The organism is Pelomonas margarita, from assembly GCF_043555875.1.
GTDB lineage: Bacteria > Pseudomonadota > Gammaproteobacteria > Burkholderiales > Burkholderiaceae_C > Pelomonas > Pelomonas margarita.
Genome location: NZ_JBIGHW010000016.1, coordinates 1 through 54,799 on the forward strand (window position 1 = coordinate 1; position 54,799 = coordinate 54,799).

General features: G+C 68.7%; 55 protein-coding genes, 1 tRNA gene and 1 pseudogene (1 of these 57 cut by a window edge). 37 read left to right on the forward strand and 20 right to left on the reverse strand.

What is annotated here, in order from left to right; genetic code table 11:
* From ACG0Z3_RS20600 to ACG0Z3_RS20615, 4 genes and pseudogenes are all read left to right on the forward strand, one after another.
* A partial coding sequence (locus ACG0Z3_RS20600) for a polymorphic toxin type 15 domain-containing protein (RefSeq protein WP_394401201.1) occupies nt 1–3,763 on the forward strand: 3,763 nt, incomplete at its 5' end.
* Nucleotides 3,764–3,769: 6 nt separating this feature from the next.
* Nucleotides 3,770–4,477 carry a GAD-like domain-containing protein gene (locus tag ACG0Z3_RS20605; RefSeq protein ID WP_394401204.1) on the forward strand — a complete coding sequence of 236 codons (708 nt, stop codon included), beginning with the start codon at nt 3,770–3,772 and terminating at the stop codon, nt 4,475–4,477.
* 314 nt (nt 4,478–4,791) lie between these two features.
* A pseudogene (gene istA / locus ACG0Z3_RS20610) lies at nt 4,792–5,790 on the forward strand (IS21 family transposase); the annotation flags it as partial.
* Nucleotides 5,791–5,866: 76 nt separating this feature from the next.
* A complete protein-coding gene (locus tag ACG0Z3_RS20615) occupies nt 5,867–6,364 on the forward strand; it encodes a hypothetical protein (RefSeq protein WP_394401207.1) in 498 nt (165 codons plus the stop codon).
* Nucleotides 6,365–6,387: 23 nt separating this feature from the next.
* Here ACG0Z3_RS20615 and dtd read toward each other — a convergent pair whose 3' ends face one another.
* Nucleotides 6,388–6,828, reverse strand: a complete 441-nt coding sequence (gene dtd, locus ACG0Z3_RS20620; protein ID WP_394401210.1) for a D-aminoacyl-tRNA deacylase — start codon at nt 6,826–6,828, stop codon at nt 6,388–6,390.
* Entirely contained in the window at nt 6,825–7,718 is an 894-nt protein-coding gene (locus ACG0Z3_RS20625; RefSeq protein ID WP_394401213.1) for a cation diffusion facilitator family transporter, read from the reverse strand. The genes dtd and ACG0Z3_RS20625 overlap by 4 nt, the downstream gene beginning before the upstream one ends.
* A 96-nt stretch (nt 7,719–7,814) precedes the next feature.
* Between ACG0Z3_RS20625 and ACG0Z3_RS20630 the strand changes: the two genes are divergently transcribed.
* The 13 genes from ACG0Z3_RS20630 (at nt 7,815) to tatC (ending at nt 15,635) form a co-directional block, all read left to right on the forward strand.
* A complete protein-coding gene (locus ACG0Z3_RS20630; protein ID WP_394401216.1) occupies nt 7,815–8,561 on the forward strand; it encodes a hypothetical protein in 747 nt (248 codons plus the stop codon).
* A gap of 67 nt (nt 8,562–8,628) precedes the next feature.
* Nucleotides 8,629–9,534 carry an acetylglutamate kinase gene (gene argB, locus ACG0Z3_RS20635; protein WP_394401219.1) on the forward strand — a complete coding sequence of 302 codons (906 nt, stop codon included), beginning with the start codon at nt 8,629–8,631 and terminating at the stop codon, nt 9,532–9,534.
* A 3-nt stretch (nt 9,535–9,537) separates the two neighbouring features.
* Nucleotides 9,538–10,221 (forward strand): pyrimidine 5'-nucleotidase, encoded by a 684-nt coding sequence (locus ACG0Z3_RS20640; protein WP_394401221.1) that lies wholly within the window; start codon nt 9,538–9,540, stop codon nt 10,219–10,221.
* A gap of 77 nt (nt 10,222–10,298) precedes the next feature.
* The gene (locus tag ACG0Z3_RS20645; protein ID WP_268168909.1) at nt 10,299–10,985 is read left to right on the forward strand and encodes a response regulator; all 687 of its coding nucleotides are present in this window, start codon (nt 10,299–10,301) and stop codon (nt 10,983–10,985) included.
* Nucleotides 10,986–10,995: 10 nt separating this feature from the next.
* Entirely contained in the window at nt 10,996–11,613 is a 618-nt protein-coding gene (slmA, locus tag ACG0Z3_RS20650; RefSeq protein ID WP_394401223.1) for a nucleoid occlusion factor SlmA, read from the forward strand.
* A gap of 24 nt (nt 11,614–11,637) precedes the next feature.
* On the forward strand, nt 11,638–12,567 hold the full coding sequence (locus ACG0Z3_RS20655; RefSeq protein ID WP_394401225.1) for an ATP-binding protein: 930 nt from the start codon (nt 11,638–11,640) through the stop codon (nt 12,565–12,567).
* Nucleotides 12,560–13,006 carry an NUDIX domain-containing protein gene (locus ACG0Z3_RS20660; protein ID WP_394401227.1) on the forward strand — a complete coding sequence of 149 codons (447 nt, stop codon included), beginning with the start codon at nt 12,560–12,562 and terminating at the stop codon, nt 13,004–13,006. Before ACG0Z3_RS20655 ends, ACG0Z3_RS20660 begins: the two co-directional genes overlap by 8 nt.
* A 4-nt stretch (nt 13,007–13,010) precedes the next feature.
* On the forward strand, nt 13,011–13,403 hold the full coding sequence (hisI, locus tag ACG0Z3_RS20665; RefSeq protein ID WP_394401229.1) for a phosphoribosyl-AMP cyclohydrolase: 393 nt from the start codon (nt 13,011–13,013) through the stop codon (nt 13,401–13,403).
* Nucleotides 13,396–13,722: a phosphoribosyl-ATP diphosphatase gene (locus ACG0Z3_RS20670; protein WP_394401232.1), complete on the forward strand. Its 327-nt coding sequence runs from the start codon at nt 13,396–13,398 to the stop codon at nt 13,720–13,722. The genes hisI and ACG0Z3_RS20670 overlap by 8 nt, the downstream gene beginning before the upstream one ends.
* Nucleotides 13,719–14,069, forward strand: a complete 351-nt coding sequence (locus ACG0Z3_RS20675; protein ID WP_268168915.1) for a histidine triad nucleotide-binding protein — start codon at nt 13,719–13,721, stop codon at nt 14,067–14,069. Before ACG0Z3_RS20670 ends, ACG0Z3_RS20675 begins: the two co-directional genes overlap by 4 nt.
* A 46-nt stretch (nt 14,070–14,115) precedes the next feature.
* Nucleotides 14,116–14,352 carry a Sec-independent protein translocase subunit TatA gene (gene tatA, locus ACG0Z3_RS20680; protein WP_268168916.1) on the forward strand — a complete coding sequence of 79 codons (237 nt, stop codon included), beginning with the start codon at nt 14,116–14,118 and terminating at the stop codon, nt 14,350–14,352.
* Between the two features lie 6 nt (nt 14,353–14,358).
* The gene (gene tatB / locus ACG0Z3_RS20685) at nt 14,359–14,835 is read left to right on the forward strand and encodes a Sec-independent protein translocase protein TatB (protein ID WP_394401237.1); all 477 of its coding nucleotides are present in this window, start codon (nt 14,359–14,361) and stop codon (nt 14,833–14,835) included.
* Complete coding sequence (gene tatC, locus ACG0Z3_RS20690; protein WP_394401240.1) at nt 14,835–15,635, forward strand: twin-arginine translocase subunit TatC; 801 nt, start codon at nt 14,835–14,837, stop codon at nt 15,633–15,635. Before tatB ends, tatC begins: the two co-directional genes overlap by 1 nt.
* On the opposite strand, the gene ACG0Z3_RS20695 is transcribed toward tatC, so the two are convergent.
* Nucleotides 15,611–16,792 (reverse strand): S1C family serine protease, encoded by a 1,182-nt coding sequence (locus ACG0Z3_RS20695; protein WP_394401242.1) that lies wholly within the window; start codon nt 16,790–16,792, stop codon nt 15,611–15,613. The two genes, tatC and ACG0Z3_RS20695, sit on opposite strands and share 25 nt — an antisense overlap.
* A gap of 14 nt (nt 16,793–16,806) precedes the next feature.
* On the opposite strand from ACG0Z3_RS20695, the gene ACG0Z3_RS20700 reads away from it, so the two are divergent.
* Together ACG0Z3_RS20700 and ACG0Z3_RS20705 are read left to right on the forward strand one after the other, a co-directional pair.
* Nucleotides 16,807–17,553, forward strand: a complete 747-nt coding sequence (locus ACG0Z3_RS20700; RefSeq protein WP_394401247.1) for a Nif3-like dinuclear metal center hexameric protein — start codon at nt 16,807–16,809, stop codon at nt 17,551–17,553.
* 196 nt (nt 17,554–17,749) lie between these two features.
* A complete protein-coding gene (locus tag ACG0Z3_RS20705; RefSeq protein ID WP_394401250.1) occupies nt 17,750–18,319 on the forward strand; it encodes a hypothetical protein in 570 nt (189 codons plus the stop codon).
* Between the two features lie 3 nt (nt 18,320–18,322).
* Here the strand turns inward: ACG0Z3_RS20705 and ACG0Z3_RS20710 are convergent, their stop codons facing one another.
* On the reverse strand, nt 18,323–19,243 hold the full coding sequence (locus ACG0Z3_RS20710; protein WP_394401252.1) for a M14 family metallopeptidase: 921 nt from the start codon (nt 19,241–19,243) through the stop codon (nt 18,323–18,325).
* A gap of 72 nt (nt 19,244–19,315) precedes the next feature.
* Between ACG0Z3_RS20710 and pdxA the strand changes: the two genes are divergently transcribed.
* Entirely contained in the window at nt 19,316–20,317 is a 1,002-nt protein-coding gene (gene pdxA / locus ACG0Z3_RS20715; protein ID WP_394401256.1) for a 4-hydroxythreonine-4-phosphate dehydrogenase PdxA, read from the forward strand.
* 101 nt (nt 20,318–20,418) lie between these two features.
* Here pdxA and ACG0Z3_RS20720 read toward each other — a convergent pair whose 3' ends face one another.
* Together ACG0Z3_RS20720 and mscL are read right to left on the reverse strand one after the other, a co-directional pair.
* A complete protein-coding gene (locus ACG0Z3_RS20720) occupies nt 20,419–22,788 on the reverse strand; it encodes a DUF1631 family protein (protein ID WP_394401259.1) in 2,370 nt (789 codons plus the stop codon).
* 130 nt (nt 22,789–22,918) lie between these two features.
* A complete protein-coding gene (gene mscL, locus ACG0Z3_RS20725) occupies nt 22,919–23,338 on the reverse strand; it encodes a large conductance mechanosensitive channel protein MscL (protein ID WP_268168925.1) in 420 nt (139 codons plus the stop codon).
* 178 nt (nt 23,339–23,516) lie between these two features.
* On the opposite strand from mscL, the gene petA reads away from it, so the two are divergent.
* The 6 genes from petA (at nt 23,517) to ACG0Z3_RS20755 (ending at nt 27,728) form a co-directional block, all read left to right on the forward strand.
* The gene (gene petA, locus ACG0Z3_RS20730; RefSeq protein WP_394401262.1) at nt 23,517–24,113 is read left to right on the forward strand and encodes a ubiquinol-cytochrome c reductase iron-sulfur subunit; all 597 of its coding nucleotides are present in this window, start codon (nt 23,517–23,519) and stop codon (nt 24,111–24,113) included.
* A gap of 21 nt (nt 24,114–24,134) precedes the next feature.
* Nucleotides 24,135–25,541, forward strand: a complete 1,407-nt coding sequence (locus ACG0Z3_RS20735; protein WP_394401265.1) for a cytochrome b — start codon at nt 24,135–24,137, stop codon at nt 25,539–25,541.
* Nucleotides 25,542–25,561: 20 nt separating this feature from the next.
* The gene (locus ACG0Z3_RS20740) at nt 25,562–26,332 is read left to right on the forward strand and encodes a cytochrome c1 (RefSeq protein WP_394401268.1); all 771 of its coding nucleotides are present in this window, start codon (nt 25,562–25,564) and stop codon (nt 26,330–26,332) included.
* Nucleotides 26,333–26,470: 138 nt separating this feature from the next.
* The gene (locus ACG0Z3_RS20745; RefSeq protein ID WP_268168929.1) at nt 26,471–27,088 is read left to right on the forward strand and encodes a glutathione S-transferase N-terminal domain-containing protein; all 618 of its coding nucleotides are present in this window, start codon (nt 26,471–26,473) and stop codon (nt 27,086–27,088) included.
* Nucleotides 27,088–27,594 (forward strand): ClpXP protease specificity-enhancing factor, encoded by a 507-nt coding sequence (locus ACG0Z3_RS20750; protein WP_394401273.1) that lies wholly within the window; start codon nt 27,088–27,090, stop codon nt 27,592–27,594. Before ACG0Z3_RS20745 ends, ACG0Z3_RS20750 begins: the two co-directional genes overlap by 1 nt.
* A 58-nt stretch (nt 27,595–27,652) precedes the next feature.
* Nucleotides 27,653–27,728 (forward strand) — tRNA-Thr (locus ACG0Z3_RS20755).
* A 34-nt stretch (nt 27,729–27,762) separates the two neighbouring features.
* Here ACG0Z3_RS20755 and ACG0Z3_RS20760 read toward each other — a convergent pair.
* The gene (locus tag ACG0Z3_RS20760; RefSeq protein WP_394401276.1) at nt 27,763–28,098 is read right to left on the reverse strand and encodes a hypothetical protein; all 336 of its coding nucleotides are present in this window, start codon (nt 28,096–28,098) and stop codon (nt 27,763–27,765) included.
* Nucleotides 28,099–28,264: 166 nt separating this feature from the next.
* On the opposite strand from ACG0Z3_RS20760, the gene secA reads away from it, so the two are divergent.
* From secA to ACG0Z3_RS20790, 6 genes are all read left to right on the forward strand, one after another.
* Nucleotides 28,265–31,009 carry a preprotein translocase subunit SecA gene (gene secA / locus ACG0Z3_RS20765; protein ID WP_394401279.1) on the forward strand — a complete coding sequence of 915 codons (2,745 nt, stop codon included), beginning with the start codon at nt 28,265–28,267 and terminating at the stop codon, nt 31,007–31,009.
* 227 nt (nt 31,010–31,236) lie between these two features.
* On the forward strand, nt 31,237–31,737 hold the full coding sequence (locus ACG0Z3_RS20770; RefSeq protein ID WP_394401282.1) for a hypothetical protein: 501 nt from the start codon (nt 31,237–31,239) through the stop codon (nt 31,735–31,737).
* A gap of 29 nt (nt 31,738–31,766) precedes the next feature.
* Nucleotides 31,767–32,483: a PEP-CTERM sorting domain-containing protein gene (locus tag ACG0Z3_RS20775; RefSeq protein ID WP_394401284.1), complete on the forward strand. Its 717-nt coding sequence runs from the start codon at nt 31,767–31,769 to the stop codon at nt 32,481–32,483.
* 92 nt (nt 32,484–32,575) lie between these two features.
* Nucleotides 32,576–33,805: a bifunctional glutamate N-acetyltransferase/amino-acid acetyltransferase ArgJ gene (gene argJ, locus ACG0Z3_RS20780; protein WP_394401286.1), complete on the forward strand. Its 1,230-nt coding sequence runs from the start codon at nt 32,576–32,578 to the stop codon at nt 33,803–33,805.
* A 93-nt stretch (nt 33,806–33,898) separates the two neighbouring features.
* Nucleotides 33,899–36,037, forward strand: a complete 2,139-nt coding sequence (locus ACG0Z3_RS20785) for a prolyl oligopeptidase family serine peptidase (RefSeq protein ID WP_394401288.1) — start codon at nt 33,899–33,901, stop codon at nt 36,035–36,037.
* Between the two features lie 5 nt (nt 36,038–36,042).
* The gene (locus ACG0Z3_RS20790; RefSeq protein WP_394401290.1) at nt 36,043–36,507 is read left to right on the forward strand and encodes a GNAT family N-acetyltransferase; all 465 of its coding nucleotides are present in this window, start codon (nt 36,043–36,045) and stop codon (nt 36,505–36,507) included.
* On the opposite strand, the gene ACG0Z3_RS20795 is transcribed toward ACG0Z3_RS20790, so the two are convergent.
* The gene (locus ACG0Z3_RS20795; RefSeq protein ID WP_394401293.1) at nt 36,482–37,387 is read right to left on the reverse strand and encodes an MBL fold metallo-hydrolase; all 906 of its coding nucleotides are present in this window, start codon (nt 37,385–37,387) and stop codon (nt 36,482–36,484) included. The two genes, ACG0Z3_RS20790 and ACG0Z3_RS20795, sit on opposite strands and share 26 nt — an antisense overlap.
* A 105-nt stretch (nt 37,388–37,492) precedes the next feature.
* Here ACG0Z3_RS20795 and ACG0Z3_RS20800 point away from each other — a divergent pair, with 105 nt between their 5' ends.
* Nucleotides 37,493–38,371 carry a LysR family transcriptional regulator gene (locus ACG0Z3_RS20800; RefSeq protein WP_394401296.1) on the forward strand — a complete coding sequence of 293 codons (879 nt, stop codon included), beginning with the start codon at nt 37,493–37,495 and terminating at the stop codon, nt 38,369–38,371.
* Here ACG0Z3_RS20800 and ACG0Z3_RS20805 read toward each other — a convergent pair.
* The 3 genes from ACG0Z3_RS20805 to ACG0Z3_RS20815 are packed head-to-tail and all read right to left on the reverse strand — an operon-like array spanning nt 38,368 to nt 40,921.
* On the reverse strand, nt 38,368–39,774 hold the full coding sequence (locus ACG0Z3_RS20805; protein WP_394401299.1) for a hypothetical protein: 1,407 nt from the start codon (nt 39,772–39,774) through the stop codon (nt 38,368–38,370). The genes ACG0Z3_RS20800 and ACG0Z3_RS20805 overlap by 4 nt on opposite strands.
* A 36-nt stretch (nt 39,775–39,810) precedes the next feature.
* On the reverse strand, nt 39,811–40,470 hold the full coding sequence (locus ACG0Z3_RS20810) for an alpha/beta hydrolase (RefSeq protein WP_394401301.1): 660 nt from the start codon (nt 40,468–40,470) through the stop codon (nt 39,811–39,813).
* Nucleotides 40,463–40,921 (reverse strand): GNAT family N-acetyltransferase, encoded by a 459-nt coding sequence (locus ACG0Z3_RS20815; protein WP_394401303.1) that lies wholly within the window; start codon nt 40,919–40,921, stop codon nt 40,463–40,465. Before ACG0Z3_RS20815 ends, ACG0Z3_RS20810 begins: the two co-directional genes overlap by 8 nt.
* Nucleotides 40,922–40,973: 52 nt before the next feature.
* On the opposite strand from ACG0Z3_RS20815, the gene ACG0Z3_RS20820 reads away from it, so the two are divergent.
* The 4 genes from ACG0Z3_RS20820 (at nt 40,974) to ACG0Z3_RS20835 (ending at nt 45,201) form a co-directional block, all read left to right on the forward strand.
* The gene (locus ACG0Z3_RS20820) at nt 40,974–41,645 is read left to right on the forward strand and encodes a histidine phosphatase family protein (protein ID WP_394401391.1); all 672 of its coding nucleotides are present in this window, start codon (nt 40,974–40,976) and stop codon (nt 41,643–41,645) included.
* Nucleotides 41,646–41,659: 14 nt separating this feature from the next.
* On the forward strand, nt 41,660–42,898 hold the full coding sequence (locus ACG0Z3_RS20825; protein ID WP_394401305.1) for a class I SAM-dependent methyltransferase: 1,239 nt from the start codon (nt 41,660–41,662) through the stop codon (nt 42,896–42,898).
* Nucleotides 42,899–43,025: 127 nt separating this feature from the next.
* On the forward strand, nt 43,026–44,627 hold the full coding sequence (locus ACG0Z3_RS20830; RefSeq protein WP_394401307.1) for a response regulator: 1,602 nt from the start codon (nt 43,026–43,028) through the stop codon (nt 44,625–44,627).
* A gap of 52 nt (nt 44,628–44,679) precedes the next feature.
* Nucleotides 44,680–45,201 (forward strand): hypothetical protein, encoded by a 522-nt coding sequence (locus ACG0Z3_RS20835; protein ID WP_394401310.1) that lies wholly within the window; start codon nt 44,680–44,682, stop codon nt 45,199–45,201.
* On the opposite strand, the gene ACG0Z3_RS20840 is transcribed toward ACG0Z3_RS20835, so the two are convergent.
* The 9 genes from ACG0Z3_RS20840 to ACG0Z3_RS20880 all read right to left on the reverse strand — a co-directional run.
* Entirely contained in the window at nt 45,170–45,754 is a 585-nt protein-coding gene (locus ACG0Z3_RS20840; RefSeq protein ID WP_394401313.1) for a DVUA0089 family protein, read from the reverse strand. The two genes, ACG0Z3_RS20835 and ACG0Z3_RS20840, sit on opposite strands and share 32 nt — an antisense overlap.
* Nucleotides 45,755–45,770: 16 nt before the next feature.
* The gene (locus ACG0Z3_RS20845) at nt 45,771–47,453 is read right to left on the reverse strand and encodes an alkaline phosphatase D family protein (protein ID WP_394401315.1); all 1,683 of its coding nucleotides are present in this window, start codon (nt 47,451–47,453) and stop codon (nt 45,771–45,773) included.
* 398 nt (nt 47,454–47,851) lie between these two features.
* The gene (locus ACG0Z3_RS20850) at nt 47,852–49,165 is read right to left on the reverse strand and encodes a PepSY-associated TM helix domain-containing protein (protein WP_394401317.1); all 1,314 of its coding nucleotides are present in this window, start codon (nt 49,163–49,165) and stop codon (nt 47,852–47,854) included.
* Between the two features lie 11 nt (nt 49,166–49,176).
* The gene (locus ACG0Z3_RS20855; protein WP_394401320.1) at nt 49,177–51,510 is read right to left on the reverse strand and encodes a TonB-dependent receptor; all 2,334 of its coding nucleotides are present in this window, start codon (nt 51,508–51,510) and stop codon (nt 49,177–49,179) included.
* A gap of 84 nt (nt 51,511–51,594) precedes the next feature.
* Nucleotides 51,595–51,981, reverse strand: a complete 387-nt coding sequence (locus ACG0Z3_RS20860; protein WP_394401323.1) for a DUF2946 family protein — start codon at nt 51,979–51,981, stop codon at nt 51,595–51,597.
* Between the two features lie 72 nt (nt 51,982–52,053).
* Entirely contained in the window at nt 52,054–53,034 is a 981-nt protein-coding gene (locus ACG0Z3_RS20865; RefSeq protein WP_394401326.1) for a porin, read from the reverse strand.
* 23 nt (nt 53,035–53,057) lie between these two features.
* Nucleotides 53,058–53,807, reverse strand: coding sequence for an ABC transporter permease (locus ACG0Z3_RS20870; protein WP_394401327.1), 750 nt, complete (start codon nt 53,805–53,807; stop codon nt 53,058–53,060).
* Nucleotides 53,804–54,616: an ABC transporter ATP-binding protein gene (locus tag ACG0Z3_RS20875; protein WP_394401329.1), complete on the reverse strand. Its 813-nt coding sequence runs from the start codon at nt 54,614–54,616 to the stop codon at nt 53,804–53,806. Before ACG0Z3_RS20875 ends, ACG0Z3_RS20870 begins: the two co-directional genes overlap by 4 nt.
* Before the next feature lie 3 nt (nt 54,617–54,619).
* A protein-coding gene (locus ACG0Z3_RS20880; RefSeq protein WP_394401332.1) for an ABC transporter substrate-binding protein crosses the window boundary here: on the reverse strand, nt 54,620–54,799 show its end. Its footprint extends 858 nt past the window's final position; only the last 180 of its 1,038 coding nucleotides appear in the window; the start codon falls outside the window, past its right edge; the stop codon is at nt 54,620–54,622.

Consider the following 54,799-nt stretch of genomic DNA (forward strand, 5'->3'; position numbering starts at 1 on the left):
GCTGACAACCGCCGTGATCGGCGGGCAGCTGCGGCTGATCGAGTTCACCGGGGCGGGCTGCAGCACCTGCGGGCCGGCCAACCGGCGCTACGCCTACGGCACCGCGGGCCAGCTTCTGCGCAGCATCACGCTCGACGCCCAGGGCCAGCCGCTGAGCGCTGAGCTGATCAGCCATGACCGCTGGGGGCGTCTGTCCCAACGCAGCCGCCAGGCCTACAGCCAGGGCAAGCCGGTGGGCGCGCCGCGATGGCTGCAGCGTTACGAGTACACCGACCTGCGATTCCAGGACGGCAGCGTGGCGGTGGGCCAACAGCCCACGCGCATCACTCAGCCCAGCGTGATTGCAGGCAAAACCCGCAGCACCGAGTTTGAGTACAACGACAAGAGTCAGGTCTTGCGGGTGACGGAGCGGGGGTGGAGCTCGGTGGATGACAAGGGAGGTCAATCGCCGCAGGGCGCGGCCCTCACACGCAGTACCGAGTACAGCTACATCACGATCAACGGCCGCAGCGTGCTGAGCGCACTGGATGGCCCTTTGCCTAATGGGCCCAAGGGCGACCCTAGCGACTCCGACGTGACCCGCGTGCAATGGGACCCCCGCGGCGAGCGCCCGCTGAAGCTTTTGCATCCGGCCGGTCTTGTCACGCAGGCCGAATACACCCCCGACGGCCGCACCCGCCGACTCATCGGCATGGACGGCGTGGTCAGCGAATTTGAGTACGCGCCCAGCGGCGCGCTTGCCAGCATCATCCGCGCCGGCGTGACGCGGCGCTTTGAGCATGACGCCCTGGGGCAGGCCGTGGGCATGCTGGAGGCCACTGGCGCCCGCACGCGCGTGACCTACGACTTGAGCGGCCAGATCGCGGCCATGTTCGATACGCAAAGCAATCGCATAGAGCTAGCGCGCGACCGGGAAGGCCGGCTGCTGCAGGCCCGCCTGCTCAACCCCGACGGCAGCGTGTCACAGCAGCGTGACTATTCCGCACCAACCGATTCGTCCATGGCGAGCGCCCCGCACCGCGACGCCGTGCTGAGTGCCATGCAACAGCTGGTCAGCCATACGGAAGACAGCGGCGGCCTGGTGCGCCCCGACCTGCTTCAGGCCATGCAGGTGGCTCAGGTGAGCCAACCGGCCCTGGCCGGTGCCGCGTCAGCGCTGCCGCCGCTAGCCGTCACGCAAGAAACCGATATCAATGGCGCCTACACACGCTACTACCGCGACGACTTCGGTCTGTTGCGCCTGGTGCAAAGCCCCACAACCGGCAGCACGGTTTTTGAGTACGACGCCGCCGGCCGGCTGATTGCTCGTGTGACCGAGCAGATCAGCCGCGCCGCGTACCGACGCGACCCGGCGGGCCGGGTGGTGGCCGTGCGCTCTCGTTACCTCAGCGAGCCTGACGCACCAAGCTCGCTCGACGAAGACGCGCAAATCTCCTGGGGCCCAGCCAACAAACCCCGGCTCATCAAGTACAAGGCCGGTGAGGAACAGTTCAGCTACGACGCTGCGGGCCGCCTCACCACGCACGAGCAGCGCGTGGACGGCAAGCGCTGGACCCTGCAGTACAGCTACAACGCCAATGGTCAGCTGATCAGCCGCACCTTGCCGGATGGCCAGGCATTGGCTTACCACTACCGGGGCAGCCAGCATCCGCGCGCCGGTTTGTTGGAGTCGGTATGGCTGGATGGCCGAATCGACCGGCCGTTGGTCTATAGCCTCAACGACGAGGCCGACACCTACACACAGCGGCGCTTCCTGTTCGGCAACGGCCTGAGCAATGAGCGCAGGCTGGACGCACAAGGCCGGGTCACCCTGGCTGGCACGCCCGGCGTGGGCCAGATGCAGCTGGGCTACGCGGGTAGCAGCAATGACGGCAACGCTAGCGATGGCGAACCCACCTCTGTCAAACCCCTGCGCAGCCACGGCCTGGGTCAGCTACCCCAAGCGGCCACACCGCCGCTGTGGCAGGCCCGGCTGCATGCCCTGCTGGACCGTTGGCGCGTTGGCGGCGATGGCGCGCTGCTGCCTGCCTACCCGGCATCCTCCGCCATCGGCACGGCCTTGTTCGACACCGAGGGGCGGCCCCGCGAGCTGTTTGATGACCTGGGCCGCCAGATCACGCGCGGTGATTTGCGCCTGAGCTACGACAGCCTGAATCGCTTGGTGGAAGTGCAGCGCGACACCGGCGCCACGCTGCAGGTGGTGGCCCGCTACCGCTATAACCTCTTCGGCCAGCGCATTGCCAAGGTCGTGACCCAGGCCGGCAGCCAGACCGCGCGCACCACCTACTTGCTCCACGATGGCAACCAGCTGGTGGCCGAGGCCGATGCCACGGGAGTGGTGCAGCGGCAGTACGCGTGGATCAACGACAAGCCCGTGGCCATGCTGGAGGCAGGGCGGGTGCTGCACGTCCACACCGACCACCGCAACGCGCCGGTTGCTCTGACCGACGCCTCGCGCAGCGTGGTCTGGCAGGCGCAACTGGCCGACTACTTGGCGGCCACCCCGGCCCAGGGGCAGTCGCTGGGCAGCATTGCGTTCCACCTGCGCGGCTCCAACCAGTACTTCGACGCCGAGACCGGGCTGCACTACAACACCCACCGCTACTTTGACGCGCAGGCTGGCCGTTACCTCACGCCTGACCCACTGGGGCTGGCGGTGGGGCCGGACCTGTATGCCTTCGCGCTGAATCGGCCGCATTCGCTGCAGGACCCGCTGGGCTTGCAGCCGACACCGGGCAAGGACTGGAGCGAGGCCAGCTTCTCGGACAAACTGGCCGAGACCTTCAAGCTGGCGGTGACCCGATTCACCGACCAACTCGGCGCTGACCTCAAGGCAACGCTCGAAGAAGCCCTGGCCGACCTGCCCACCACGGTGGCGATCTTTGCGGCTTGGCAGGTCATCAGCGCCACGCCCATTGGCTGGATCGTCAACGGGCTGATGGCGGTCTACGCCGCCTACAGCCTTGGCTCAGAGGCCATCGTGCTCGCCAAGCGGCTGGGCAGTTGGGTATCGCAGGTCAGCAATGCCACCTCACAGGCGCAGCTGTGCGCGGCAGCGCTGGGCTTGGCCACATTGATGAGCGAGTTGGCGCGCAACACTGCCTTCGCGCGCATCAACCCGGCCAAGGCTTTGCGGCAGATGCGCGCTGCTGCGGGCGGCAAGAAAATCAGCGAAACGGCCACGCCGACGCAGAACGCCAAGAAGGTGCGCGAACGGCTGGACCGCTTCTCCCCCAACAGGTGCTTCGATCCTTTTGGTGAGGCCTACGACAAGGCACCCGACAAGCCCAAGTTCGAGCGCGAGTTCAATGACCAGCTGCGCCGCCAGCAGGAGGCCCTGAATCGCATGTCGGCCGACGAGTTCCTGGCGGCACGCAAGGCCTATGAGGCCAATAAGCGCAATCCGGATGCGGCGAAGTCGCAGGCAAAGTATCGGGCGGGGTATCGCAAACAGCTGGAGGACCAAGTTGAGAAAGATTTGCGAGAGCAAGGTTTCTCCGGCAGAGAACTTGATGAAATGAAGTTGGCAAAGGTGAACAGCACGATGGTCAATTTGGCGGCTCTTCACGAACCGGATATGGTGGCTGGTGGCTTCTTCCAACCAGCACCGACTTGCATGGGCAGCAAGTCAGTCAACTGTTCGATCGGTGCACAGTGGGCTGACAAGCTGGCTGAAATGGAGAACTATGCAAGAGGCGCTGTTCGTGACGGGCACGGAGGCGCGCGGTTGACTTTCGATCTCAAAACTTGTCCAAAAAAGTAGGTATTTATGCGTGACGACGACTACTTATTTCTCGTAGAGCGGCTTGGAGAGCCCACGCTGACTCGGGTCGTGCCGACAGCTCTGATCAGGAATTCCTGCGGTGTATTGCCAGAACTACTGCTCACCTACTGGAAAACCGAGGGTTTCAATCAGTTCAAGCATGGCCTGTACAGTTCCGTAAATCCTGAGGAATGGCAGGGAGTCGTCGATGAGTGGCTCGCTGGGACAGTGTTTGAGCAGTTCGGCCGCTTCTACGCCCTGACTCGTACAGCCTTCGGGGAGTTGAGGCTGTTCAATCAGCAGATTGGAAGCGCCGTCACCTTGAATCCGCTATGCGGCGAGATCAGTTCACGCTCGATGAGGCTGGTGCAGCCTGACAGGCTACACATCGAAATAGGTCTATTGTTCTCTCCCAAGCCAGACCACTGGGACATGCTCGACCACGAAGACAAATACCTCTTTGATCGCGCGCTCAAGAAGCTGGGCCCCTTGGCCATGGACGAGATGTACGGCTTTGAGCCCTCGCTGCTGTTGGGCGGGCCGGCCAAGCTGGAGAACCTGGTGAAGGTGGACGCCTACACGCACTGCGCGCTGCTGCGCCGCCTCATCGACAAGCCCTGGGTGCCTTTCACCGACATTGGCGAGGCGCTGGGTGTTGATACCGCTGAGTTGGCCCGCCAGGCCATTGAGGAGCACCGGGCCAAAGGCGGCTGATTTGGCCCGGGACGGTGAGGTCCGACGCAGGCTGTTTCAGGCTGCGGAATGGTCCACGCTGGATGGCACGGCTTGACAGCAAGGGCAGCTGTCACCGACCGCCATATAGGAGCCAGTCCGTGATCGGCATGTAGGAGCCAGTTGGCGACCGGCATATTGGAGCCACTGCGTGACCGGCGTAATGGAGCCAGAGCCGGATCGGCATATAGGAGCCAGCCGGCGCCGGGTTGACGGGCGTCTCGAACACCGCGATGCCGTTCCTACCCTTCGGGCCTTTGCCCGGAGGGCCAGGGATGGCACGCAGGAGATTCGAGATGCATCACTACCGACAGGCCCTGCTGCGCATGCGGCAAGGCGACTCCGACCGCGACATCGCAGCCGCTCGCGTCATGGGCCGGCCCAAGGCCGCGCAGTGGCGCAGCATCGCCACCGAGCGCGGCTGGCTGGAGCCCTCGCAGCCCCTGCCCGACGACGAGGCCATCGCTGCCGCACTGGGAAGCCCGCGCAAGGCCAGCACCACCATCTCCACGCTGGAGCCGCATCGCGAACCCATCGCTGCCTGGGTCGAGCAAGGCGTCTCAGGCACCGCCATCCACGCCGCCCTGAAGCGCCAGCACGCCTGGAGCGGCAGCTACTCGGCCGTGCGCCGCCTGGTGGCCGACATCCGCAGCCAGTTGCCGCCCGAGACCACCTGCCGCCTCGACTTCGAGCCCGGCGACGCGGCGCAAGTCGACTTCGGCGCCGGCCCCACGCTCGTCCACCCCGACGGCCGACCGCGTCGCACCTGGGCCTTCGTGATGACGCTGGCCAGCAGCCGCCACCAGTACGTCGAGTTCGTCTGGGACCAGACCGTGGCCACCTGGCTGGGCTGCCACCGCCGCGCCTTCGAGTGGTTCGCCGGCGTGCCGGCGCGCGTCATCATCGACAACGCCAAGTGCGCCATCACCCGCGCCTGCGCTCAGGACCCCACCGTGCAGCGCGCCTATGCCGAGTGTGCCGCAGGCTACGGCTTCAAGATCGACCCCTGCCCGCCGCACGATCCGCAGAAGAAGGGGATCGTCGAGTCCGGCGTGAAGTACCTCAAGGGCAACTTCCTGTCGCTGCGCGAGTTCCGCGACCTGGCCGACCTGAACGCGCAGGCCAAGGCCTGGGTCTTGAAGGAGGCCGGCGTGCGCTGCCACGGCACCACGCGGCGCAGTCCGCTGGAGCTCTTCGCCCTCGAAGCGCCGATGCTGCAACCCTTGCCCCGTCAGGCGCCCGACCTCGGCACCTGGCACCGCGTGAGCGTGCACCGCGACTGCCATGTGCAGTTCGAGCGGGTGAGCTACTTGTGAGCTCGCCGGCTGCAGATGCAGCGATCCCCGTCACCACCGCCGCCCACTCAATACCGTGTCCGGTCACTACACCCTTCATCTCTCCATCGAGCTGGCCCAGCCTGTCGACCCGCAGGCGGACGCGACGCTGCGCTACCTGGTCGTGGGTGATGGGCCGGCGCCCGACGCCTGGCCGGCACATGCCTTCTTCGCGATGGAGCGCGTCGGCATGGAATTGCGCCCGCTGCCGCAGGTTTATGCGGCGTCCCCCTCCGGTGACTGGGTGGCCGCGTACTGGCAGGACGCGATCGGCCCACGGGCGGGTGTCACGCTGAAGCTGCCGGGCCTCAAGGACCTGCAGGGCTGGTACGAGGCGCTGGTGTTTGCCGACTGGCTCTGCGCCCTGGCCAGCGGCGACGGCTTCATGGGTTACATCCAGGACGAGCAAAGCCGGTCTGCCAAGTCGCTGCTCTGTGTGCGCGGCCAGGCCTTGTACCTGCGGGATGAGAGCAACGCGTCGGATCGCTGGTTCTGCCTCAGGACCGGCGAGCCCCTGGCGCCGTTGCCGCTTTGAACGAGGCCGGGCGGCGGCTGCCGTCAGCCCATGCGCATGGGGATCGTCACCGGCCCGTCGTTGACGAGGTGCACCTGCATGTCGGCGCCGAACTCGCCGCAGGCCACGTGGGGGTGATGCTGGCGCGCACAGGCCAGCGTGTGTTCGTACAGGCGCCGGCCCTGTTCGGCCGGCGCGGCGCCGGTGAAGCTGGGCTGGTTGCCGCCGCTGGTGTCGGCCGCCAGCGTGAACTGGCTGACGATGAGCAGGCCGCCGCCCGTGTCCTGCAGGCTGCGGTTCATCTTGCCGGCCTCGTCGCTGAAGACGCGCAGCTTCAGCACCTTGGCGATCAGCTTCTCGGCCGTGGCCTCGGTGTCGCCAGGCTCGGCGCAGACGAGCATCAGGAAGCCAGGGCCGATCTGGCCTGTCACGCGGCCGGCAACTTCCACGCGCGCCTCTCGCACGCGTTGCAACACGGTGATCACATCAAGTCCTTGGGGTCGTCGACATGCGCTTCCACGTCGGTGGGCAGCAGCTGGATGGTGGCGCGCAGGCCGGGCACGGCCTGCATCAGCGCTTGTTCCAGGGCGTTGCGCTGCTCGGCGGCACGGCCCAGCGACCAGGTGGCCGGCATGTGCATGTGCAGGTCGATGAAGCGGCGCTGCCCGGCCTCGCGGCTGACGATGTGGTCGAAGCGCACGGTGCCCGGCTCGCGAAAGCGCGCCAGCACGGCCTCGATGCGCGCCATTGCCTCGGCGTCCAGCGCGGCGTCCATCAGCCCCTGACTGGACTGGCGGATCAGGTGCACGCCTTCGCGCAGGATGTTGAGCGCGACGGCGATGGCCAGCAGCGGGTCCAGCCAGTGCCAGCCGGTGGCCATCACGCCGATCAGGCCGGCCACGACGCCGGCCGAGGTCCAGACGTCGGTGAACAGGTGCCGCGCGTCGCCCTCCAGCGCCACCGAGCGCACCTCGCGCGCCTTGCGCAGCATGGCCCAGGCCATCAGGCCGTTCAGCGTGGAGCTGACGATGGCCAGCCCCACGCCCAGGCCGATGGCCTCCAGCGGCTCGGGGTGGCGCCAGCGGTCCACGGCGCCCCACAGGATGCCCAGCGCCGCCGCGATGATGAGGATGCCCTCGAAGCCGCTGGAGAAGTACTCGGCCTTGTGATGGCCGTAGGGGTGCTCCTCGTCGGGCGGCCGGGCGGCCAGCGTCACCATGGCCAGCGCGAACATGGCGCCGGCCAGGTTGACGAGTGATTCCAGCGCGTCTGCCGCCAGGCTGACTGAGCCGGTCCACCACCAGGCCGCCGTCTTCAGCGCAATGGTCGCGACCGCAGTGGCGACCGAGAGCTTGAGGTAGCTGTGGGCTTGCATGCCGCCATTGTCGGGCCCGGCCGGGGTAAGAAATACCGCCGATCCAGCTTGGTGGCTGAGTTAGGCTGCCGCCGTTTCTCACACATGCAGATGCTCATGATGATCGTCCGTTTCCGCCGTCTTGCCATGATCCTGCTGACGGCTTGCGCTACCGCTACGAGTGCGGCGCCCATCACCAAGGTTGGCGTGATGTCGGCTGCGGGCCGGGATGTGCAGGTGGTGGTGCGGGCGCCGACCACCGGCACCCGGCTGGATCAGAACGCCCGTGACCGGCTGCAGGTCGGCGATGCGATAGAGCGCATCGTGCTGAAGGCGGTCGCGGACAGCGTGCGTCGTCACGGATATGGCGAGGCTTTGCCGCTGGCGCTTCCGGCCAAGGGCAGCGTTCCCTGGCAGCGTGATGGCGATGCCGTGCTGGTGACGCAAACCCTTTTCGATGCCGCCAAGAAGGCGGGTCTGTCCCACCTGCTGCTCATCCAACCCGCACGTGGTGAAGCCAATCTGAAGCTGTATCGCAGCAGCAGCGGTGCCGGCCAGCTGGAGGGCTTGGGTTTCTATGTGGACACGATGCTGGAAGTGGTTCGGGAGGACAACAACCAACCCGCCGCCGGTTTTCTGGCGCCGTACGTCTATGTGGACATGTTGCTGGTCGACGTGGCGACCCTGGACCTGCAGACGGTCTACCGGGCGCGCGCCAGCGTGGCGGTGGCCGACCCTGGCCGCCAGGGCAATGACCCCTGGCAGGCCTTGTCCACCGAGCGCAAGGTGGATGCGCTTCGTTACCTGATTGAGGAGGAGACGGAGCGCGCGGTGCAGCAATGGAAGGCGGCACCTGCCCGTTGATGCCGTGCCGCGCAGCGTTGCGCCGCAGCATTCCTAGAATGCGCCGCAGTTCATCGGAGCCCCGAGCATGACCACGCCCCACACCACCGACGTCTCCCACATCGCGCCGCGCGAGAAGGCCGAGATCCTTTCGCAGGCCTTGCCCTACATCCGCAAGTTCCACGGCAAGACCATCGTCATCAAGTACGGCGGCAACGCGATGACCGACCCGGTGCTGCAGCAGGACTTCGCCGAGGACGTGGTGCTGCTCAAGCTGGTGGGCCTGAACCCGGTCGTCGTGCACGGCGGCGGCCCGCAGATCGAGGGCCTGCTGAGCAAGCTCGGCAAGAAGGGCGAATTCATCCAGGGCATGCGCGTCACGGATGAGGAGACGATGGAAGTCGTCGAATGGGTGCTGGCCGGCCAGGTGCAGCAGGACATCGTGGGCCTGATCAACGCCGCCGGCGGCAAGGCCGTGGGCCTGACCGGCCGCGACGGCGGCATGATTCGCGCCAAGCAGCTCAAGGTGCAGGACAAGGACGACCCCAGCAAGGAGCACGACATCGGCCAGGTCGGCGACATCGTCTCCATCGACCCGTCGGTCGTGAAGGCGCTGCAGGACGACCAGTTCATTCCCGTCGTCAGCCCCATCGGCTTCGGCGAGAAGAACGAGAGCTACAACATCAACGCCGACGTCGTGGCCGCCAAGCTGGCCACCGTGCTGCAGGCCGAGAAGCTGCTGATGCTGACCAACATCCGTGGCGTTCTGGACAAGTCGGGTGAGCTGCTGACCGAGCTGACGCCGCGCCGCATCGACGAGCTGGTGGCCGACGGCACGATCAGCGGCGGCATGATCCCCAAGATCGCCGGTGCCATCGACGCCGCCAAGAGCGGCGTTAACGCGGTGCACATCATCGACGGCCGTGTGCCGCACGCCATGCTGCTGGAGATCCTGACCGATCAGGCCTACGGCACCATGATCTCGTCGCGCTGACCGATGGCGTTGCGCGACAAGGTTTGGCTGTTCGACCTCGACGACACGCTGCACAACGCCTCGCACCGGGCGTTCCGCGAGCTGAATGCGTCGATGGCGGCCTACATCGTCACTCACCTGGGTCTGGCGGAGGCCCAGGCCGCCGAGTTGCGCAACCGCTACTGGTTGCGCTATGGCGCCACGCTGACGGGCCTGCAGCGCCACCACGGCGTGAAGCCGGCGCATTTCCTGGCCGAGACGCACAGGCTTCCCGGCCTGGAGGCGCACCTGCACGGCCATGCGCATGACCTGGCGGCTCTGCGGCGCCTGCCCGGCCGCAAGTTCCTGATGACCAACGCGCCGCGTGGCTATGCCGAGCGCGTGCTGGCCACCATCGGGCTGAGCGGGGCCTTCGAGGGCCTGATCTGCGTGGAGGACATGCAGCTGTTCGGCCACTCGCGGCCCAAGCCCGACGCGCGCATGTTCCGCGTCGTGCTGGCGCGGCTCAAGTTGCGCGCCACGCAATGCGTGCTGGTGGAGGACACCCTCATCCACCAGAAGACCGCCCGCGGGCTGGGCATGAAGACGGTCTGGATGCAGCGCTGGCTGCGCCAGGCCGGGGTGACGCAGGGCGTGCAGCGCCGGCCGGCCTACGTCAGCCGCCGCGTGCGCTCGCTGGCGGCGCTGGCGCGCTCCCCCCACTTCTGAATGAAGACCCCGGCAGGCCTGACGCCTGGTTGGGTTGACAATCCGCCGTCTTGCGCTTCCTCACGTCTGTCGTATCCATGTCCCCGTTTTCGGTCCTGATCGTCGAAGACCAAGCCCGCTTCCGGGATGCCTTCACCCACGCCCTCGGCAGCGTGCCCGACATCGAGCTGCTGGGTATTGCGCCCGACCTGCCGCAGGGCCGGCGCATGTTCGACCAGCTCCAGCCCGACGTGTTGCTGGTGGACCTGGACCTGCCCGGCGGTAGCGGCATCGAGCTGATCCGCCACGCCGCGCAGACGCGGCCTCAGTGCGAGGTCATGGTGATCTCGGTGTTCGGCGACGAGCAGCATGTGGTGGCCAGCATCGAGGCCGGCGCCACCGGCTATCTGCTGAAGGACAGCCTGGCGCTGGACCTGCCGGGCCAGCTGCGCTCGCTGCGCGCGGGCGGCAGCCCCATCAGCCCCGTCATCGCTCGCCGGCTGCTGGTGCGGCTGGCGCCCGGTGCACAGGCGTCCACCGGCCCGTCGCCCGAGGCCATGGCCGCGGCGATGGCCGACGAGGAGGTCGTCGCGCTGTCCGAGCAGGAGTCGCGTGTGCTGCACTTGGCGGCCAAGGGCTTCACCTTCGACGAGATCGCGCAGTTCATGCAGGTGTCGCCGCACACGGTCATGACCTACGTGAAGCGCGTCTATCGCAAGCTGCACGTGCGTTCCAAGGTCGAGGCCATCTACGAGGCACGCCGCCTCGGCTGGCTCAGGGACTAGCATCCCGGCCATGGACGCCGACCTGCCCGCCGCGACTGCCCCTGCCCCCAGGAAACGCCCCAAGCCCGGCGAGCGGCGCACGCAGATCCTGCAGGTGCTGGCCGGCATGCTGGAGCAGCCCGGCGCCGACCGCATCACCACCGCCGCGCTGGCGGCAAAGCTGGAGGTCAGCGAGGCCGCGCTGTACCGCCACTTCGCCAGCAAGGCGCAGATGTTCGAGGCACTGATCGACTTCATCGAGCGCAGTGTCTTTGGGCTCATCCATCAGGTCGTGGACGTGCCCCAGCCCATGCCCGGGCAGGCCGCGCGCATTGCAACGCTGATCTTGCAGTTCGGCGAGAAGAACCCGGGCATGACCCGTGTCATGGTGGGCGACGCCCTGGTCTACGAGCACGAGCGGCTCACGTTGCGCATCAACCAGTTCTTCGACCGCATCGAGTCGTCGCTGCGCCAGGTGCTGCGCGCTACGGCCGAGGCCCAGGGCTCGCTGACACCCACGGTGCAGGCCAACGCCCAGGCCGCCGTGTGGGTGAGTTTCATCATCGGGCGGTTGCACCGCTATGCACGCTCGGGCTTCCGGCGCCTGCCGACCGAGCAGCTGGAAGCAGCCCTCAAGGCCATCGTCTGACGGCCTGCCTCCTACACTGACGGCATGTCTGCCGCTCTGGAATCCCTGCTGCACCGCGCCGAAGGCCTGCTGGCCCGGCTCGAGGCCGTCCTGCCCCATGCGCCCGTGCCACCGGATTGGGGCGTATCCACCGCCTTCCGGGCCCGGCGCCGCCAGGGCATGCTGTGCCTGGAGCCGGTGCGCGCCGTTAGCCGTATCGCCTTGTCTGACCTGCAGGAAGTGGCGCCGCAGAAGGAAAAGCTGCTGCGCAACACCGCGCAGTTCGTCGCCGGCCGCCCAGCCAATAACGTGCTGCTGACCGGCGCCAAGGGCACGGGCAAGAGCTCGCTGATCAAGGCGGTGCTGAACGAGTTCTCGGCCCAGGGCCTGCGCCTCATCGAGATCGACAAGGCCGACCTCGTGGACCTGCCGGATGTCGTCGAACAGATCGCAGACCGCCCGGAGCGCTTCGTTGTTTTTTGTGACGACTTGAGCTTCGACGAAGGCGAGGCCAGCTACAAGGCGCTGAAGAGCGTGCTCGACGGCTCGGTGGCTGCCGCCAGCGACAACGTGCTGATCTATGCCACCAGCAACCGCCGCCACCTGCTGCCCGAGAAGATGGCCGACAACCTTGGCGGCTCGCGCGGCGAGCATGGCGAGATTCATCCCGGCGAGGCGGTGGAGGAAAAGATCTCGCTGTCCGAGCGCTTCGGGCTGTGGATCAGCTTCTATCCGTTCAGCCAGGCGGAGTACCTGACCATCGTCGCCCAGTGGCTGCGCCACTTCGGGCTGGACGACGTGGCCATCGCCGCCGCGCGCCAGCCCTCGCTGGTGTGGGCGCTGGAGCGCGGCTCCCGCTCGGGCCGCGTGGCCTACCAGTTCGCCCGGGACCTGGCTGGCCGCGGCGCGGTGGGCGAGGCGCTGCCGGGCCTGGCCATCGGCGACAACGCGCCCGAAGGACTGGACCATGTCTGACGCCGAACGCGTGCCGGTCGAGGTGGCCGTGGGCGTGCTGGTAGAGCGCGACGCGGCCGGTCAGGAAGGGCGTTTCCTGCTGACCTCGCGCCCGCCGGGCAAGGTTTACGCCGGCTACTGGGAGTTCCCGGGCGGCAAGGTGGAGGCGGGCGAGACCGTCGAGCAGGCGCTGGCGCGCGAACTGCGCGAGGAGATCGGCATCGAGATTGGGGCCGCCCACCCGTGGCAGGTGCTCGTCATGGACTACCCCCACGCCCGCGTGCGGCTGAACTTCTGCAAGGTCTACGACTGGATGGGCGAGTTCCAGATGCTGGAGGGCCAGCAGATGGCCTGGGCCGACCTGCCGGTGCAGGTGCAGCCCGTGCTGCCCGGCACCATTCCCGTGCTGCAGTGGTTTGCCGCCGAGAGAGGCCATGTGGGCCCCACTCACCTAGACTGACGAGATGACCAACTGGCTCGATGAAGTGAAGTGGGACGACAAGGGTCTGGTGCCCGTGATCGCCCAGGAGCAAGGCAGCGGCGACGTGCTGATGTTCGCTTGGATGAACCGCGAGGCCCTGGCGCTGACGGCCGAGCGCGGCCAGGCGGTGTATTTCAGCCGCTCGCGCAACAAGCTGTGGCACAAAGGCGAGGAGAGCGGCCATTTCCAGCAGGTGCACGCCATCCGCATGGATTGCGACAACGACGTCGTGCTGCTGACCATCACGCAGCTGGGCCACGAGCCCGGCATCGCCTGCCACACCGGCCGGCACAGCTGCTTCTTCCAAAAGCTGGAAAACGGCGCCTGGAGCCCCGCCGAGCCGGTGCTGAAAGACCCGAAAAAGATCTATGAGTGACGACATTCTCCGCCGCGTCGGCGCGGTCATCGAGTCCCGCAAGGGCGCCGACCCCGGCACCAGCTACGTCGCCAAGCTGTTCGACAAGGGCCTGGACAGCATCCTGAAGAAGGTCGGCGAGGAAGCGACCGAGACCGTCATGGCCGCTAAGGACGGCGACCCGAAGAAGGTCGTCTACGAGGTGGCCGACCTGTGGTTCCACAGCATGATCGCGCTGGCCCACTTCGGCCTGAAGCCCGAGGACGTGCTGGCAGAGCTGGCCCGGCGCGAAGGCCTGTCGGGTCTGACCGAATTCGCCCAACGAGGAAACAAGCCGTGAGCCACTCCGACCCGAATTGCATCTTCTGCAAGATCGTTGCCGGCCAGATCCCCAGCCGCAAGGTCCACGAGGACGATGAGCTGCTGGTGTTCCACGACATCCAGCCCTGGGCGCCGGTGCACCTGCTCATCATCCCCAAGCGCCACATCGTCTCGATGGCCGAGGTGACCGAGGCCGAAGCCGGCCTGCTGGGCCGCATGATGACGCTGGGCCCGCGGCTCATGAAGGAGCTGGGCGTCAGCAATGGTTTCCGACATGTCATCAACACCGGTCATGATGGCGGGCAGGAGGTGTTCCACCTGCACCTGCACGTGATGGGAGGCCCACGGCCGTGGGCCAAGGGCTGAGCAGCCCTCACCTAGAATTTGAGCCAGTCCACAAGGAGCAAACAACATGGGTTCATTCAGTATTTGGCACTGGCTGATCGTCTTGCTGGTCGTCGTTCTGATCTTCGGCACCAAGAAGCTGAAGAACATCGGCAGTGACCTCGGCGGCGCCGTTAAGGGTTTCAAGGACGGCATGAAGGACGGGTCTGCCAGCGCAGATGCGCCCGCCGCGCCGCAGCAGGTCACGGCCAACAAGGTCAACGACCCCAACACCGTCGACGTCGACGCCAAGACCAAGTCCTGATCCCCAGTGCTTGATTTCGGCTTCGACAAGATCGCGCTGATCGGCGCGGTCGCGCTGATCGTCATTGGTCCCGAGAAGCTGCCGCGCGTGGCCCGCACCGTGGGCACCTTGCTGGGCAAGGCGCAGCGCTACGTGGCCGATGTGAAGGCCGAGGTCAACCGCTCCATGGAACTGGAGGAGCTTCAGAAGATGAAGTCCCAGTTCCAGTCGGCGGTGAGCGACGTGGAGCAGAGCGTGCGCCAGGAGGTCGACTCCGCCACGCAGGCGCTGAACCAGACCTGGAGTGACGTAGCTGACGACGGCAGCGCTGCGGATTTCGGCAGCCTGCAGACGCCCGCGCCCGAGTACCGCCATCCCAAGAAGAACTGGCGCCTCAAGCGCGGTGCAACGCCGCTGTGGTTCAAGCAGAAGGCCGGCGTGCGCCGCCACACCCAGTCCGGCGCGGCCCGCGTGGCGCGCTTCCGGCCCCCAGGCATTCGCTGATGAGCTCCTCTTTCCAGAAACCCGACCACGACGAGCTGGCCGGCACCGAGCAGCCCTTCGTTGCCCACCTGATGGAGCTGCGCGACCGCCTGGTGCGTGCGCTGATCGCCGTCGTCGTGTGCTTCGGTGCCCTGTGCATCTACCCGGGCCCCGGGCCCATGTACGACCTGCTCGCCGCGCCGCTGGTGGCCCACCTGCCAGCGGGCACGACGATGATCGCCACCAACGTGATCGCGCCGTTCTTCGTGCCCATCAAGATCACGATGCTGGCCGGGTTCATGCTCGCGCTGCCCGTTGTGCTGTACCAGGCCTGGGCCTTCGTCGCGCCGGGCCTGTACTCGCACGAGAAGCGGCTGGTGATGCCGCTGGTGCTGTCCAGCACGCTGCTGTTCTTTGCCGGCGTGGCGTTCTGCTACTTCTTCGTCTTCGGCCAGGTCTTCCAGTTCATCCAGAGCTTCGCGCCCAAGAGCATCACGGCGGCGCCGGACATCGAGGCCTACCTCGGCTTCGTCATGAACATGTTCATCGCCTTCGGCGCGGCGTTCGAGGTGCCGGTGGTGGTGGTGGTGCTGGCGCGCATGGGCATCGTGTCGGTGGAGAAGCTGCGCGAATGGCGCGGCTATTTCATCGTCGTGGCCTTCATCATCGCGGCCGTCATCACGCCGCCCGACATCGTCTCGCAGCTGGCGCTGGCCATCCCGATGTGCCTGCTGTACGAGCTGGGTCTGCTGGCCGCCGGCTACTTCATCCGCAGCACGACACCGCCGCCGGAAGATCAGTCCTCGTCCGAGCCGCGCTGAGCGCGCTGCGGCGGCGGGCGCTGGCCCACGAGCAGCGAGAACGTCATCGCCCGCTCGCCGCGCTGCAAGGCCACGTCGACGCGGCTGCGCGGCGCCAGGGCCGCCACGCGGGCCAGCAGCTCTGCCGGCGAGGTGACCGGCTGGTCACCGATGCGTGTCAGCACATCGCCCGGCTTGATGCCGGCGCGGGCTGCGGGCGCGTCGTCATAGACGCCCCGCACCAGCACGCCCTGGATGTCGCCCAGCTTCAGCGTCTCGGCCAGCTCGGGCGTCAGTTCGCCGGTCTGCACGCCGATGTAGCCGCGCGCCACCACGCCGTCCTTCAGAAGCGCCGTCGCGACCTGCCGGGCCACGTCCACGGGAATGGCGAAGCCGATGCCCAGCGACCCGCCGCTGCGCGAGAAGATGGCCGTGTTGATGCCTACCAGCCGGCCGTCGGCGTCCACCAGCGCACCGCCGGAGTTGCCGGGGTTGATGGCCGCGTCGGTCTGGATGAAGTTCTCGAAGGCGTTGATGCCCAGCTGGTTGCGGCCCAGTGCCGAGACGATGCCGGAGGTGACCGTCTGGCCGACGTTGAAGGGGTTGCCGATGGCCAGCACCACATCGCCCACCTGCAGGCTGGCGGCGTCGCCCAACGCGATGACGGGGAGGTCGGGCAGCGTGATGCGCAGCACGGCGATGTCGGTCTCGGGGTCGGTGCCGACGACGGCGGCGCGGGTCTGGCGCCCGTCGCTGAGCTGCACTTCGATGTCTGACGCACCCTCGACGACATGGTTGTTCGTCAGCAGCACGCCGTCGGCCGAGATGATGACGCCCGAGCCCAGGCCCAGCTGCGGGTTGCGCGGCTGGCGCGGGCCGAAGTGGAAGCCGAAGACCGACTCGCGGCTGCGCCCGGCGCGCTCCGGCGCCTTGCTGGCCGTGATACTGACGACGGCTGGCGACGCGGCGCGGGCGGCCTGCGCAAAGCCGGTGCGCGCGACCGAGGCCGGCGGCGTGGGCGGCAGGGCGATCTGCTGGGCGGTCTGGGCCGTCACGGCCGGCGTGGGGGCGGTGCCGCGCAGGGCCGGCAGCCAGTGTGGCTTCAAGGTGGCCACCACGAACAGTGCTGCCAGCAGCACCGTGACCGCCTGCGCGAAAATCAGCCACAGCCGCTTCAACACTTCATCACCCCATGACCGATCGCGCCGCGCTGGAACGCCAGCTCAACCAATGGCTGGAACCCACACGGTTTAAGGATTATGGGCCGAACGGCCTGCAGGTCGAGGGGCGCGCCGAGGTCAACCGGCTGGTCTGCGGGGTCACGGCGAGCCTGGCCTTGATTGATGCCGCCATCGCGGCGCAGGCCGATGCCATCCTCGTGCACCACGGCCTGTTCTGGCGTGGCCAGGACGGCCGCGTGACCGGCTGGATGAAGCAGCGCCTGGCCCGTCTCATCCAGCACGACATCAGCCTGTTCGCTTACCACCTGCCGCTGGACGCCCACCCCGAGCTGGGCAACAACGCGCAGCTGGGCCGGCGCCTGGGCTGGATGGCCGATGGCCGCTTCGGCGATCAGGACCTGGGCTTCACGGCGGCTGTCGAGCCGACGACGCTGGCGGCCGTGAGCGCGCAGCTGCGCACGCTGACCGGGCGTGACGTGACCGCCGTCAAAGGCGATGGCCGGCCGTTGCGCCGCGTGGCCTGGTGCAGTGGCGGGGCGCAGGGTTATTTCGAGTCGGCCATCGCGGCCGGGGCCGATGTCTTCATCACCGGCGAAATCTCCGAGCCCCAGGCCCACTACGCCCGAGAGACCGGCGTGGCCTTCATCGCTGCCGGCCACCACGCCACCGAGCGCTACGGCGTGCAGGGCGTGGGCGAGCGCGTGGCGGCCGAGTTGGGCCTGGAGGTGCGCTTCATCGACGTGCCCAATCCTGCCTGACTCCGGCCTAACCCTGGCGTAACGCGGCGGCCCGTGGCCGCCCCTAGCATGCGGCGATGAATTCGCTCGCCTGCTGCTGCCCCGCACTTCCGCCGATCGAGGCGCCGCGCGAGGGGTGTGGCGCAACGTCGCTGTCGGTTTGAGCGCCGCCGTGTCGTGGCGGCCCGGCGCGCCGGTGCGGCGCCGGCGGGCGGTGATGCTGGCCGTACTGATGGGGCACGCCGTGCTCTTGCTGCTGTTCTGGCAGGAGCGCCTGCGGCCTGCTGCCAGCAGCGAGGTCCGGCGGGCGCTGGCGCTGCGGCTGGTGGCGCCCTCGCAGCCGCAGCGCCAGCGCCGCATGCAGGCCGAGGCGCCGCGTTGGCCGGGCCTGCTGTCCAACGTGCCGTCCGTTGCGCCACCGGACTTCACGGTGGCCGCCACCGCTGCGACCGGCCCGAGTGCCGATGCCGCACCGGCCGGTACGCCTGGCGCGGCGCTCTCGCCGGCGCGGCCGGCCTCGGGTGGTGCGCCGCTGGACCTGCGGCCGCGTGCCGAGGTGCTGCGGGGCGCGCTCGCCAACCCGGCCACCACCGATCCGCGCAGCAACACGCCCCGACCCACTGTTGAGGAGCGCATCGCCATGGGGCTGGACCTTGACCTGTGCGTCAAGCTCGAGCGTGATGCGCAAGGGGTGGTGACGCGCCGCATGGGCCGCATGGCGCGCACGCTGACGCATCTGCAGGCCACGCAGGGCGTGGGCGCCAAGGACGTGCGGACCTGCCAGTAGCTGTCAATCGGGGGCCGACAGCGCGTAGGCGATGGCCGCCCGCACGGCAGCGACCTGTGCATCCAGGCATTGCTGCGGCGTCGTGCGTGGGCTGTCGGGGTAGACCTCGGTCGTGGTGCTGAAGCGCGCCGCCGTGATGGCGGCACACAGCCCCTTGCGGGTCACGGCATAGCTGATGACGCCAGGCGACTGCAGTGGGCAGCCGATGATGAGGCCGTGGGCGTCAGGCGGCGCGATGTGGGTGACGCGGGCGACGGCTTCGATGACGGCTTGCTGGAATGCGGGCTGGGGGCGGTCGGCGTCGTCGACGAGGTAGAAGCCGTCGGGCACGGTGTCCGGCACGAAGGCCTCGCCGTCGCGGGCGGCCAGCGCGGGGCGGAACTCGCCCTCGTCGCTGTCGGTGGTCTCGTGCAGGTCGATGTGCAGCCGCGTGCGGCCGTGCAGCGGTGCCAGCAGCGCCACCAGCGCCGCCGACTCGCCGGCGGGGCTGTGCGGGCGGAAGTTCCGGTTGGGGTCCAGCGCATCGGGGTTCCAGCGCTGCACGCGTTCGTAGGCCCAGGGGCTGACGCAGGGCACGGCCAGCAGGTTGGCCTGGCCGGCGGTTTCGGTGCCGTGGTCGCTCAGGAACTGCAGGGCGCCGTGCACGCCGCTGGTCTCGTAGCCATGCACGCCACCGGTGATCACCAGCGTGGGCAGGTCGTCGCGCCAGCCGCGGCTGCGCACGGCCAGCAGCGGGAAGCGCTCGCCGTCGTAGACCAGCGCACCGTACTCGCTGATGTCGAAGGCCTGGCGCAGCGGCTCGAGGGCAGCCAGCACGTCGTCGGCGTAGCTGCGCTGCCTGACGACGCGGGCGCGCCAGGCGGCCACCTCGGCAGGCCCCCAGGGCTGGCCGGGTGTGCCGATGGGGTAGGGGGGCAGGGTCAAGGGCTTCTCCGGCGCTGCAAGGGTGGCCGGCAGTCTGCCAGCGGCTGGGGCGGTGCGATGAAAGAATGCGTCATGTCTTCAGCGTCCCACCTTCCCCTGCCTATCGTCATCAGCATGGGCGACGCCTGCGGCATCGGCCCCGAGATCATCGCCAGCCTGTGGCGCCGCGAGGCACCGCGCGAAGCCGTCGTGGTGGGCGATGTGGCCGTGATGCGCCGTGCCGTGGCGATGACGGGCGGCGGGCTGGCGGTGCTGCAGCTCACGTCGCTGGCCGAGCACGACCGCGTGCCGCCGCGCTGCGTGCCTGTCTGGCAACCCGAAGGCCTGCCGGCGGGGCTGGGTGAATTGCCTCTCGGGCAGGTGGACGCGCGCGCTGGGGGGGCGGCCGCCTTGTGCATCGACGCGGCGGCGGCGCAAGTCCAGGCCGGGCGGGCGCGGGCGCTGGTCACGGCGCCCATCCACAAGGAGGCCCTGCATGCGGCCGGCTCGCCGTTCCCCGGGCACACCGAGATGCTGCAGGCGCTGGCCGGCGGGGCGCCGGTGCGCATGATGTTGGCCAACGAGGAGCTGCGCACGGTGCTGGTCACCATCCACTGCGCGCTGCGCGATGCCATCGCGCGCGTGACCCGGGCCAGCGTGCTGGAGACGGTGCGTATCACCGGCGCCGCGCTGCAGCGCATGGGCATCGCGGCGCCGCGCATCGCGGTGGCCGGGCTGAACCCGCATGCGGGCGAGGGAGGCTTGTTCGGCGACGAGGAGATCCACCACATCGCGCCGGCCATCGCCGATGCGCGCGCGCTGGGTCTGGACGCGACCGGCCCCCATGCGCCGGACACGGTCTTCATGCGTGCGCGGCGCGGCGAGTTCGACGTGGTCGTCGCGATGACGCACGACCACGGGCTGATCCCCGTCAAGTACCTGGGCGTGGAGCAGGGCGTCAACGTGACGCTAGGTCTGCCCTTCGTGCGCACCAGCCCCGATCACGGCACGGCGTTCGACATCGCCGGGCGCGGCATTGCCGACCCGGCCAGCCTCGCGGCGGCGTTGGCGATGGCGAGGCGATTGACCGTCTGACGACGCTGGCGGCTCAATGACGCAAGGGGCGGCGTCCCCGCGGGGAACCGATCAGGCTCGCGCCCGTTCAGCTGCGAGACTGGGCGAGGCGCCTGTTCACTTCAGCGCGCCGGTGTGAGCGCGGCGAGCTGCGCGCGGGCGCGGGCCGTGGCGCGCTCCAGCAGGTGGGCAGTCTCGTAGGCGCGCATGCGGCCGGCCTCGCACAGCTTCTTCAGCATGCGGGCGGTCATGGTGACCGTTTCCTGGTGGCGGTTGCCGTGCGTGAAGATGAAGAAGCTGCGGCCCGCGCTGATGTGGGCCAGGCGCATTTTCTGCCACTCGGTGCCGGTGTGCATCTGGTATGCGAAGCCCAGCTGCATGTTGTCCACCAGCAGCGCGCCGCCGCTGGGTTCGGCGGCGCTCTCGGCGGCGGGCAGGCCGTCGATGGAGATGTCCACGGCCCGCAGCGGCTCGGCGGCGGCGGCGGCGTCGTTGCCGGACAGATCCAGGTCCAGCTCGCCGTGCCAGTCCACGGTGGATTCCTCGACCAGGCCCAGGCTCTTGGCTTCGGCCGGGGTCAGCCGCTGACTGGCATCCAGGTCGCCCGGTAGCGTCTCGCCGGCCATGGGCTTGGCCAGGTCGGCCTCAGCCGGTGGCGGCACGCCGAAGATCTGGTCGAGCTGCTTGATCAGCAAGTTGGTGTCCAGCGCGCTGGGGGCCTGGCCCTTCAGCGACTCGGCATGCGCCGGCAGCAGCGCGCCGAAGAAGTCCTTGCGCGGCGCGTCGGGCCAGCGGATCAGGTCCAGCCCCTCGTTCAGCGTGCGCATCAGGTTGGGCAGCTCGCGCAGGAAGTCGGCACGGGCGGCCGTGCCGCTCTTGGGCTGCACGCTCATGACCAGGCTGCGGCCCAGCGTGCGCAGGCGTAGCGCACGTTCAGGCGCCCCTTCGCGCGAGGCCAGCACGATGGCCTGGCTCCAGACCTGGGCCAGGAAGTTGCGCAGGAAGTCCTGCATCGGCACACGCGCAAGCTGCTGCTGCAGTTGCAGTGCATAGCGCTGTTGCAGGCGCAGGTCGGTTTCGCGGCGCTCGACGACGGCGGCCGCGTCGCCCGAGGCCTTCAGCGTGACGCGGGTCTGCTCGGCGATGAAGGCTTCCAGGTCGTCCAGCTTGGACGTGTAAACGTCCATGCGGTCGAAGTCACCCTGCGTGACGTCTTGCACCAGGTCGCGCACATGGGCCAGGAAAGCCCGGCCCGGGTCTTCGCTGAAGTCGTCGAACGCGCAGGCCAGCGAGGCCAGTCGGTTGACGAACTGGCGCACCGGGTGGCGGCGCGACGAGAAGAAGGTCTCGTCGCCCAGCGCCGCGCGCAGCACGGGAAGCTGTAGTCGCGCCAGCAGGCGCGCCATCTGCGGCGGCACCTTGGGGTCGGAGAGGATCTGGTCGAACAGACTGCTGACGACGTCGATCACCATGTGGTCCAGCCGGCCCGTGGCAGCCTGGCGCAGCTCGTCTCGGTGCAGCTGGATCAGGTTGGGCGGCAGCGGCAGCTGGCCCCAGGCGCTGGGTTCGCCGGACAGCGTGTCCAGCCCCATGCGGCTGGAGTGGCCGCTGTCGTGAGCGTCGAAGGCTGCAGGCGTCTGGGCCAGTCGGCGCAGCAGATCCATCATGTGCGGGTCGACACGGCCGATGCCCGCGCCCATGCCGCCACGGCCGCCGAAGCTGCCGCCCATCATGCTGCGGCCCAGCCCGCCATGACCCGAGCCGATGGGGCCGCCGCGGGTGGACATGCCGCCGTGGCTGGAATCGAACTCGGCATGCTGGCTGGTGGCGCCGCTGAGCGTGCCGTGCCGCGATGCGCCATCCGGCGTCGCCCGCACGCGCAGGTCCTGCGGCCGCAGCCCGCGTGAGCGCAGCAGCTCGGCGATGTCGGCATAGCAGCCGCGCATCTCCTGGGCCAGCGAGCGGGTCAGCTCGTCGGTCAGCGTCTGGCGCGTCAGCGGGTCGTCGGTGATGGCCTGCACGGCGTCCAGCAGCGCCTGGCCGATGAGCTCAGGCCGCAGCGGGTTGCGCTCGCCGACCTGGATGCCCGAGATGTAGGACTCGACTTCGCGCAGCTCCCACTCGCTGTGGTGGCCGATAGCCAGGCCGATGCGGTCCGCGGCGACGAGGTTGTTGACCTGGTCGTCGTCCATCAGCGACAGCTCGCCCCAGTCCTTCTTGCCGGCCGGCGCCGTCTCAGGTTTGACGCCCGACTGCTCGGTCGTGACCTGGCGGCGCAGGCTTTGCAGGAAGCGCTGTGAGAACGTGCCTTGCTGCTGCCTGAAGACGAACTGCGCGGCCAGCAAGGCGTCGCGGCGCTTGATCTGCCCGGCGGACAGTGCCGACAGGCCCAGGCCCTCGGCGCAGCGCTCCGCCGCCTGCTCGCCCGCCAACCGTATGCGTGTCAGCGAAGCTTCAAGGTGGGGATTCAGGCGAATCTCGGGCGCGTTCATCGGGAAAGTGGGGCGCAGGGCTGCACGCAAAGTATCGCGCCGGCCACAAGCCGGGATTTCCAGCGGGTCGCCAAATCCGTGGCAAAAAAAAGCCCGGTAACGATTGTTTACCGGGTGCTTGCAACTGCGATCAGCGCTTGAGCGAGTCGCGGATCTCGCGCAGCAGCTGGATGTCTTCCGGCGTGGGCGGCGGTTCGGCCGGGGCGGCGGCGGGTTCGCTGCGCTTGAGGCGGTTGATCTGCTTGATCATCAGGAAGATGACAAAAGCCAGGATGATGAAGTTCAGCGACACGGTCATGAAGCTGCCGTAGGCCAGCACAGCGCCTTCCTTCTTGGCGTCGGCCAGCGTCGTGGCGGTCTGGCCGGCGAGCGGGATGAAGTAGTTGCTGAAGTCCAGCCCGCCGAACACCTTGCTGACCACCGGCATGATGACGTCACCGACCAGCGAGTCCACGATCTTGCCGAACGCGCCGCCGATGATGACGCCGACGGCCAGATCGATGACGTTGCCCTTGACGGCGAACTCCCGGAACTCGGACAAGAAACTCATGCGGACTCCTGCAAAAGGGATGGATTGTGAGGGGTGCCGCCGATGTTGACGCCAAGTCCGCAGGGCCATAAGGCGGGTAAACCTGCGTGCTTTCGCCCGCGCGGCGCGGCGGGGTGCCAGCCAGCCTCCGCTAGAATCCCCGGCTGCCCGAGATCAGAAGTCTCTTTAGAGGACCCTCATGAGTGACCAGCAAGTGGACCAAGGCAAGCGCACCTGGTTGATCGCAACCGGTTGTGCCGGCGCCGTGGGTGGCGTGGCAACCGCCGTTCCCTTCGTCAGCACCTTTGCGCCCAGCGAACGAGCCAAGGCCGCCGGCGCGCCGGTCGAGGTGGACATTTCCGGCTTGAAGCCCGGCGAGAAGCTGACGGTGGAATGGCGCGGCAAGCCGGTCTGGATCGTGCGCCGCACGCCCGAGCAACTGGAAGCGCTCAAGCAGCTCGACGCTGCGCTGGCAGACCCGAATTCCGATCGCAAGGCCTACCCGACCCCCGATTACGCCAAGAACGGTCATCGCTCCATCAAGCCGGAGTACTTCGTCGCCGTGGGTATCTGCTCGCACCTGGGCTGCTCGCCCAGCGACAAGTTCGCCTCGGGCCCGCAGCCGTCGCTGCCGGATGACTGGACGGGCGGCTTCCTGTGCCCCTGCCACGGCTCGACCTTCGACATGGCCGGCCGCGTCTTCAAGAACAAGCCGGCGCCCGACAACCTCGAAGTGCCGCCCCACATGTACCTTGCCGACACCAAGCTGTTGATCGGCGAGGACAAGAAGGCCTAACTAGAACAAACGGGACGACACATGGCTGAATTCAAGGAAGCTCCCGCAGGCGCATCTGTCGGCGTGAAGACCATGACCTGGCTGGAGAACCGGTTCCCGACCGCGTTCGACGCCTACAAGGTCCACATGTCGGAGTACTACGCGCCGAAGAACTTCAACTGGTGGTACATCTTCGGCTCGCTGGCGCTGCTGGTGCTGGTGATCCAGATCGTCACCGGCATCTTCCTCGTGATGCACTACAAGCCGGATGCGGGCCTCGCCTTCGCGTCGGTCGAGTACATCATGCGTGACGTGCCCTGGGGTTGGTTGATCCGCTACATGCACTCCACCGGTGCATCGGCCTTCTTTGTTGTCGTCTACCTGCACATGTTCCGTGGCCTGATCTACGGCAGCTACCGCAAGCCGCGCGAGCTGGTCTGGATCTTCGGTTGCGCGATCTTCCTGTGCCTGATGGCCGAGGCCTTCATGGGCTACCTGCTGCCCTGGGGCCAGATGTCGTACTGGGGCGCCCAGGTCATCGTGAACCTGTTCGCGGCCGTGCCCTTCGTTGGTGAAGACCTGGCGCTGATGATCCGCGGCGACTTCGTCGTCGGCGACGCCACACTGAACCGCTTCTTCAGCTTCCACGTCATCGCCGTGCCGCTGGTGCTGCTGGGCCTCGTGGTCGCCCACCTGCTGGCGCTGCACGATGTGGGCTCCAACAACCCGGACGGCGTCGAGATCAAGAAGGGCCCGAAGGACGCCAACGGCAAGCCGCTGGACGCCGTGCCTTTCCACCCGTTCTACTCGGTGCATGACATCTACGGGGTGTGCCTGTTCCTGCTGGCCTTCACGTCGATCGTGTTCTTCGCGCCCGAGTTCGGCGGCTACTTCCTGGAATACAACAACTTCATCCCGGCCGACCCGCTGAAGACGCCGGCGCACATCGCGCCTGTCTGGTACTTCACACCGTTCTATTCCATGCTGCGTGCGACCACCGACGTGATGGTCAACGTGCTGTGCGGCGTCATCGGCCTGGCGGCGGTCGTGAGCTTCCTGAAGGGCAAGTTCGGCGGCCCCGCCAAGATCGCGCTGCTCGTTGGTGCGCTGGTGCTGATCGGCCTGCTCAAGGTCTTCGACGCCAAGTTCTGGGGCGTGGTCGTCATGGGTGGCGCGGTCGTCATCCTGTTCTTCCTGCCTTGGCTGGATCACAGCCCGGTCAAGTCCATCCGCTACCGCCCCGACTGGCACAAGTACGTGTACGCCGTGTTCGTCGTGTTCTTCCTGTGGCTGGGCTACCTCGGCATCCAGCCGCCCAGCGACCTGGGCACGCTGGTGGCGCAGATCGGCACGCTGTTCTACTTCGGTTTCTTCCTGCTGATGCCGTGGTGGAGCCGCCTGGGAACGCCCAAGCCGGTGCCCGACCGTGTGACCTTCAACGCCCACTGAGCCGCGGAGCTAGAACACCAATGAAAAAGCTGATCGCCATCCTGCTGATCACCCTGGGCTTTGCCGGCAGCGCTCAAGCCGCCGGTGGCGGCATCGCCTGGGACAAGTTCCCCAAGGAGAAGATGTCGGACATGGCCGCGCTGCAAAACGGCGCCAAGCTGTTCGTCAACTACTGCCTGAACTGCCATGCGGCTGCTTTCCATCGCTACAACCGCATGCGCGATATCGGCCTGAGCGAAGCCGACATCAAGAACAACCTGCTGTTCGCCGCCGACAAGGTCGGTGAGACCATGAAGGTCAGCCTCAACCCGCAGGACGCCAAGGACTGGTTCGGCGCCAACCCGCCCGACCTGACCGTCATCGCGCGCTCGCGGGCCGATGGCTCCAAGGGCTCGGGTGCGGACTACCTCTACACCTACATGCGGAACTTCTACCGCGACGACACCAAGGCAACGGGTTGGAACAACCTGGCCTTCCCCAGCGTCGCGATGCCGCATGTGATGTGGGAACTGCAGGGCCAGCGCGTGGCGAAGTTCGAGGACGCGCCGGATCCGCACGATCCGAGCAAGAAGCTCCACGTGTTTGCCGGCTACGAACAGCTGACGCCTGGCGCCCTGAGCGAGCGCCAGTACGATGAGGCCGTCGGTGACCTGGTGGCCTACCTGCAATGGATGGGCGAGCCGGCACAGTCCCAGCGATTCCAGCTGGGTGTCCTCGTGTTGATCTTCCTCAGCTTCCTGACCTTGTTCGCCTGGCGACTGAATGCGTCGTACTGGAAGGACGTGAAGTAACTGCCGAGTCCCGGCGCTGCTGCCCTGCAGCGGCGCCGAACCACGCAGTGGGACGCGCACAAAGCGACCCACTGCGTTTGCTTTTTGGCGCAGCGCCGCTGCGCGTTTTGATTGACTGACCCCTCGGGAGCCCAAGCCATGATGGTCCTCTACTCCGGTACCACCGACCCCTACTCGCACCGCTGCCGCTTCGTGCTGTTCGAGAAAGGCATGGACTTCGAAATCCGCGACGTTGACCTGTTCGCGAAGCCTGAAGACATCGCTCTGATGAACCCGTACAACGAGGTGCCCATCCTCGTCGAGCGCGACCTCATCCTGTATGAGTCGCACATCATCAACGAGTACATCGACGAGCGCTTCCCGCACCCGCAGCTGATGCCCGGCGACCCGGTGGCCCGCGCACGCGTGCGCCTGTTCCTGCTGAACTTCGAAAAGGAGCTGTTCGCCCACGTGAACGTGCTCGAAGGCCGCGGCATGACGGCCAAGGCGACGGACAAGCAACTGGAGAAGGCCCGCGCCCAGATCCGCGACCGCCTGACCCAGCTCGCCCCGATCTTCCTGAAGAACAAGTACATGCTGGGCGACGACTTCTCGATGCTCGACGTGGCCATCGCTCCGCTGCTGTGGCGCCTGGACTACTACGGCATCGACATGTCCAAGAACGCGCTGCCGCTGCTGAAGTACGCCGAGCGCATCTTCAGCCGCCCGGCCTACATCGAGGCGCTGACGCCGTCCGAGAAGGTGATGCGCCGCTGATGGACCAGACCCCCGCTTCCGCAGGCACGGGTGGGGGCACGTCCACCCGGCCGTACCTGATCCGCGCACTGCACGACTGGTGCACGGACAACGGCTTCACGCCCTACATCGCGGTCCACGTCGACCGCTCGGTGCAGGTGCCGATGGAGTACGTCTCGAACAACGAGATCGTGCTGAACATCGGCTTCGATGCGACCAGCGGGCTGGACCTCGGCAACGAGTTCATCCAGTTCAAGGCGCGCTTCGGCGGCGTGGCACGCGAGATCCTTGTGCCGGTGGACCACGTGGTCGCTATCTACGCACGCGAGAACGGCCAGGGCATGGCCTTCCCCGCGCCCGAGGCGCCGGCCGAAGGCGTGCCGCCGCCCGTCGCGGTGCCCGCCGAGCCGCGCCGCAGCGGCCTGCGCCTGGCCAGTGAGGCTGGCGATGAGGCGGGTGACGACGCGCCAACGCCGCCCGACGCCCCGGGCGGTGGCCCGCGCCCTGCACTCAAGCGCGTGAAATAGAGCGGCGCGACCGCGAGCCAGCGGTCGCGCTCAGTCTAGAATCTGCGCTTCTGTTTTCGCCGGCTTAGCTCAGTTGGTAGAGCAACCGCCTTGTAAGCGGTAGGTCATCAGTTCGAATCCGATAGCCGGCACCAATGAAAACCCACGGTCTCGCGACCGTGGGTTTTTCTATTTCTGCGCCAGCTTCACGCGGATGCGCCCGGGCAGGCCGGCCTGGGCCAGCAGGGCCTCCAGGCGGGGCAGCAGGTGGCGCAGCTTGGCCGCGATGGCGGCGTTGGCGACGAGCAGGCTCCAACCCTCTTCGTCCAGCGGGCCCGCCTGGATGCCGGCCATCAGCGTGCCGGGCAGCGCGGGCGCGATGACGCGCAGGCAGCGCCGCGACGCCTCCAGCCGCTCGCCCAGCCGCGCCAGGCCTTCGTGAGCGCGCAACGCGTCGGCCATCGGCGTCGGCGACGGAACGCTGGCGCGGCTGCGCGTGGGGGCCAGGTAGCGGGGCGGGGCCATGGCGGCAGTGTAGTCAGCCGGGCAGTCCGGCACAGGCCCGCTGCTAAACTGCGCCGCTTTGCGCGGCCAGGCAAACCCGCCTTGCATTGCCCAGGCCCGCCCCCAGATTCGCGCGTCACCCGGCTCCCGCCGGCCCGTGCCCAGCCCCTGTTTCGTCACCTGCAGCATGTTGCCCAAGCTTCTCACCTCGATTTTCGGCAGCCGCAACGAGCGTCTGCTCAAAGGCTACCGCCGCACCGTGCAGCAGATCAATGCGCTGGAGCCCAAGTTCGAGGCGCTGACGGATGACGAGTTGCGGGGCAAGACGGAAGAGTTCAAGCAGCGCATCACCGCCGGTGAGACGGTTGACGACATCCTGCCCGAGGCGTTCGCCGTCTGCCGTGAAGGCAGCAAGCGGGCGCTGAAGATGCGCCACTTCGACGTGCAGCTGATCGGCGGCATGGTGCTGAATGCCGGCAAGGTGGCCGAGATGCGCACCGGCGAAGGCAAGACGTTGATGGCCACGCTGCCGGTCTACCTGAACGCGCTGACCGGCAAGGGCGTCCACGTCGTCACGGTGAATGACTACCTTGCGCGCCGCGATGCCGAGTGGATGGGGCGCTTGTACAACTTCCTGGGCCTGTCGGTGGGCATCAACCTGCCGCAGATGCCGCGCGAGCAGAAGCAGAGCGCCTATGCCGCCGACGTCACCTACGGCACGAACAACGAGTACGGCTTCGACTACCTGCGCGACAACATGGTCTACGAGACGGCCGACCGCGTGCAGCGCGGCTTGGCCTACGCCATCGTCGACGAGGTGGACTCCATCCTCATCGACGAGGCGCGCACGCCGCTGATCATCTCGGGCCAGGCCGACGACCACACCGATGTCTACCTGAAGATCAACTCGGTCGTGCCGCGCCTGAAGAAGCAGATCGGCGAGCTGGACCCGCGCACGGGTGAGGGCGTCATCGAGCCGGGCGACTTCACGGTGGACGAGAAGTCGCACCAGATCCACCTGACCGAGGACGGCCACGAGAACGCGGAAGCACTGCTGGCCCAGGCCGGCCTGATCGCCGAGGGCGCGAGCCTGTACGACGCGGCCAATATCACGCTGATGCATCACCTGAATGCAGCGCTGCGGGCCCACCACGTCTATCACAAGGACCAGAGCTACGTCGTGCAGAACGGCGAGGTCGTCATCGTCGACGAGTTCACCGGCCGCCTGATGTCGGGCCGCCGCTGGAGCGACGGCCTGCACCAGGCCGTCGAGGCCAAGGAAGGCGTGCAAATCCAGGCCGAAAACCAGACGCTGGCGTCGATCACCTTCCAGAACTACTTCCGCATGTACGGCAAGCTGTCGGGCATGACGGGCACGGCCGACACCGAGGCCTACGAGTTCCAAGAGATCTACGGCCTGGAAACCGTCGTCATCCCGCCGAACCGCCCGACCATCCGCAAGGACGAGCTGGACCTGGTCTACAAGACGGACAAGGAAAAGTACGCCGCCGTCATCGAGGACATCCGGCGCTGCCACGAGCGCGGCCAGCCGGTGCTGGTGGGCACGACGTCCATCGAGAACTCTGAGCTGATCTCGGGCCTGCTGAACCAGGCCAAGCTGCCGCACAACGTGCTGAACGCCAAGCAGCATGAGAAGGAGGCGCAGATCGTTGCCCAGGCGGGCCGCCCGGGCGTCATCACGATCGCCACCAACATGGCCGGCCGCGGCACCGACATCGTGCTGGGCGGCAACGTCGAGAACCAGGTCAAGTTCATCGAGGCCGACGAGGCGATTCCGGAAGGCGAGAAGGCCGCGCGCATCCAGCAGCTCAAGGACGAGTGGCAGGGCCTGCACGAGAAGGTCAAGGCCGAGGGCGGCCTGCGCATCATCGCGACCGAGCGCCACGAAAGCCGCCGCATCGACAACCAGCTGCGCGGCCGTGCAGGCCGCCAGGGCGACCCGGGCAGCTCGCGCTTCTACCTGTCGCTGGACGACCAGCTGATGCGCATCTTTGCCGGTGAGCGCGTCCGCGCCATCATGGACCGGCTCAAGATGCCTGAGGGTGAGGCCATCGAGGCCGGCATCGTCACGCGCAGCATCGAAGGCGCGCAGCGCAAGGTCGAGGCCCGCAACTTCGACATCCGCAAGCAGCTGCTGGAGTACGACGACGTGTCGAACGACCAGCGCAAGGTCATCTACCAGCAGCGCAACGACATCCTCGAGGCCGAGCAGCTGGTGGCGCAGATCGCGTCGCTGCGGGCGTCCACGCTGACTGACGTGGTGCGCACCTACGTGCCGGTGGAAAGCCTGGAAGAGCAGTGGGACCTGCCGGCGCTGGAGCAAGTGCTGCGCGAGGAGTGGCAGATCGACGTGTCGCTGGCCGAACTGGTCAAGAAGAGCGACTCCATCACTGATGAAGAGATCGTCGCGGCAGTCGTCAAGGCCGGAGACGAGCTGTTCCAGACCAAGATCGACCGCGTCGGCATCGAGCAGTTCAACCCCTTCATGCGCATGGTGCTGCTGCAGAGCATCGACCAGCGCTGGCGTGAGCACCTGGCCGCACTGGACTACCTGCGTCAGGGCATTCACCTGCGTGGTTACGCCCAGAAGAACCCCAAGCAGGAATACAAGCGCGAGGCCTTCGAGCTGTTCTCGCAGCTGTTGGACGTCGTGAAGATGGAAGTCACGCGCATTCTGATGAACGTGCGTATCCAGAGCCAGGAAGAAGCCGACCGGGCCGCCGAGGCCATCGAGCAGCGCGCGACGGGCCTGTCCAACGTGACCTACCAGCACCCCAACGAGGACGGCTCGGTCAGCCAGGAGGTCGACCCGGCCACGCTGCTGGAGCAGTTCGGCCACGTCGGCCGCAACGATCCCTGCCCCTGCGGCAGCGGCAAGAAGTTCAAGGCCTGCCACGGCAAGCTGGCCTGAGTTCCCGCGCGTGAATTCGTCACGGGCCGGCATTGCCGGCCCGTTTTGCGTCAGGCGCTGCCCCTGGCGGCCCCGCCCAACTGGGGGGGAAACCGTGCGTTTGCGCACAAAGCGGAGTGTCGTCCACGCGCATGGGGGGTGCTCTGGGGGGATGAGGCCCCCTAGAGTGCAGTCCCAGAACATGTTGCTACCCGGGTTTGTCCGGTAGAAGTTCAAGAAAGCTCGTCATGAAAGCCTTGTTTGCCGCCGCCGCTCTCAGCCTCGCTTCTGCCGCGTTTGCCGGCACGGTGACGGTGTCCCGGTCTGATTACCTGGACGACACGGGCGATGGCACCTCGTTCGTCGAGACCGGCCTGTCGCTGTTCACGCTGACCGACAGCACCTGGGTGAGTGGCTCGCTGAAGACCACTGCCCTGCAGGGGGTCAGGCCTTCCATCGACATCGAAAGCGTGTCGCTGAAGAACCAGACCACCGGCGAAGTGCTGAGCTGGGTGGAGTTGGTTGGCGTCAACTGGGCGGCTGCCCGCGTGGGCTTCGAGGAATGGAGCTTCGCGACCCGTCAGCTGGACGCCGGCGCATGGACGTTGAACGTGACGGGTACGGCCTTCAGTGACAAGGACGGTCAGGGCTTCTCGGCAGCGATGGAACTGCCTGAGCCGGATGCGGGCTGGCTGGCCCTGGTTGCGGTGGGCGGCGCCCTGGCAGCCACGCGCCGTCGCAAGGCTTGATAGACACGCAGCGTCACCAGGAACAGATCATGATTTCTCGCACCACCAAGTTCGCTGCCGTGTTCGCCGCAGCTGTCGTCAGCCACACCGCCCTGGCGGCGACCGAGCAGGTCGACGTGGCCTGGAAGGGCAATTCCGCGCTTGCGGGCGAGCGCATGAAGGCGTTTGTCGACGGCGATCAGGTTTATGGCGGCTCCAGGGGCGCGCTGGCGCACGAGCTGGGCTACACGCAACTGGCCGGCGGCACGTCCACCAGCTTCGAAGCTTTCTGCATCGAACCCACGCAACCCAACTCCAAGCTCACGGCAACGTACGACAAGTCGGTCCTGGGTGGCAACGAGGGCAAGCTGCTCGCCGCGCTGTACACGACCTCGTACAAGACCGGCGCGGGCGCTGCCTGGGATTCCGTGGCGCAGGCCGCGTTCCAGACCGCCGTGTGGGAGCTGACCCAGGAGAAGGCGGTCAACGGGTCGACGACCTACGGCATCCTCGACGGCAACTTCTCCGTCACCGGTGCCAGCGGCGTGACCTCGCTGGCCAGCACCTTCCTGGCGAGCGCACTCAGCTACACCGGTACCAGCACCTACTCCGTCTATAAGCTGACGAACGGTGACTACCAGGATCTGGTGGTCGCGACCAAGCTGACGTCGCCTGTGGCCGTGGTGCCCGAGCCCGAGTCCTACGCCCTGCTGCTGGCCGGCCTCGGCGTGGTGGCTTGGGTGGCCCGCCGCCGCCAGCCGCGCTGACCTTCAGCCGCTTCATCGAAAAGGCTCCTTCGGGAGCCTTTTTGCTTTCCTAGAATCCCCGGGTTTCCCTGACCTCTTTCACTGAGCACGCCATGCCCGTCAACCTGTCCGCCCCCGATCCCGCCACCCTGTTGCCCGTGCCGGGCGTGCGCCTTGGCGTGACGATGGCCGGCGTGCGCAAGGCCAACCGGCGCGACCTGACCGTCATCGCGCTGGACGAGGGCGCCGCCGTGGCCGGCGTGTTCACGACCAACCGCTTCTGCGCCGCGCCGGTGCAGGTGTGCCGCGAGCACCTGGCCGCGGGTGCCGCCGTGCGCGCGCTCGTCATCAACACCGGCAATGCCAACGCCGGCACCGGCGCCGACGGCCTGTCCCGCGCGCGCCAGACCTGCGAGGCGCTGGCCGGCCTGATCGGCTGCGAGCCGCAGCAGGTGCTGCCGTTCTCCACCGGCGTCATCATGGAGACGCTGCCGGTTGACCGCATTGCCGCCGGCCTGCCCGGTGCGCTGGCCGCGCTGCAGGCGGCCAACTGGGGCGAGGCCGCCGCCGGCATCATGACGACGGATACGCTGCCCAAGGCCGCGTCGCGTCGCATCACGATCGGCGGCGTGCCGGTCACGCTGACGGGCATCTCCAAGGGTGCCGGCATGATCCGCCCCAACATGGCGACGATGCTGGGCTTCGTCGCGACGGACGCCAACATCGCGCCGGAGCTGCTGCAGCCGCTGGTCAAGGAAGCCGCCGACGCGTCCTTCAACCGCATCACCATCGACGGGGACACGTCCACCAATGACTGCTTCCTGCTGATCGCCAGCCGCAAGGCCCCGCACGCCGAGATCACGTCGCTGGACAGCGCCGACGCGAAGACGCTGCGCGAAGCGCTGATCAGCCTGTCGCAGGAGCTGGCCCAGGCCATCGTGCGCGACGGCGAGGGCGCCACCAAGTTCATCGCCATCACCATCGATGGCGGCCGCGACGAGGCCGAGTGCAAGCTGGCGGCATACGCCATCGCCCACTCGCCGCTGGTCAAGACGGCCTTCTTCGCCAGCGACCCGAACCTGGGTCGCATCCTGGCAGCCGTCGGCTATGCCGGCATTGGCGACCTGGACCAGAGCCTGATCGACCTGGACCTGGACGACGTTGCCGTCGTGCGCCAGGGTGGGCGCCTGCCCGCGTACCGCGAGGAGGACGGCCAGCGCGTCATGAAGCAGAGCGAGATCACCATCCGCGTGGGCCTGAACCGCGGCTCGGCCAGCGCCACCGTGTGGACCTGCGACCTCAGCCACGACTACGTGACGATCAACGCTGACTACCGGAGCTGACGCTGCGTGCCGGGTGAAACCCGGAGTGACCATCGGCCGAGGCGGATGGCGCGGAGACAATCCGCGCCTTCTTGACCCCCAGGACTTCGCACGATGAAGCTCGCCCTGACCGCCGTCACCCTCGCGGCCACGCTCGCCACTTCGGCCCATGCCCAGTCGCTGACCTACCCGGTCACGCGCAAGGTCGACCAGGCTGACGTCTATCACGGTACCTCGGTCGCCGACCCCTACCGCTGGCTGGAAGACGACAACAGCGCCGAGACCAAGGCCTGGGTCGTCGAGCAGAACAAGGTCACGGACAAGTTCCTCGACGCCATGCCGCAGCGCCTGCCGGCGCGCCGCATCTACACCGAGCTTTACAACTTCGAGCGCTTCGGCATCCCGTTTCGCGAGGGCGGCCGCTACTTCTGGAGTCGCAACGACGGCCTGCAACAGCAGAACGTCATCTACACGGCCAAGTCGCTGAAGGACGCGCCCACCGTGGCGCTGGACCCCAACCTGCTGTCCAAGGACGGCACGGTGGCGCTCTCGGGCCTGGTGCCGTCGCGCGACGGCAAGCTGATCGCCTACGGCATCGCCGGTGCCGGCTCCGACTGGCAGACCTGGAAGGTGCGCGACCTCGCCACCGGCCAGGATCTGGACGACAAGATCGAGTGGGTCAAGTTCAGCAGCGCGGCCTGGACGGCCGACGGCCGTGGCTTCTTCTACTCGCGCTACGACGCGCCCAAGGACGGCGAGAAACTCAAGGGTGCCAACTACTTCCAGAAGCTGTACTACCACCGCCTGGGCACACCGCAGAGCGACGACGTGCTCGTTGCCGAGAACCGTGACGACAAGGAATGGGGCTTCGGCGCCGAGGTGTCCGACGACGGCCAGCTGCTGCTGATCAGCGTCTGGAAGAGTGCCGGCAGCAAGAACGGCCTGCTGGTGCTGCCGCTGCCAAAGGGTCGATTTGATGGCAGCTTTGCCGGCGGCAAGCCGCAGGCCATCACGGTGGATTTCGATGCCATGTACAGCCCGGTCGCTGCGCAGGGCGGCAAGCTCGTCGTGCGCACCGACAAGGGCGCCCCGCGCGGCAAGCTCATCAGCATCGACCTGAAGAACCCCGCGCCTGCGCACTGGAAGACGCTGGTGGACCAGGGGCCTGACGCGATGACGCAGGCTTCCGCCGTGGGTGGCCGCTACCTGCTGAGCTACCTGCAGGACGCCGCCACGCTGGTGCGCGTGCATGGCGCCGACGGCAAGCGCCTGAGCGAGGTCCAGCTGCCCGGCGTGGGCACGGCCGGCGGCTTCGGCGGCCGCTGGAGCGACACCGAGACCTTCTTCAGCTACACCAGCCTGACGACGCCGGCCGAGATCCATCGCTATGACGTCAAGACCGGCAAGATCGAACTGTTCAAGAAGCCCAAGACGGCCTTCAACACCGACGAGTTCGAGACCCGCCGCGAGTTCGTCACCAGCAAGGACGGCACGCGCTTCCCCATCTTCATCGCCGCCAAGAAGGGCTTGAAGCTGGACGGCAGCAACCCGACGCTGCTGTACGGCTATGGCGGCTTCAACATCTCCATGACGCCGGCCTACGGCGTCACGGCGGCCAGTTGGCTGAAGATGGGCGGCGTCTACGTCATCGCGTCCATCCGTGGTGGTGGCGAGTACGGCTCGGCCTGGCATGAGGCCGGTACCAAGCTGAACAAGCAGAACGTGTTCGACGACTTCATCGCCGCTGGCGAATGGCTGGTCAAGAACAAGGTGGCCAGCCCCTCCACGCTGGCCATCAACGGCGGCTCCAACGGCGGCCTGCTGGTGGGCGCGGTCGTCAACCAGCGGCCGGAGTTGTTCGCTGCCGCGGTGCCGCAGGTGGGTGTGCTGGACATGCTGCGCTACCAGCACTTCACCATTGGCTGGGCCTGGGCCACGGACTACGGCACCAGCGACAAGGCCGACATGTTCAAGGCGCTGTACGCCTACTCGCCGCTGCACAACATCAAGAGCGGCGCGACCTACCCGGCCGTCATGGTGACCACGGGTGACCACGACGACCGCGTCGTGCCGGCGCACAGCTTCAAGTACACCGCCGCGCTGCAGGCCGCCGACACCGGCCCGGCGCCCAAGCTGATCCGCATCGAGGTCAATGCGGGCCACGGCGCCGGCAAGCCGACCTCCAAGATCATCGAGGAGCGCAGCGACATGCTGGCCTTCATCGCCAACACGATGAAGCTCGAGGTGAGGTGAGTCCGGTGGTCGCGATCCGCGACCTGGGCGTCGACGATGTCGACGCCCTCGTGGCGCTGTACCAGCACCTGAACGCCGGCGATGCGCCTCCGACGCCCGCAGCCATCCAGGCGGCGTTCACGCACCCCGGTCTGCGGCACTTCGGTGTCTTTGAGGAGGGCTCTCTGATTGCCAGCTGCAATCTGATGGTCATCCCCAACCTGACGCGGGGCGGCCGTAGCTACGGCGTCATCGAGAACGTGGTCACACATGCGGATCATCGCGGTCGTGGCCACGGCCAGGTCGTTGTCCGGCATGCCGTGCAACAGGCTGCGGCGGCAGACTGTTACAAGGTTGTGTTGACGACCGGCAAGAAAGACCCCGCCGTGTGGGCGTTCTACGAGCGCTGCGGCTTCGACCCCAGCGACAAGCGCGCCTTCGTCATCCGCAGGCCCGCCGGAGGCCTCACCACTTCATCTCGCCTTTGTTGACCTTGGCGCCGATGTCCAGCGCGATGCCCAGACCCGCGTCCGGGTAGGCCTGCTGCAGCGTGCCGATCAGCGCAGCGGCGTTGGCAGCCTTGGGCAGTTCGGTCTCGAAGCGGGCGAGGTAGTCCTGCGTCCAGCGGATCTGCGTGGCGTCCTGCGGCGTGCCGGCGCGGCTGTGGCCGGGGATGACACGCAGCGGCTGCAGCGCGGCCATGGCCGACAGCTTGTCGCGCCAGGCAGCACGCTCCTGCACGGTCGGCGTGTCGGCCGTCCACACGTGCAGGTCGGCAAACACGTTGACGCCACCGGCGACGGTGCGCAGCGACGGAATCCAGACATAGCTGCGGTGCGCCAGCGCGTCGTCCAGACCGCGGATTTCCAGCTTCTCGCCCTCCAGCTCGATGACCGGCGTGGCCAGCGCCTCGGGCAGCGGTACGGTCTGCGGTGCGTTGGCGCCCAGGCGCGGGCCCCACACCTGCAGCTTGGTCGGCAGCGTCGCCGCGATCTTCTTGACGGTGGGCGCGGTGGCGACGACGCGCGCCTGCGGGAAGAAGGCCTTCAGCACGCCGATGCCGAAGTAGAAGTCGGGGTCGGCCTGACTGATGTAGATGGTGGTCAGCGTCTTCTTGCTGTCCAGCACCATGCCGGCGATGCGCAGCGCGTCGGCGCGCGTGAAGCCGGTGTCCAGCAGCACGGCGTCGGTCTTGCCGCTGACGAGCACCGCGTTGACGTGGAAGCTGCCGGCGTCGGCGTTGTAGACCTGCAGCGCCAGCGGCGCCGGGGCGGCGGCAGGTGCGGTGGCCTGGGCGCCGGCGTCGGTGAGGCCCAGCGTGAGCGCGGCCAGCGGCAGGGCGAAGCGGCGCAGCGTCTTGAGGGGGTTCATGGCGGTCCTTGGAGAGGTGGAGGGAATGACTTGCACTCTATTTGCGCTGGTTGGATGAATAAACGCCGCTAAAGTCGCTTCTTTGTCAACTGGATCGAGCAAATCATGGACCGCCTGATCGCGATGCAGGTGTTCGTGGAGGTGGCCGAACGCGGCAGCCTGACGCAGGCGGCCGATGCGCTGGACATGTCGCGCGCGATGGTGTCGCGCTACCTGGAGAGCGTGGAGCGCTGGCTGGGCGCGCGGCTGCTGCAGCGCACGACGCGGCGCGTCAGCCTCACCGAAGCCGGTGCCGGCGCGCTGCTGCGCTGCCGGCAGATGCTGGAGCTGGCCCGCGAGGCCGAGGCGGCCGCCGGCGAGCAGCAGCTCGCGCCTCGTGGCCGGCTGCGCGTGACGGCCAGCGCCTCGCTGGCGCAGGCGCGGCTGGCGGCGGCTGTGGCCGAGTTCCTGGCCCGGCACCCGGACTGTGAGGTGGAGCTCGTCGTGCTGGAGCGCGCCGTCAATCTCGTCGAGGAGCGTATCGACCTGGCCGTGCGCATCAGCAACCAGCTGGACCCGGGTCTGGTGGCGCGGCCGCTGGGGCGCTTCAACTCAGTGCTGTGCGCCACGCCGGGCTACCTCGCCGGTGCGCCGCCGCTGGTCACGCCTGAGGACCTGCGCCAGCACCGCTGCGTGACACATGCCTACGTCAACCGCAGCGACTACACGCTGCAGCACGCCGGCCAGTGGCTGCGCGTGCCGGTGCGCGCCGTGCTGCAGAGCAACGACGCGGCCGTCATGCACCGCGCCGTGCTGGCCGGCGCGGGCCTGGCCATCCTGCCGGACTACCTTGTCGACGACGACCTGCGCGCCGGCCGCCTGGTGCGCGTGCTGCCGGGGTGCGAGCCGGAGTCGCACGCCATCCACGGCGTCTACCTGTCGCGGCAATACCAGCCGCTGGCGCTGCGCCTGCTGCTGGACTTCCTGGCCGAGCGCTTCGGCTAGAAGTTCACCGCCTTGGTCTTCAGCCCGCGCGCCACCAGCGTCGCGTTGATCAGCTGCGCCTGCTCGCGGTTTGTGAACGGCCAGACGGTGGCGCGCCAGCCCTCGGGCGTCTGGATGACGTCGGCCTGCAGCGCGTCGGGGTTGCCGTGCACGCCGGCCAGGCCTTCCTTCATCTTCTTCAACAAGGCCTCGGCGTCGGCCTTGCTGCCGGCCGGGCCCACCAGCGCCACGGGGGCGCCGCCACTCTTGGCCGGCGCTTCGGCCAGGCGTGTCATGCGCGGGTCGGCGGGCTCGGCGCTGCGCTCGGCATCGGTGGCCGTGCCAGGTGTCGCCGTGCGGGTGGGCGTGGCAGGCATCGTCACCGGCCCGGCGGCCGCGCCTGCGGGGCCGGCCTCGGCCGGCCTGGTCGAGCGCAGCGGCGGCCGCTCCAGGCCGTCGGTGCGTTCCACCAGCCGTGGGCGGATGTCGGGCATGCCGTCGACGGCGGCCGTGCCGTGGCGCGGCAGCTCGCTGGCGGGCACCGGCGTGTTGGGCGTGCGTGTGGGCGCCGGGTCAACACCCGAGGCGGGCTGGGAGGCCGCGTCGGCCGATTCGGCCGCGCCCGAAGCCGCCTCGGCGGGTTCGGCCGCAGAAGCCGCGTCCGCCGGGGGCGCCACCGACGCCGATGCGGGCAACGCAGCCGCAGACGCGGCTTGGTGGGCGGCAGGTGCGGCCGGGGCCGGCTCGGCATGCGGGTCGGCGGCGTGGCGCGGCCACAGCAGCCAGGCGCCCACGCCCAGCAGCACTACGGCCGCTGCCGCCGCAGCAGCCACGCGCTTCAGGTCCCACAGGCGCCGGCCGATGATCTGCGACGGAATGCCTCGCCCGCTCAGCACGCGGGTGCGGGCCGTGTCCACGTCGATGCCGGCGCTCATCAGGTAGAGCTCCAGCGGCCAGCCGCCGCGTTGTGCGGCCAGTTTCTCGTCGATGACGATGACGCGCCACGGCCTGGCATCCTGCGCGGCCGGCGCTTCCGTGTAGCCATGCGCCAGCGCGAAACGCTCGATGCGGTCCACGCTGAGCCCGGGCAGGAACTTCTCGCTGAACGCCCGCCACTGCGTGCGCGGCTGGCGGCCCTGCAGCTTGCCGAGCAACTGGCCGGGCAGGGCCTGCAGGCGCTGCAGCCACACGGCCCAGCGCGACACCGGCGGCGAGCCGTGCAGCTCGTCGAACGCGCTGACGACGTCGGTCAGCACCGGCTCGACGACGCTGCCCGTCTGCGCCGCCGTGCGCACGAACGGCAGCGCCACCACGCCAATGGTGTGCACGTCGCCCGCGCGGATGCGGCGGGCGAGCGGGTGGCGGTTGTGCCAGTCAACGATCTGTTCGGCCAGGCGCTCCATGACTCGTCGATCTTCCGTCATGCGCTGCGAGGCGACGCCTCGAACAGCGCCGCCAACTCAGGCCAGTTGCGCCAGCAGCCAGGCGTTGATGTGCGCGATCTCCTCCGGGCACACCGAGTGCGGCATGGGGTAGTCGTGCCACTGCACCTCGTGGCCCAGCGCGCGCAGCGCGTCGCGGGCGGCGGTACCCCTGGACAGCGCCACGATGGGGTCCTGCGTGCCGTGGCCCAGGAACAGCGGCAGGTCGGCATTGGCGGCGTGGCGCTCGGCGGCCGTCGTCGGCGCCAGCGGCAGGTAGCCCGACATGCCCACCGCGCCGCCCAGGCGCTCGGGGTAGCGCAGCGCCGTCATCAGCGTCATGGCGCAGCCCTGCGAGAAGCCCATCAGCACGATGCGCTCGGCCGGCATGCCGCGGGCGCGCTCGGCGTCGATCAGCGCGGCGATCTGGCGCTGCGATTCGCGCAGCCCGGCCTCGTCTTCCTGGCGCTGCAGGTCCACCACGCGGATGTCGTACCAGGCCCGCATCACATAGCCGTTGTTGATGGTGACCGGGCGCTGCGGCGCATGCGGGAACACATAGCGCACCGGCCCGATGGCTGCCAGGTCCAGCTCGCCACAGATGGGCACGAAGTCATAGCCGTCGGCGCCCAGGCCGTGCAGCACGATGATCGTCGTGCGCGGGTTGGGGCCGGTCTCGATGACGTGGGTGTCAAGCATGGGAGGTCCAGTCTTTCTTTAGCAGTTCAAACAATCGGTCGCCGTGCGCGTCCACCCCGTCGCCCACGGGGCGCCAGCCGGCGCGGCGGTAGAAGGCCTCGGCGCGTGAACCGGGCTGGGTGCCCAGGTCCAGTCGCTCGTGGCCCTGCGCAAACAGCCAGTCCACCATCACGTTGTGCAGCACGCGGCCGTGGCCCTGGCCGTGCAGCGCCGGGTCCACGAACATGGCCCAGATGTGGCCGCTGCGCGCGTCGCCGATCGCGAAGCCGGCAATCCGCAGGTCCGGGGCCGGCGCCAGCTCAACGACCCAGCCGCGGCCGTGCGTCTCCAGGTGGGCGTGCAGCTCGGCGTCGGAGATGCGCCCGGGCGTCAGCGTGTTCTCGGTGACGGCGTAGCGCACGCGCCAGAGCTCGGCGGTGTCGTCTCGGGTGGCTTGGCGCAGGCGTGACATGACGTCATTGTCGCGACAGCCGGCGCCCGGCCGGCCCGTCATCATGGCGGCCATGGGAAGCCTCTACCTCGTTCGCCACGGCCAGGCCAGCTTCGGCGCCGCCGACTACGACCAGCTCAGCCCCACCGGCCACGAGCAATGCCGCCTGCTGGGCGCCTGGTGGCGCGAGCGCGGCCAGCGCTTCGATGCCGTCTTCACGGGCACGCTCAAGCGCCATGCGCAATCACTCGCCGGCATCGCCGAGGGTTTTGGCGAGGACCTACCGGCCGTTGCGATGCCCGGCCTGAACGAGTACGACAGCGAGGCCATCGTGCGCGCCATCCACCCCGGCCCGCTGGCCAAGCCCACGGATGCCGAGACGGTGAAGCAGCACTTCCGGTTGCTGCGCACGGGCCTGTTGGCCTGGATGCGCGGCGAGGTCGCCCCGGCGGGCATGCCCACGCATGCCGAGTTCGCCTCCGGCGTGGCCGACGCGCTGGCCCGCGTGCTGGCCGGGGGGGCGGGTCGGCAGGTGCTCATCGTCTCCAGCGGCGGGCCCATCTCCACGGCCGTGGGCCAGGTGCTGGCCTGCCCGGCGGAGTCAGTCGTGGAGCTCAACCTGCGGCTGCGCAACGCGGCTGTCACGGAGTTCGCGTTCAACCCCAAGCGGCATCATCTCGTCAGCTTCAACACGCTGGCGCACCTGGATCATCCGGCGCAGCGCGGGCTCATCACGCACGCTTGAGACAATCCGGCTCGATGTTCACGAGCCTGATCACCCCGCCCCCCGCCGCCACGGCGCCTGCGCATGAGCGCTTCCTGCACCTGCTGCGCCTCGCGCTGGCCAGCGGTCAGTTCGGCAAGCTGCTGCTGTCCGGCCCGGTGGCGGTGGACGGTGAGGACGCCGATGTCGAGCGCCTGACCGTGCGCGCCATCGAGCTGCGCGGCGAGCCGGCGCTGAGCTTTCTGTGGCGGCACCGCACCAAGGACGTCACCAAGAACCACGCGCCCGCCTCCGGCCTGGCCGAGATCGCCGCGCTGCTTGGCGCGCGCTTTCGCAACGCCCATCTGCACACGGCGAGCGAGGAAGTGCAGTTCGCCGTCAGCCGCAAGGGCCGCGAGACCCTGCGCGTCACGCGGCTCGATGCCGCCGCAGATGAGCCGGCCACCCCCGCCGCGCACGACAAGGCCAAGCACCGCCCGCTGGAGATGGCGCATCCCGTCTGGCGCGCGCTGGGGCTGACCCACCTCGTCAAGGGCGAGCCGGCGCTGGTGCCGGCGATGGCGCGCAAGTGGAAGCAGATCAACCGCTTTGTCGAGATCCTGTCCGCCGCCGTGGACGAGGCCCAGCTGCAGGGCCCGGTGCGCGTGGCGGACTTCGGCTCCGGCAAGGGCTACCTCACCTTTGCCGTGCACGACTGGTTGCAGGCGCAGGGCTTGGCGCCGCGCGTGACCGGCATCGAGCTGCGCGACGACATGGTGCGCCTGTGCAACGCCGTGATCGACGGCGAGCAGCTGGTCGGCATCCGCTTCGACCAGGGCGACGTGCGCACCCAGCCGGTGCAGCCGCTGGACGTGATGATCGCGCTGCACGCCTGCGACATCGCCACCGACCACGCGCTGCACGTCGGCCTGCAGAGCGGCGCCCGCATCATCATGAGCTCGCCCTGCTGCCACAAGGAGATCCGGCCCCAGATGCAGCTGCCGGCGGCGCTGCGGCCCGTGCTGCAGCATGGCATCCACCTGGGCCAGGAGGCCGAGATGGTGACCGACAGCCTGCGCGCGCTGCTGCTGGAGAGCCAGGGCTACCGCACCCAGGTGTTCGAGTTCATCGCGCTGGAGCACACCAGCAAGAACAAGATGATCCTGGCCGTGAAGGCGCAGGGGCCTGCTGCCCAGGCCCTGGCTGCGCGCCGGCCCGAGCTGCTGGCGCAGATTGCCGAGATCAAGCGCTTCTACGGGCTGCGCGAGCAGCGGCTGGAGCAATTGCTGGCGTGAGGCGGCGACAGCAAGTGGTGGGCTGGCAGCAGAAACCTCTGCGCAAGATTCCCATTACTGCCAGACTGCGGTGACCCAAGACGTAGCCGGAACCCAGGTGGACCCCGCTTTCTCACTGTCTGGCGGCATGCCGATGGACAAGCTGCTCGTGCTCATCATCGACGAGGTCGAGCTGGCCCGCTCCGTGCTGGGCAGCATGCTGCGCAACCTGGGCGTGCGCCACCAGCACCTGCACACGGCGCGCCGCCCGGAAGAGGCGCGCCGCATGATCAAGAGTGCGCCCCAGCCCTACGACCTGATCCTCAGCGACATGACGTTCCGTCAGGAGGGGCCCAACGACATGACCGGCCAGGACCTGCTGGACGAGCTGCGCCAGGCCAAGGGCCTGCCCATGCAGACAGCCTTCATCATGGTGACCGGCGAGGCCCGCTACCAGCATGTTGCCGAGGCGGTGGAGGGCGCGCTGGACGACTACCTGCTCAAGCCCATCGCGATGCGCCAGTTCGAGGAGCGGCTGCAGGTGGTGCTGGCGCGCAAGCAGGCCTTCAGGCCGATCTTCCAGGCCATTGAGGAGGCGGACTACGCCAAGGCGGCCGAGCTGTGCGAGGCCATGTTCCGCGACAGCGAGCTCTACAAGGTCTATGCCGCGCGCATCGGCTCCGAGCTCTACCTGCGCCTGGGCCGGCTCGACGCCGCGCGGCGCATGCTGGAGGCCGTGCTGGCCTTCAAGGCCGTGCCCTGGGCGCGGCTGGGCCTGGCACGGCTGGACCTGCGCGATGCCGACACGGCCAAGGCCTGCCGCGCGTTGGAGACCCTGCTGACCGATAACCCGGCCTATGCCGACGCCTACGACGTCTACGGCCATGCGTTGTTGGAGGACATGAAGGTCGAGGCCGCCGCCGAGGTCTTCGCCAAGGCGGTGCAGATCACGCCGGGCAATGTGTCGCGCCTGCAGAAGCTGGGCGCGTTGCAGCTCTACCTCGGCCACAGTGTGGAGGCGGCCCGGCACCTCGGCGCGGCGCTGGCCATCGGTGCGCAGGCTCGCGTGCTGGACTTTCAAGGCGTCGTCGCGCTGGCCATCGCCAGCCTGGACCTGGGCGAGGGCGACGCCTGCGAGCGGGCCTTCCAGCACCTGGAGGCGGCCCTGGGCCGCCATCCCGACAGCTACCGCGTGCGCATGTTGACGCTGACCAGCGAGGTGGCGCTGCAGCTGTCGCTGCGGCGCGCCGAGGCGGCGCTGAATGGCCTGCGCCAGCTGGCCGCGCAGATCGAGCAGCCCGAGTTCAGCTACGAGATGGCCAGCAGCCTGCTGATGCTGCTGGTGCGCTGCGCCGGGCAGCAGCCCATCCCGCAGGCCATGACCTGGGCCATGCGGCTGGCGCGGCGCTTCTGCGTGTCGCGCGCGCGCACTCACCTGCTGGAACTGGCTGCCGCGCCGATGCCCGCGGTCGAGGCGCTCGTGCGCGACGCGGCCCAGGCCATCAACACCCAGGCGAACGAGGCGATGGCGCACCTCGTGCGCAAGCAGCACCAGCGCACGCTGGAGGCGCTGGCCGAACTGGCGGGCAGCAGCCTGAATGCGCGCATCATCAACCTGGCCCGTGCGACGCTGAACCACCATGGCCAGCGCCTGGCGCCCGAGGCGCTGCTGCGGCTGCGCCAGGCCATCGACCCGCTGCACGAGCGCTACACCGACGCCGGCCGGCAACTGGTGGAGCGCAAGGACTGATCAGGCCCCGGCTATGCTGCGCGCCCGTTCACGCCTGCTCCAGGTTCAACCCATGCGCCCCACCTCGCTCCTGATGTCCCTGTCGGCCGTGCTGGTCCTGACCGGCTGCGCGGCGTCGCACCAGCAGCAGATGACGTCGGCGGCCACCACGCCGCTGTCGGACCTGAACCTGGTCAACGCGCCCATCCCGGACACGCTGTTGCAGGCGCAGCAGGCGCCCTACCGCCTGCCGGCCGACCCGAGCTGCCCGGCGCTGGCGGCTGATATCCGCGCGCTGGACGCGGTGCTGGGCGCCGACCTGGACACGCCCGCCACCGACGCCAACCCCAGCCTCGTGGAGCGTGGCGGTGACGCCGTGACGGGCGCAGCGAAGCGTGCGGTGGAGGGGGCCATCCCGTTCCGCGGCTGGGTGCGCAAGCTCAGCGGCGCGGAGCGCTACTCGCGCCAGGTGGCCGCCGCCATCGCAGCGGGCACGGTGCGGCGGGCCTTCCTGAAGGGCATGGCGCAGGCGCGGGCCTGCGAGGCCGTGCCGGCGCCGGCGTTCAGCGCCGCGTCTGGCGCAGCCGCACGCTGAAGGCGATGCCGGCCAGGCCGGCCAGCAGCAGTGCAACGCGGCCGGGTTCCGGCACGACGGCAGCCTGTGCCACGCCGCTGAGGTTCAGGCGCCAGAAGCCGCCCTTTTGATCGTTGGCGTTGAGGTCGTAGCTGGGTTGGTTCCAGTCGGCCAGCGCGATGGGCGTGTCGGCGTCGTAGCTGAAGCCCTCGGCCAGCGTGTTGCCCAGCGCGTTGTTGGATGCGGCGTTCAGCACGAGGCGGTAGCTGCCGGCCGACAGGGCCGTGAACTGCAGGCCGGCGTCGTAGTGGCCGGCACCGGCGTTGACGACCGAGCCGCCGTCGTCGTCGTTCAGCACGAAGGTGCCGCCGCTGGACAGGAAGAGCTGCGGGTCGAAGTTCAGGCCTGACTGCCACGAGTCGGTCCACAGGCTGACGGTGCTGCCGGCGGCGACCTGGAAGTCGATGACGATCTTGTCGTTGTGATTGATGGCCTGGCCGGAGAAGCTGAGGTCAGCGGCCTGGGCGCCAAGGGCCGCTGTGGCGAGGACGAGGGCGAGAGTAGCTTTGTGCATGTCGGTTCCTTCGGGATCAGGGGGCCAGCAGCGGCGGGGTGGCGCGCGAGGGCGTCTGGGCCGATGGGCGCAGGCGGTTCTCGCCGTGGCGCACCTCGAAGGCGGTGGCGAAGGTCTCGATGTTGCTGGGGCTGGCTACGGTGTCCACGTACCACCACTCGGCGACGGTGCGGTCGCGGTTGACGTCCACCAGCATGTAGCCGCGCCGGGTCAGCTGCACGTACTTGAAGTGAGGGTTGTAGAAGCGGATGGCGCCTGCCACCTGTCCGCTGGTGTCGTTATCGATGCCGGGCGAGGTGACGGACGTACCGACGAACTCCACCGCGAGCGAGCCCGTGCCGGTGGCCTTGTCGTACTGCGCCGGGTTGTAGGGGTCGGGGTGCAGGTCGGCGGCCCAGCTGCTGTGGATGTCGCCGGTCAGCACCACGACGTTGTTGACCGGCGGCCGCGCCGCGTCGCCGCGCAGCGCGTCGTAGAGGCGGTTGCGGGCCGGCTCGTAGCCGTCCCACTGGTCGCCATTGATGAAGTAGAGGCCGGGGTCGGTGGCCTGGTTGCTGCCCGGGGCCTTGAGTTGGGCGAACATGACGCCCTGGCCCAGCAGCTTCCAGCGCGCCGGCGTGCTGCGCAGGCGGTCGATGAGCCAGGCTTCCTGCGTGGTGCCCAGCAGCGTGCGGCTGGTGTCGCCGTAGCCAGGGTCGGTGGTGGCAAAGCCGGCGCCGAAGGCGGTGGCGTGCGGGGCGGTGGTCAGCTGCTGCGAGCGCTCGCTGAGGCGCTCCTCCAGCATCAGCAGTTCGGCCAGGTCGCCGTAGGCAAAGCCGCGGTGGTTGTCGCGCAGGTTGCCGCCGTTGGCCGGGCGCATGGGCATCCACTCGTAGTAGGCCTGCAGGCCGGCGGCCAGGCGCGTTTCCCAGTCGCCCTCGGTGCCGGGCTGGTGGTTCTGGGCGCCGTGCTTCCAGGCGTCGTTGGTGATCTCGTGGTCGTCCCAGATGGCGATCATCGGGTGCTGGCGGTGCAGGGACTGGGCGTCGGCGTCGCGCTTGTACTGGGCGTGGCGCAGGCGGTAGTCGGCCAGCGTGACCATCTCGTGCGCGGGCTCGGGCGTGCGGCGGGTGCCGTACTGGTTGGCGCCGTACTCGTAGAGGTAGTCGCCCAGGTGCAGCACCAGATCCAGGTCGCCGCGGGCAGCGATGCGGGCATAGGCGTTGAAGTAGCCGTAGGCGTGGTTGGAGCAGCTCACCACGGCCATGCGCAGGCTGTCCACGCCGGTGACGGGCAGCGTCTTCGTGCGGCCCACGGGGCTGACGGCGCCCTCGGCGCTGAACTGGTAGTAGTAGGTTGTGGCGGGCTGCAGGCCGGTGGGGTCGACCTTGACGGTGTAGTCGCGCGACGGGTTGGTCTTGGTGCTGCCGCGCTTGACGACCTGCGTCAGCGCCGGGTCGGTGGCGATGACGTAGCTGACCGTGACCGCCGGCTTGGGCACGGCAGGCGTGACGCGGGTCCACAGGATGACTCGGTCGGCCAGCGGGTCGCCGCTGGCCACGCCGTGCTGGAACACCGTGTGGGCGGCCACGGCCTGCGCGCCCAGCGGCAGCAGGGCGGGCGCGGCCACGAGCGCCACGGTGCCGGCGCCGGAGCGCTTGAAGAAGTCGCGGCGGCTGCTGGCCTCGCGGGCGGGAGGAACTTGTTTCGGGCGGCCCATGGCGTACTCCTGACGGTGAGCACGACTATCGCCCGCGTTTTTGACGCGGCTGAGACAGCGCCTGCGTGAGCCGGACCATGACGCGCGGCGGCAAAGAAGAAGCCCCGCCGGCGCAAGCCGTCGGGGCGAGGGGCGCTTCACACCGCCCGGGACACCCACCTGGCGGCGGGCATGGGGCTGCGGCGTGGATCACAGCGCAGGCGGCCAGTCTGGCGAGGCCCCGGTGGGGGCGACGCAATGCGGGCCTGGAGGGTCGCGGACGGCTCGCGGTGCCGTCTCGCCAGGGGCCGCAGCGTTGCCGGGGGCCGTGCACTGGTGACGGGATGGATCATCGGCGCAGCCGTGCGTGAACAAACCCACGATCAGCCGGGGTGGGCCCGGCTTTTTCAGCGGCAGCCTCAGCCGGCGGCGCGGGCGCGGGCGCGCAGCCGGGCCAGGGCCTCCAGCGCCAACATCACCAGCAGGCTCCAGCCGAACACCGGCAGCGCCCAGGCCAGGCCGGCCATCAGCGGCCACAGCCACAGCGGCACGGCCTTCAGCGCGCGTGCCTGCAGGGTGGGCGCCCCCACCTTGCCGCGAGGGCGGCGCTGCCACCACATCACCAGGCCCGACACCACCGAGAACACTGCTGCCAGCGCGGCCAGCGCCAGCAGCACCTGGTTCCACACGCCGAACTCGCCGCGGTGGAAGGGGATGCCCACGGCCGTGGCACGGGCCAGTGCAGGCAGCCGCTCCCAGCCGCTGGCGAACAGCGTGGCACCGCTGCGGGCGTCTAGCGCGAGCTGGAAGCGGCCAGTGGGCTGGGTGCGGTCGAAGTTCTCGACGCGCCACACGCCGTCGGCACCTGCCGGTGGTGTGATCTGCATCGCGATGTCGGGTGCCTGCGCCACGCTGCGATCTAGCGCAGCCTGCCAGCCCAGGTGCGGGCCGTCACCGGGCGCCGAGCGCAGAGACTTGGGCGCCTTGGGGGCGTTCTGGTCCAGCGAGGCCTGCATTGCGCGAAAGCGCTGACCGCTGTGCTCGGCCCAGGTCAGGCCCGTGACCAGCACGATGGCCAGTACCAGGCCCAGCGCGATGGCGACGATGGCATGCAGGTCGCGCCATGTCGCGCGGCCGCGGCCCCAGCGTGGCACGAGGGCGCGCCAGCCATCGCCGCCACGGGCCTGCGGCTTGGGCCACCACATCACCAGGCCGGTGGCGAACAGCACCAGCATCCAGCTCGCGCCCAGCTCGATCAGCCAGCGCCAGCCGTCGCCCTGCAGTGCGTTGGAATGCAGCTTTTTGGCCCAGGTCTTGAAGCGTTCCATCTCCTGCAGTTGGCCCAGCACCTGGCCGGTGTAGGGGTTCACGTAGACGATGCTGCCTGACGGCAGGCCGTGGTCGTGTTCGCCCGCGCCGTGGTGGGCGTGCGGTGCGCGCAGCCAGACCTGCGTGCTGTCATCCGCTGCATGGGCGGGCACGACGTAGCGAAGCGCCGCGTCGGGCGCGGCCGCTAGGGCTGCAGCCACCTGGGCGTCCAGAGGCAGGCGCTGTGAACCCACCGTGACGTGGTCAACATCGGCATGCCGCCAGGCCTCGATCTGCGGCGTGAAGACGTAGAGCAGGCCGGTCAGCGCGGCGAACAGGATGATGGGGCTGGCCACCAGGCCGGCCCAGAAGTGCAGGCGCCAGAACAGCCGGTTCAGCGCGGACGATGCGGAGATCGTGCTCATGTAGCCCTCCTTCAGTGCTTGAAGCGCACTTCGGCGAACAGCGTGCGACCCGGGTAGGGGTGGCTCTGGTAGGCGTGCTGGTCGGTCAGGTTGTTGATGCCCAGCGCCAGCTCCAGCTGCGGCGTGAACTTGTAGGCGCCGCGCAGGTCCAGCTGGTTGAGCTTGGAGACACCGCCATAGACGTTGGGGTTCACGTCGAGGTTGTAGGTGTCGTTGTAGGCGCGGCCCTGGTGGCGCCAGCCGGCGGCGAACAGCCAGTGCGTGTCGGGCCGGTAGCTGGCCTGCAGCGCGGCGCGGGTGCGCGGTACGCGCAGCCACCACTTGCCCACCATGGCCGGGTCGCGGGCGTTGGCGGTCACCTCGCTGCGCAGCGTGTAGGTCGCGCTGGCCTCCAGGGCCAGGCCCTTCAGGCCCAGGTCCTGCGCCTGCCAGGCCAGCTCGATGCCCTGCGTCTGCACGCGGTCCACGTTCTGCACGCAGGTATAGCTGCTGGCGCCGGTGGCGGTGGTCTTGCAGACCGCGGCGTCCGTGGTGGACTGGCGCAGGATGGCGTCGCGCACGTCGTCCCAGTACAGCGACACGCGCAGCCGCTGGCGATCGCCCTCGAACTCGGCGCTGAGGTCGACGGCGTCGGCGGTCTCGGCCTTCAGTGTGGGGTCCGACAGTGTCTGGCTGGTTGCCGTGACGGTGCCGTTGTAGAGCTCCTCCACGTTGGGGAAGCGCACGCCGCGGCCGGCGCTTGCCTTGAGCGTGAGGCTGTCCGACGCGGCCCAGGCCAGTGCCGCCTTGGGTGAGTGGCCGCGCAGGCTGCGGCCGGGGTAGTCCACGGTGACGCCGCCGCCCAGCTGGCGGCCGCTGTGGGTCTGGAAGCGCTCCTCGCGCCAGCCCAGCGTGAGCATCCAGTCGTCGCTGAAGCGCCAGGCGTCCTGCAGGTAGAGCGCGGTGATCTCGGTCTTGCCGCCGTAGAACTGGCTGGCCGTGCCGTTGCCGCTGCGCCAGTCCGCGAGGCTGGCCACGCTGTTCTCCAGCCGGTAGCCGTTGCGGTGCAGGCCCAGGGCCAGCGCATGGCGGCCGTTGCCCCAGTCGCCAGCCGTGGACGTGTAGCTGGCCTGCACTTCGGCGGTGTTCCAGCCGGTGCCGTCGCGCCGGGTGAGGCTGCCGGCGCCGCCGGCTGCGGCGACAGGATCGGGGGTGTTGGCCTGGCGCGCGTCGTCAGCCAGCAGCCGGTAGTCGGACACCACCAGCGAGCCGTTCCAGCCCGGCCCGCGCCGGGTTTTGAGCGTGGCACCCAGTTGCTGGTGGGTCTCCTGCCGTGTGGACGGCGCGAAGGCGCTGGCAGGGATGCTGAAGCGGTTCGTGCCGTCGGTGACGACGCCGGACCAGACCGTGTTGCCGGCCGCATCGCGCAGCCAGCTCTGGTTGCGCGTCTCAGTGTCGTTGTGCCACCAGGACGCCATCGCGCTGGCCTCCAGCGTGGGCGTGAGCATGAGGCCGCCGCGCAGGTTGAGCGTGTCCTGCACGGTGTGGTCGATGGCGCCGCCATTGGCGCCGAACACGGCGCGCTTCAGGCCCTTGGGATCAGTGTCGTAGACGATGCCGGTAACGGTGGTGGCCGCGCCGGTCACAGCCGGGAAGCTGCCGGCCGCGTTGGCCACCGCGGTCTGCCACTGCATGGGTTGGCCGGTGGCGTCCTGATGGTTGAGGTCGGCACTGAACCAGGCGCCGCCCGCCAGCCGATTGGCCACATGCAAAGAGAACTGGCCGCTGTCGAAGCGCTCGGCCTGTCCGTACTGCTGGAAGTCATGGCTGCTGGCCACCACGCGGCCGGACAGCTCGAAGCCCTGCGGCACCCGCTGGCTCATGGCCACGGTGGTGCCGATGGAGTTGCCCGGGAACAGTGCCGAGTAGGGGCCGTAGAGCACGTCCACGCGGGCGATGGCTTCGGGCGAGATCATGTTCCAGCGCGGCGCGTCGAAGCGGCCCAGGAAGTTGCTGATCAGGTAGCCGTCCAGGTAGACCAGCGCGCGCGAGGGCTGCAGCGTGCCGAAGCTGCGGCCGGCCAGCAGCGCGTTGCGGTCGCCGACATAGCGCTTGCGCACCACGGTGCCTGGCACGTAGTTCAGCGCGTCCTCGGGGTTGAAGAGGTTCTGCTCGCGCAGCTGGTCGGCGGTCTTGCTGGCGGTGCTGCCGGGCACGGCGGCGGGCAGGCCGTTGCGGGTGGCGCTGCCGGTCACGGTGACCGGGGCGAGCTGGGCGTCGGTGGCCACGCCCTGGGCGTGGGCGAGCGGCGTGAGGGCCGGGGCGAGGCAGGCGATCGCCAGCCCCGCGAGGGACATCTGGGTCATGGAATGAACAGTGATCGGAGTCGGCCCCGGCCGGGCGGCCGGGGCTGGCCCGGCGCCGTCAGGCCGCCGGGAAGGGCAGGGGACTCAGATCGAGGCGGGTGGCGCGCGCGCGCTGGCCGGGCGCCAGGCGTGGGCCGTGACCGGGGCGGTCCAGAAGCGGGTGGGGGCTTCGGCCACCAAGCCCAGCGGCGCCTGCACCGCCGGCAGGGCCGGGGGCGGGGCGAGGTCGGTGGCGCTCAGGTGGCAGGCTGCGCAGTGGCCGTTGGCCAGCAGGTCCAGCGCCTTCTCGATGGGCCGGGGCTCGGCCGCGCGGCCCACGCTGGGCGAGCGGCAGATGTCCTGCCAGGCCGAGAAATCGCCCCGCGCATGGGCCAGTGCCGCACTGACGCCCGGCGCCAGCAGTCCCAGCACGAACACGGCCAGCAGCCACCAGGATTGGCGGCGCGCTTGGACGTGAGTAAGGGAGCGCATGACGGGCGGCATTCTAGGCATGGCCCGCTGGCCCCGGCCGCGCAGGCCCTTGCGCGTTGGCGGCGGGCGGGGTCAGAAGCGGTGCCGCATGCCCACCGACACGCTGCGGCCGGCGCTCTGGCCGCTGAGCTTGTCGTTCATGGCCATGGCGTAGAGGTCGGTGCGCTTGGACAGGAAGTAGTCGTAGCCCACCGTCCAGGTCTGGCGCGCGGCGCCGGTGCTGGGGTTGATCTTGCCGAACTGCGCCAGCAGCTTGCCCGCACCCAGGGGCACGCTGGCGCCGGCTTCGTAGATCTTGTAGTCGATGCGACGCGTGAGGTTCTCGGCGCTGGCGTACTGGCCGAAGAGCTTGACGGCGCCGAAGTCGTAGGAGCCGCTGGCCATCGTCACCTCGGTGTCATCCACCGGCGTGGTGCCGCCGTCCTTCTGCACCTTCTGGTAGACCAGCGAGCCGGCCAGAGGCCCGGCGGCATACGTGCCGCTGAGCGCTACGTTGCGGCCGCCCTGGCCCTCGCCCGCCGCGACGAAGGCGCTGCCGGTGAAGCCGCTGAAGCTGGGCGTCGTGTACAGCACCGAGTCGCTCCAGCCCGAGTCGCCAGTGACGGTGTTGCTGGTGAAGATGTGGCGGATGCTGGGCGAGTAGCCAAAGGAGTCGCCGAAGGGGTTGAAGCTCAGCGTGGCGACAAACAGCGTGGTGGTGTTGCGGCCGATGCGCAGCGTGCCCCATTCCTTGCTGCTCAGGCCCACGTTGGCGGCGCGCGCCCAGTAGGTGTCGGTGGCAGAGCGGCCGCTGGCGCCGATGTCGGCGCGCAGGAATCCCTCCAGGTTGAAGGTGGCTGAGAGGCCGCCGCCCAGGTCTTCCACGCCGCGGAAGCCGTAGTAGCTGGTGGTCATCTTGCCGCTGTCCACGCTCTTCACGGAGGCCGACGCGCCAGGCGCCTTGCTGATGCCGGCGCTGACGTCGACGAGGCCATAGGCCGTGATGCTGCTCTGTGCCAGCGCGGGCAGGCTCAGCAGCGTGATCAGGCCGGCGGCCAGGGTCTTCTGGTTCATGCGTCTCTCCTTGGGTTGTGAAATCACGCGGCGCGGTGGGCCCAGCCGGTCAGGTGGCGCTCCAGCACGGCAAACAGCTCGTACATGGCCATGGCCATGGCGCCCACCACCAGCAGGCCGGCGAAGGCCAGGCCCATCTGCATGGACGAGCCGGCCGAGATCAGCAGGTAGCCGATGCCCTCGTTGGCGGCCGTCATCTCGGACACCGTGGTGCCGACGAAGGCCAGCGTGATGGCCACCTTCAGTGCGGCGAAGAAGTAGGGCATGGAGCGGGGCAGGCCCACCTTCCACAGCACGTCGGTGCGGCGGGCGCCGAGCACGCGCAGCACGTCCTCCAGCTCGGGCTCGAGCGTGGCCAGGCCGGTGGCGATGTTGACCATGATGGGGAAGAAGCTGATCAGGAAGGCGGTCAGCACCGCCGGCCCCACGCCGATGCCGAACCACACGACCAGGATGGGCACGAAGGCCGCCTTGGGCAGCGCGTTGAAGGCCGTCATCAGCGGGTACATGGCGGCGTAGGCCAGGCGCGAGCTGCCCATCAGGCAACCCAGCAGCACGCCCACGACGATGGACAGCGCGAAGCCTGCCATCGTGACCCACCACGTGCGCCACGCGTGGGCGAGGATGGTGGCGTGGTGCTCCCAGAACTGCTGCGCGATGCGCGCCGGGCTGGGGAACAGGAACTCGGACACGTCGAACAGGCCGCAGACGCTCTGCCAGACGGCCAGCAGCAGGGCCAGCAGCACCCAGTGGGCATGGCGTTGCAATGTCATTGGGCGATCTCCGCGCCGGCCTTTTTCAGCGCCCCGATGTAGCCGCGCAGCTCGTGGACGATCTCGCCGAACTCGGGCGTGTAGGTCACCTCCAGCGCGCGCGGATGTGGCAGCGGCACCTCGCGCCGCAGCACGATGCGCCCTGGGCTCTTGCTCATCACGTAAATGGTGTCGGCCAGGAAGACCGACTCGCGCAGGTCGTGCGTGACCAGGATGACGTTGAAGCCCTGCTCGGCTTGCAGGTCGCGCAACATGCACCACAGCTCCTCGCGCGTGAAGGCATCCAACGCGCCGAAGGGCTCGTCCAGCAGCAGCAGCTGGGGTTCGTGGATGAGTGCGCGGCAGATGCTGGCGCGCTGCTGCATGCCGCCGGACAGCTGCCATGGAAACTTGTCTTCATAACCGGCCAGCCCCACACGGGCCAGCAGCGCGCGGGCACGGCCCTCGAACTCGGCGCGCCGGGTGCGCAGCTGCGAGCGGTAGGGCTCCACGATCTCCAGCGGCAGCATCACGTTGGCCAGCGTGCTGCGCCAGGGCAGCAGCGAGGCCGACTGGAAGGCCATGCCGCTGATCTTCAGCGGGCCGTGCACGGTCTTGCCGTCCACGCGGATTTCGCCGCGCGACGGCGGCTTCAGCCCCGTGGCCAGCTTCATGAAGGTGGACTTGCCGCAGCCCGACGGCCCGACGATGGCGATGAACTCGCCGCGCGCGACCTTCAGGTCGATCGCCTCGACGGCGAACTGCGCCTTAGCCAGCAGCTCGTCGTTGTAGGCGAGCCAGACGTCCCGGAAGTCAACAAAGGCTTCCACGGCTTACTTCTTGGGCAGGATGTTCAGTTCCGAAGCGGACGGCAGGAAGCCGCCGTTCCACACGGCCGTGGCGTCCACGCGCGTCTTGGTGGCGTAGGTGTCGGACACCTGGCTGGCCATCAGCGACAGCCGCGCCGCGTTGAGCTGGCCGAAGCCGTCGGCCCGCGCGTCGGGGCTGGCGAT

Coding starts and splice junctions, on each gene's coding strand:
- argJ (WP_394401286.1), top strand. CDS start 32,576: ATGCCCGTCAACCTGTCCGCCCCCGATCCCGCCACCCTGTTGCCCGTG.
- ACG0Z3_RS20840 (WP_394401313.1), bottom strand. CDS start 45,754: ATGCACAAAGCTACTCTCGCCCTCGTCCTCGCCACAGCGGCCCTTGGC.
- ACG0Z3_RS20605 (WP_394401204.1), top strand. CDS start 3,770: ATGCGTGACGACGACTACTTATTTCTCGTAGAGCGGCTTGGAGAGCCC.
- ACG0Z3_RS20860 (WP_394401323.1), bottom strand. CDS start 51,981: ATGCGCTCCCTTACTCACGTCCAAGCGCGCCGCCAATCCTGGTGGCTG.
- ACG0Z3_RS20810 (WP_394401301.1), bottom strand. CDS start 40,470: ATGCTTGACACCCACGTCATCGAGACCGGCCCCAACCCGCGCACGACG.
- ACG0Z3_RS20865 (WP_394401326.1), bottom strand. CDS start 53,034: ATGAACCAGAAGACCCTGGCCGCCGGCCTGATCACGCTGCTGAGCCTG.
- ACG0Z3_RS20785 (WP_394401288.1), top strand. CDS start 33,899: ATGAAGCTCGCCCTGACCGCCGTCACCCTCGCGGCCACGCTCGCCACT.
- ACG0Z3_RS20820 (WP_394401391.1), top strand. CDS start 40,974: ATGGGAAGCCTCTACCTCGTTCGCCACGGCCAGGCCAGCTTCGGCGCC.
- hisI (WP_394401229.1), top strand. CDS start 13,011: ATGACCAACTGGCTCGATGAAGTGAAGTGGGACGACAAGGGTCTGGTG.
- ACG0Z3_RS20745 (WP_268168929.1), top strand. CDS start 26,471: ATGATGGTCCTCTACTCCGGTACCACCGACCCCTACTCGCACCGCTGC.
- ACG0Z3_RS20795 (WP_394401293.1), bottom strand. CDS start 37,387: ATGAACCCCCTCAAGACGCTGCGCCGCTTCGCCCTGCCGCTGGCCGCG.
- ACG0Z3_RS20750 (WP_394401273.1), top strand. CDS start 27,088: ATGGACCAGACCCCCGCTTCCGCAGGCACGGGTGGGGGCACGTCCACC.
- ACG0Z3_RS20700 (WP_394401247.1), top strand. CDS start 16,807: ATGACCGATCGCGCCGCGCTGGAACGCCAGCTCAACCAATGGCTGGAA.
- ACG0Z3_RS20660 (WP_394401227.1), top strand. CDS start 12,560: ATGTCTGACGCCGAACGCGTGCCGGTCGAGGTGGCCGTGGGCGTGCTG.
- ACG0Z3_RS20870 (WP_394401327.1), bottom strand. CDS start 53,807: ATGACATTGCAACGCCATGCCCACTGGGTGCTGCTGGCCCTGCTGCTG.
- ACG0Z3_RS20630 (WP_394401216.1), top strand. CDS start 7,815: ATGATGATCGTCCGTTTCCGCCGTCTTGCCATGATCCTGCTGACGGCT.
- ACG0Z3_RS20735 (WP_394401265.1), top strand. CDS start 24,135: ATGGCTGAATTCAAGGAAGCTCCCGCAGGCGCATCTGTCGGCGTGAAG.
- ACG0Z3_RS20825 (WP_394401305.1), top strand. CDS start 41,660: ATGTTCACGAGCCTGATCACCCCGCCCCCCGCCGCCACGGCGCCTGCG.
- ACG0Z3_RS20850 (WP_394401317.1), bottom strand. CDS start 49,165: ATGAGCACGATCTCCGCATCGTCCGCGCTGAACCGGCTGTTCTGGCGC.
- ACG0Z3_RS20830 (WP_394401307.1), top strand. CDS start 43,026: ATGCCGATGGACAAGCTGCTCGTGCTCATCATCGACGAGGTCGAGCTG.
- petA (WP_394401262.1), top strand. CDS start 23,517: ATGAGTGACCAGCAAGTGGACCAAGGCAAGCGCACCTGGTTGATCGCA.
- ACG0Z3_RS20705 (WP_394401250.1), top strand. CDS start 17,750: ATGCTGGCCGTACTGATGGGGCACGCCGTGCTCTTGCTGCTGTTCTGG.
- slmA (WP_394401223.1), top strand. CDS start 10,996: ATGGACGCCGACCTGCCCGCCGCGACTGCCCCTGCCCCCAGGAAACGC.
- ACG0Z3_RS20815 (WP_394401303.1), bottom strand. CDS start 40,921: ATGTCACGCCTGCGCCAAGCCACCCGAGACGACACCGCCGAGCTCTGG.
- mscL (WP_268168925.1), bottom strand. CDS start 23,338: ATGAGTTTCTTGTCCGAGTTCCGGGAGTTCGCCGTCAAGGGCAACGTC.
- ACG0Z3_RS20855 (WP_394401320.1), bottom strand. CDS start 51,510: ATGACCCAGATGTCCCTCGCGGGGCTGGCGATCGCCTGCCTCGCCCCG.
- ACG0Z3_RS20800 (WP_394401296.1), top strand. CDS start 37,493: ATGGACCGCCTGATCGCGATGCAGGTGTTCGTGGAGGTGGCCGAACGC.
- ACG0Z3_RS20640 (WP_394401221.1), top strand. CDS start 9,538: ATGGCGTTGCGCGACAAGGTTTGGCTGTTCGACCTCGACGACACGCTG.
- argB (WP_394401219.1), top strand. CDS start 8,629: ATGACCACGCCCCACACCACCGACGTCTCCCACATCGCGCCGCGCGAG.
- tatA (WP_268168916.1), top strand. CDS start 14,116: ATGGGTTCATTCAGTATTTGGCACTGGCTGATCGTCTTGCTGGTCGTC.
- ACG0Z3_RS20760 (WP_394401276.1), bottom strand. CDS start 28,098: ATGGCCCCGCCCCGCTACCTGGCCCCCACGCGCAGCCGCGCCAGCGTT.
- ACG0Z3_RS20805 (WP_394401299.1), bottom strand. CDS start 39,774: ATGACGGAAGATCGACGAGTCATGGAGCGCCTGGCCGAACAGATCGTT.
- tatC (WP_394401240.1), top strand. CDS start 14,835: ATGAGCTCCTCTTTCCAGAAACCCGACCACGACGAGCTGGCCGGCACC.
- ACG0Z3_RS20775 (WP_394401284.1), top strand. CDS start 31,767: ATGATTTCTCGCACCACCAAGTTCGCTGCCGTGTTCGCCGCAGCTGTC.
- ACG0Z3_RS20835 (WP_394401310.1), top strand. CDS start 44,680: ATGCGCCCCACCTCGCTCCTGATGTCCCTGTCGGCCGTGCTGGTCCTG.
- secA (WP_394401279.1), top strand. CDS start 28,265: ATGTTGCCCAAGCTTCTCACCTCGATTTTCGGCAGCCGCAACGAGCGT.
- ACG0Z3_RS20670 (WP_394401232.1), top strand. CDS start 13,396: ATGAGTGACGACATTCTCCGCCGCGTCGGCGCGGTCATCGAGTCCCGC.
- pdxA (WP_394401256.1), top strand. CDS start 19,316: ATGTCTTCAGCGTCCCACCTTCCCCTGCCTATCGTCATCAGCATGGGC.
- ACG0Z3_RS20770 (WP_394401282.1), top strand. CDS start 31,237: ATGAAAGCCTTGTTTGCCGCCGCCGCTCTCAGCCTCGCTTCTGCCGCG.
- ACG0Z3_RS20645 (WP_268168909.1), top strand. CDS start 10,299: ATGTCCCCGTTTTCGGTCCTGATCGTCGAAGACCAAGCCCGCTTCCGG.
- ACG0Z3_RS20845 (WP_394401315.1), bottom strand. CDS start 47,453: ATGGGCCGCCCGAAACAAGTTCCTCCCGCCCGCGAGGCCAGCAGCCGC.
- ACG0Z3_RS20625 (WP_394401213.1), bottom strand. CDS start 7,718: ATGCAAGCCCACAGCTACCTCAAGCTCTCGGTCGCCACTGCGGTCGCG.
- ACG0Z3_RS20655 (WP_394401225.1), top strand. CDS start 11,638: ATGTCTGCCGCTCTGGAATCCCTGCTGCACCGCGCCGAAGGCCTGCTG.
- ACG0Z3_RS20720 (WP_394401259.1), bottom strand. CDS start 22,788: ATGAACGCGCCCGAGATTCGCCTGAATCCCCACCTTGAAGCTTCGCTG.
- ACG0Z3_RS20740 (WP_394401268.1), top strand. CDS start 25,562: ATGAAAAAGCTGATCGCCATCCTGCTGATCACCCTGGGCTTTGCCGGC.